We start from the raw sequence: 56,186 nt of genomic DNA, 5'->3' as shown, positions 1-56,186 counted from the left end.
GGCCGCCACCGCCCTGGCTCTGGTGGGTGACGCTCCGCTGCTCCTGGCCGACGAGCCCACCACCGGACTCGACCGCGACCTCGTCGACCGCACGGTGGACGAGCTGCGCCGGCACACCGGCGACGGCCGCGCGCTGCTGATGATCACGCATGACCTGGCCGCCGCCGAACGGATCGCTGACCGGGTCGCCGTGATGTATGCCGGACGGATCGTCGAACTGGCCAGGTCGGATACGTTCTTCGGCCGGCGCGGACCGCGCCACCCCTATGCCCGAGGACTGCTCGACGCCCTCCCCGAACGGGCCTTCACCCCCATCCCGGGGCAGCCCCCGGAGCTGGGTTCCCTCCCCGCGGGCTGCGCCTTCGCCCCCCGCTGCGACCGGGCCACCCGGGCCTGCGCCGCCCAGCCCGTCCTCACCGGCGGCACAGCCTGTCACCACGCGCTGGAAGGGGTCACCCATGCCTGAGGTGTTCCCGGCCGCCAGGGAATCCGCCACCGGCGGAGGCGGAAATCCTGAGCTGGAACTGCGGGAGATCACCGCGGGATACGAACGGCACCCCCCGGTGGTCCGCGGCGTCTCCCTCACCGTGGTGTCCGGCGAGGCAGTAGGGCTGGCCGGCCCCAGCGGCTGCGGGAAATCGACGCTGGCCAGGGTGGCGGCCCTGCTGCACCGCCCCCGTTCCGGCACTGTCCACCTGGGTGGCACGTCCGTTCACGGATTCCGGTACCGCGCCCCGCGCGAGCTGCGCACCCGGGTCGGCGTCGTCTTCCAGCAGCCGCGGCTCGCCGCCGACCCCCGGCTCACCCTGAGCGAACTGATCGCCGAACCACTGCGCGCCACCGGCCGCCCCGGTGCCCCGGACGGTCAGCCGGAGGCACTGGCCTCACGCGTCGGGCTGGGCGCCGAGCTGCTCGGCCGCCGCCCGCACGAGGTCAGCGACGGGCAGCTCCAGCGCGCCTGCCTGGCCCGGGCCCTGATGCTCGGGCCGCGGCTGCTCATCTGTGACGAGATGACGGCGATGCTCGACGCCTCGACCACGGCCGCCCTGGTCGGTGTCGTGGAGGACTACCGGCGCGAGACCGGCGCGGCGCTGCTCGCCGTCGGCCACGACCGGGTCCTGCTGCACCGCTGGTGCGACCGGGTGCTGGAGTACCCTGCCGACCCCTGACCCCGGCCGCCCTTCCGCGCGTCCCGGCGGACGGCCCGGGCCGTCCGGTTCGGTGTCCCGTTCAGCCCTCGGGCCGGCCGGCTGAGTCCGGGGGACCCGCGGCGGGCCCGTGGGGCACGATCCCCCGGACGGCGCCGATTTCCAGCAGGTCCTGCGGGCGGAGCCGCAGCTGTCCGGCGGTCGCGGGAACCTCCTCCGGCCCGCGCTTGAGGATGGCCACCGCCGGTTCCGGGGCGATCACCGAAAAGTAGCTTCCGGGCACCGCCCAGGTGCGGTCGGGGGAGGACAGCGCCAGCGCCCCGCCCGATCCGCCCTCGCCGATCAGCAGCGTGGTCACCGGCACCGGGGACGCGGCCACCGCCGCAAAGGTCTCGGCGATGGCCGCGCCCGCCCCGTCCCGTTCGGCCACCGCGTCATTCGCCGCTCCGGGGGTGTCCACCAGCGTCAGCACCGGCACCGACAGCCGGCCCGCGAGCCGGATCAGCCGGGCGGCCAGCCGGAAGCCGACGGGCCTGGTTGCGGTGCCCAACTGTGCCGCGTAGGCGACGGTCCGCCCGTCCCGGCTGCCGAAACCGCACCGCATGCCCGGGTCGACGCTGTGCAGCTCCTCGCGGCTGGTGAAGTAAGCGTCGAGGTAGGCGCCGGCCCGGGGCCGCTGCGGTGCCCGGGTCCGCCGGACGGCCTCCCAGCCGTTCGCCGGCGGTTCCGCGGAGCCCAGCGCGTGCGGTGGCTCCGCCGCGGTGTGCGCGGGGCGGGTGAGCAGGTGCAGCCACTGCCTGACGGTGCCTCGCAGCCGTTCGGGCGGCACGATCCCGTCGATCCGGCCGGCCGCCAGCTGCCCCTCGGCCGTGTAGGCGGCAGGGTCCTCCCCGGCGGGCCGTACCCGGGAACCGGCGAAGCCGATCTGCGCGCCTGGCAGGGCCAGCCGCACGTCCGCGCCGGCTCCCAGGGTGGCCCAGCCGCCGCCGGTGACCGGGCCGCTCAGGACGGCCAGGTGCGGCAGTCCGGCAGCTGCCAGCAGGACGCACTGCCGGGTGAGGCGCTGCAGCTGTCGCAGCGCCCGCATCCCCTCCTGCATCCGGCTGCCACCGGTGGCGAGCAGGGAGACCACGGGCAGCGAAAGATCCCTTGCGGTGACGAAGGCGTTCTCGACGCGGTCACCGGTGCGCTCGCCGAGGGAGCCGCCGAGGAACCCGAACTCGAAGGCGATCAGCACCGCCTCGGTGCCGCCGGTGCGCCCGATACCGCAGACCACGGACTCGCTCTCGCCGGTACGCTCCCGCGCTCGGGCGCGGGCCGCGTCATAACCCGTCCAGCCGATGGGGCCGTCAGGGCCCTGTGGCGCGGGGGTTACGGGGAGCTCGGAGAACGTGTCGGTGACCGACGCGATGAGCGCCCGGGCCGGGGCCTGCCCGGTGACGCCGGTCACCGCAGTTCCCGTTTCAGGAGCTTCCCCAGGTCGTTGCGGGGCAGCGAGTCGCGGAACCGGACGGTCCGGGGCCGTTTGTGCGGCGCGAGCTGCCCCGCGATGTGCGCGGTGAGCTCCTGCTCGGTAACCGGCCCGGCGGAGGCGCGCAGCACCACCCAGGCGACGATCCGTTCCCCCAGGTCGGGGTCCGGCTCTCCGGTGACGGCCGCCTCCGCCACCCCCGGATGGTCCAGCAGCGCGTTCTCGATCTCCCCGGCGCCGATGCGGTGGCCTCCGCTCTTGATCAGGTCGGTGGAGCGACGTCCGATGATCCGGTAGTTCCCCGTGGCGTCCCGGGTCGCCAGGTCACCGGTGCGGAACCAGCCCTCGGTGAACGCGGCCTCGGTCGCTTCCGGCTGGTTGAGGTACTCGGTGAACAGGTTCGGCCCGCGGACCTGGATCTCACCGGGGGATGCGGCTTCTCCAGGCGGCAGCGGTGTCCCGGCATCGTCCACCAGCCGCACCTGCACCCCCGGCAACGGCACGCCCACCGTGCCCGGGGCAGGCGGGCCGTCCGGGCGCACGCTGGTGTTCATCAGCGTCTCGCTCATGCCGTACCGCTCGATGACGCGGCGGCCGGTCGCCTCCTCGATCCGCCGCAGGTCGGGCAGTGGCAGCGGCGCGGAGCCCGAGACGAGGAGCCGGGCCCCGGCCAGCGGGCGGGCGAGACCGGGATCCTCCTCCAGCGCCTCGGCGAGCCGGTGGTACATCGTGGGCACCGCGAACAGCGCGGTGCCCTCTCCGCCGAGTGCCTCGGCGGCGGCGGCGGGGGAGAACCGGCCCAGGTGGTGCACGGTGCCGCCGAGCCGCAGCGGGCCAAGGGTGCCCAGCACCAGACCGTGCACGTGGAACAGCGGGAGCGCGTGCACGACGACGTCCTCGCCGGTCCAGTGCCAGGCCTCGGCCAGGGTGTCCAGCGTGGCGGTGACCGCCCGGCGGGAGAGGACCACGCCCTTGGGCGGACCGGTGGTGCCGGAGGTGTAAATGACCAGCGCCGGGCTTTCCGGATCGAAGGTGTCCGGCGGGATTGGTTCAGCCGGCTCCTGCTCCCCTGGGCCGGTTCCCTCGGGAGGCAGCGCCGCATCGAGCCGTGGGAACACGGTGAGGGCGCCGGGGAGCGTGTCCCGGGGACCGGCCAGCACCAGGCCGGGGGAGCTGTCCAGCACCAGGTGGTCCAGTTCCCGCTCGCCGGTCCTCGGGTTGACCGGCACAGCGGGCACGCCCGCCAGCAGGGCGGCAACGATCGCCACCGCGGTCTCCGGCGTCGGGGTGGCCCAGACAGCCACGCGCTCCTGCCCGGCGATACGGCGCGCGAGGGGGGCCGCCACCGCCGCGAGCCGCGCGTAGCTGAGCGTCCGGTCGGTGAAGCGCAGCGCGGGCTTTGCCGAGGCGCTCTCCAGCGCCGGGAAGAGTGGGTTCATCGCCTCATGCTAAAGCCGGTTCCTCTGTCCCGGCTCGAGCCGCATGGTTTGCCGTTCCCGCATACCGGGGGTGTGCCCGCCTGCGCTCCGGGGGCTCACTGTCCGACGGGAGTTCAGCGGCGCCCGGCCGCGGCGGGCCGGGCCTGCGGGGCCGGCCGCGGAGGGGCATCCAGAACCCCGCGCACCGCGGAGTGGGCCGCGCCGAGCAGCGGCCCGTCCTGGCCGAACCGGGAGGCGGTCACGGGGAGGGGAGTGGGGCGCCCGCCCTCGGCCACCGCCGTGCGACGCGTCAGCTCGCTGCGCAGCGGTGGCAGCAGCCAGGGGGCGAGACGGGCCAGCGCCCCGCCGACCACCACCTGCCGCGGATCGAGAAGGTTGACCGCTCCGGAGAGCGCCACCCCCAGGGCGGTGCCGGCCTGCCGCACCGCCCGCAGCGCGGTCGCGTCGCCCTCCGTGCAGCGGCTGCTCAGTGCGTCGACCCGGACGCCGGGGTCCGGGTCGACGCCGGCGGCCCGCAGCAGGGCTTCCGTACCGGCGTAGGTTTCGAGGCAGCCGCGCCCCCCGCAGGAGCAGTCACGGCCGTCCGGCTGTACCGGCACGTGCCCGAGCTCGCCAGCGAAACCGTGGGCCCCGCGCAGCAGTTCACCGTCGACGATCACCGCGGCACCGATGCCGATCTCCGCCGACACATGGATGAAGCTGTCCGGTGCGGGGGAGTGGCCGCCGGCCCAGAGTTCCGCCAGCGCTCCGAGGTTGGCCTCGTTGTCCACGGTGAGCGGGCCGAGGCCGGCGGGCATCAGCCCGCCCAGATCCACGTCCCGCCACCCGAGGTTGGGAGCGTGCATGACGGTGGCGGCGCTCCGGGCCACCAGGCCGGGCACGGCCACCGTCACCCGGTGGGGCTGGAGTCCGAGCGCCGCGGCTTCCTCGATGAGCCGGTGCAGCAGCTCACCCAGCCGGCCGAGCACGGCCTCGGGGCCGGTGTCCAGCCCTCGGGTGCTCCTGCTGATCCGGGCACGCACCGCGCCGCGCAGGTCCATCGCGCAGACGGCCAGCCGGTCCACGCCGATCTCCGCGCCGAACCCGCACGGCCCCCGGTCGGCCAGCAGCAGAGCTGTGCCCGGCCGGCCGACGGTGCCGGACCGGCCCGGCCGCTGCTCGGTGACCAGGCCGGCCCGCAGCAGCTCGTCCACCAGTGTGGAGACCGCCGCCCGGGTGAGTCCGATTCGGGTGGCGACCGTGGCCCGGGAGAGCGGCCCCTCGGCCGCCAGGGCGTGCAAGACCCGGGAGAGGTTCCGCTGCCGCATCTCGGCCTGGGACTGGGGTGCGGGCTGGGCCACGGTCGGTCTCCTGGGTCAGTGCTGCCGCAGCAGCGTGTCGGCGGCGTCGAGGGTCCGGGCGAGCCGGTTCAGCGCCGCCTCGTCACGCGGCACGGCTTCGTACGCGGGTCCGGCGGCAGTGTCCCAGTCGCGGGCCACCTCCGCCGCATCCCGTCCCAGCAGCAGCCCGGCTGCCTGGGCGGCCGCCCCCAGGGCGACGAGTTCGCGGGCGACCGGCACCTGTACCGGCCGTCCGGAGAGCCGGCGGACCGTCTCGCGCCAGGCGGTGCCCTGTGCTCCACCGCCGATCAGCAGAATCGGCTCCCCGGGGTCGGCGCTCTCGTCGAGCACCCGGTCCAGCGCCTGCAACAGCGCGAAGACCGCCCCGTCGTAGGCGGCTTGCAGGACCTGGCCGCCGGTTGTGCTGTGCCGCAGGCCGCTGAACAGCCCGCCGGCGTACGGCAGGTCGGGTGTCCGCTCACCGTCGAGGAAGGGCAGCACGACCAGTTCGCCGCCCGGCTCCACTGCTTCCCGTTCCCGGCCCAGAAGCGCGGCGATCCGGTCGACGGCGAGCGTGCAGTTGAGGGTGCAGGCCAGCGGCAGCCAGTCGTGCCGGGCATCGGCGAAGCCGGCGACGATGCCGGTGGGGTCCGCCGGGCGCTCCCGGGAGACGGCGTAGACGGCGCCGGAGGTGCCCAGAGTGAGGGCTGGACGCCCGGGCACCAGGCCCAGGCCCAGCGCACCCGCCATGTTGTCGCCGGTGCCGGGCGCGACCAGAATGCCCTCCGGCAGCGGCAGCCCCGGGCGTACCGTGCCGGCAGCCTCGCCCGCCTCCAGGACACGGGGGAGCAGGGCCGGGTCGAGGTCCGCCAGGCCGAGGATTCCCTCGTCGTAGCTGCCGGTGGCCGAGGACCACCAGCCGGTTCCGGAGACGTCGCCGCGGTCCGTGGTTCCGCCGGTGACCTCCTGGCCGGTGAGCCGCCCGGTGAGGTAGTCGTGCGGCAGCCGGACGGCCCGGGTCGCGGCGGCCGCCTCAGGCTCGTGCTCGCGCAGCCAGGCCCATTTCGTCACGGTGAAGGAGGCCGCCGGCACGCTGCCCGTCCGCTCGGCCCAGGCAGCCGGACCGCCGAGGGCTTCCACCAGGCGGTCGCGCTGCGGTGCCGAGCGGGTGTCGTTCCACAGCAGCGCGTTGCGCACCGGACGCCCGTCCGCGTCCAGCGTCACCAGGCCGTGCTGCTGGCCTGCGACGGACACCGCTGCCGCCCGCTGCACGACGGGGCCGCACTGCTCCAGGGCCAGGCGGAGGGCCTCCCACCACTGGGCGGGGTCGCTGTCGTGCTCTGCGGTGACGGTGTGCGGTGACTGGCCGCGGGCCACCACCGCACCGGTCGCTGCGTCCACGACCAGGACTTTGGTCGACTGGGTGGAGCTGTCCACACCGATGACGAGCGGGCCTTCCGGGGAGTCCATTGACGAATCCTCTCTGACGGAGTGGCGGCGGGGGCTTCCGCTGCGGCTTCCTGCATACTAATTTGTAAAGTGCGATGACGAAATAGCGAGGAGCCCGCCATGACATACCAGCCCACCCCCTCGGACAAGTTCACCTTCGGTCTGTGGACCGTCGGCTGGCAGGGCCGCGACCCGTTCGGTGACGCCACCCGCGACGCCCTCGACCCGGTGGAGAGCGTCACGCGTCTCGCCGAGCTCGGCGCCCACGGGGTCACCTTCCACGACGACGACCTCATCCCGTTCGGCGCCTCGGAGGCGGAGCGCGAGGGACACATCAAGCGCTTCCGTGAGGCCCTGGACGCCACCGGCATGAAGGTGCCGATGGCCACCACCAACCTGTTCACCCACCCGGTGTTCAAGGACGGTGCCTTCACGGCCAACGACCGGGACGTGCGGCGCTACGCACTGCGCAAGACCATGCGCAACATCGACCTCGCCGCCGAGCTCGGCGCGGAGACCTACGTCGCTTGGGGCGGCCGGGAGGGCGCGGAGTCCGGCGCCGCCAAGCACGTGCCGGGCGCTCTGGACCGGCTGAAGGAAGCCTTCGACCTGCTGGCCGACTACGTCACCGAGCAGGGCTACGGCCTGCGGTTCGCGCTCGAGCCCAAGCCCAACGAGCCGCGGGGCGACATCCTGCTGCCCACTGTCGGCCACGCGCTGGCGTTCATCGAGCGGCTGGAGCGTCCGGAGCTCTTCGGGGTCAACCCCGAGACCGGCCACGAGCAGATGGCAGGGCTGAACTTCGCGCACGGCATCGCCCAGGCGCTGTGGGCCGGCAAGCTCTACCACATCGACCTCAACGGCCAGAACGGCATCAAGTTCGACCAGGACCTGCGGTTCGGCGCCGGTGACCTGCGCGGCGCCTTCTGGCTGGTGGACCTGCTGGAGTCCGAGGGCTACGACGGCCCCAAGCACTTCGACTTCAAGCCCGCGCGGACCGAGGGCACCGACGGAGTGTGGGCTTCGGCCGCCGGCTGCATGCGCAACTACCTGATCCTCAAGGAGCGTGCCACAGCCTTCCGTGCCGACCCCGAGGTGCAGCAGGCCCTGCGCGACTCCCGGCTGGACGAACTCGCCCGTCCGACCCTGGAGCCGGGCGAGACCGCGGCCTCCCTGCGCGGGGACCGCAGCGCCTTCGAGGACTTCGACGTCGAGGCCGCGGCCCGGCGCGGCATGGGATTCGAGCGGCTGGACCAGCTGGCGATGGACCACCTCCTGGGCGCCCGCGGCTGAACAGCCCGAGGTCTCCCGCCGCGCCCCCGGCCCTGCCGCCGGGGGCGCGGCCGAGGGGCGCTTCGGTTCAGTGGCCCTCGCTGCCGGCGAACAGGATGCGGGCCAGCTCCTCATCCAGGGACTGCCGGACATGGTCCAGCACGTGGCCCTCGGTCGCCTCACCGACCACTTCGATCACACACCGGGCCTCGTGCATCGCCTTCGGGCCGTGCGCGCCCGCCCGGTCGGCCACCCGGTCGAAGAATTCCTGGCGGCTCATCCGCACGCCGGTGTCCGGGCTCCCAGGAGCCTTGGCGACCCGCCGGAGGTTCTCCCCGATCTCTCGCGGCAGCTGCGCGGCCAGATTCTCCGCAAGGGGTGCCTGGATGCGCTCCGCGAGCGTCTCCAGAGAGGCCCGGATCGCGGTCTCGGCGGCTCCCCGGCTGCTCAGCCGCGCCCGGGCCTGTACCTGGCCCACGAATTCGTCGTGCTGCATGGTGTCACCTCTCGTGTGGCTCGCTGGTGCCGTGCCGGTGTTCCCTCCCACCGGGTAACCCGTTTTCCCGCGTCCTTACCGGACAGGACCGGCTACTCGTTCCCGGACTCCCCGGCCACCTGCGCGTTCAGCGTGTCGACCAGGCGCAGGATCTCCATCGGCAGCGGAAAGATGAGAGTGGAGTTCCGCTCGCTGGCGACCTCCGCCATCGTGGACAGCAGGCGCAACTGCATGGCCGCGGGATGCACCTCCAGGATCTCCGCCGCCTCGCCGAGTTTGGCCGCCGCCTCGAACTCACCGTGCGAGTGGATGACCTTCGCCCGCCGGTCCCGTTCGGACTCGGCCTGCCGGGCCATGGCCCGGCGCATCGATTCCGGCAGCTCCACGTCCTTCACTTCCACGAGGGAGACCTTCACCCCCCACGGGTCGGTGACGTTGTCGATGATCTGCTGCAGCCGCTGGTTGATCTCATCGCGCTGGGCCAGCAGCTCATCGAGGTCGACCTGGCCCAGCACGCTGCGCAGGGTGGTCTGGGCGATCTGCGACGTGCCGGTGACGTGGTTCTCGATGGCGACGACGGAACGCACGGGCTCGACCACATTGAAGTAGGTCACCGCGTTGACGCGGACGGTGACGTTGTCCTTGGTGATGATGTCCTGTGCCGGTATGTCCATCGTGATGGTGCGCAGGGAGACCCGCTCCATCCGGTCCACCACGGGAATGAGGAAGAACAGACCGGGCCCCTTGGCATCGATCACCCGCCCGAGCCGGAAGATCACCCCGCGCTCGTACTCCCGCGCGATGCGCACGGAAGCGGAGAGCAGCACCACAAGCACCAGGGCCAGCAGAATCCAGGCGATGACGTCGTTCATTGTTCTCCACCTTCCTCCGGGCAGGGTTCGACGATCAGCGTGATCCCGTCCACGGAGACGACCTCGGCGGCAGCGCCCTCGCGCAACGGCTGTCCGTGACTGCCCCGTACCTGCCAGGACGTGCCGTCGAGGCCGGCGCGCCCTCTGCCGTTCTCCACGGGCCCGAGCACCACCTGCCGGCCCACCAGGGCTTCCGCGCCGCTGGCCGGGCGGGTGCGGCCCGCCCGCAGAGCCAGCCTCCCGGCGAGCACCGCCCCGAGTCCGATGGCGACCGTGGCCGGGACCAGGACCTGCGGGCTGACCTCCACCGCCCCCTCGAAGAGGAACAGCCCGCCGAAGAGCAGGGCGACCGAGCCGCCGGCCGCGAACACACCCACCCCGGGCGTGAACAGCTCCCCGAGGAACAGCGCACCGGCCAGCAGCAGCAGCGCGACCCCGGCAGCGTTGACCGGCAGCACGTTCAGTGCGAAGAACCCCAGGATCAGCAGGATCACCCCAAGCGCGCCACCGATGCCCACACCCGGCGAGGCGACCTCGAAGAGCACGGCGAGCACGCCCAGCGCCAGGAACAGGAACGCCAGATCGGGGTCCGCCAGCAACTGCAGCACATTCTGGAAAAGGCTCATCCCGTGTTCGGTGACCGCGGCGTCCGTGGTGGACAGCTCCACGGCCGAGCCGTCACCGAGGACGATCTGACGGCCGTCGACAGCGGACAGCAGCGTTGCGCGGTCGGCGGCGAGCAGATCGACGACCTCCAGATCGACAGCTTCCGCGGCGGACACCGAGCGGGCGTCCCGCACCGCCTCCTCGGCGAACTCGACGTTCCGGCCGCGCTGCTCCGCCACCGACACGGCGTAGGCGGCGGTGTCGTTGACCGCTTTCTCGCCGGCCGCGCCGTCCCCGCCCTGAAGTTCCACGGGGGTCGCGGCACCGATGGACGTTCCCGGCGCCATGGCGGCGACATGTGAGGAGAGCGTGATCAGTGCGCCCGCGGAGGTGGCCCGGGCGCCGGCGGGGGCGACGTGGACCAGTACGGGAACCGGGGCGTCCAGGAACTCCTGGATGATCTCGCGCATGGCAGTGTCCAGCCCGCCTGGGGTGTCCAGCTCCACGAGCAGGGCGTCGTACCCTCCCCGGTCGGCTTCGCGCACCGCCGACTCCAGGTGGTCGGCGGTCACCTGGGTGATGGTGCTGTCCACCCGGGCGAGCAGTACCGCGGGCTGCTGCTGCGCCACGGCACCGCCCGCGGTGATCACGAGCCACACCAGTACGAACAGCCCGAGGATCGTCCGCCACGCGGTCCGGCCCATCGAGGTTGTCATCACTCATCCTCAGCCGAGTACTGCCGGACCGTACGGCTGCCTCGGGAGAGAGCATCCCAAACAGGATAGAAAGGATGAGTCAGGCAATGCTGTGCGTGTGTCCCGAGGTGGCGGGCCGTTCCTCAACGGCCCTGGGGCGGCCACGACCCCTGTCGTGACCGCCCCGGGCACTCACAGCGGAACGCGGCGCCTACTCGGCGTCGCCCTCCTCCTTCTTCCCTTTGCGCCGGAACCAGCCGCGGCGCTTCTTCTTCGGCTTCTTGTCCTTCTCCCGCTGCTTGGAGGACCTGCTGTGGATCCAGCCCGCGGGCGGTTCGTCGGAGCGCCACGGCTGCGGGTCGGGGGCCTCGTTCCTCCAGCGCTCGGTGAGCATCCTCGTGCGTGCCGTCGGCTCGCTGACCTCGGCACCGCGGACGAAATTCTCGTCCAGCACGAAGTTGTCCCACTCGTCATGCCGGGGCTCGTCCTTGCCGTGCGGCTCGTCCTGCCCCTTCGGCTCGGTCCCCATGACCTGCCTCCCGTCCGCGTCGCTGCGCAGTTTCCGCACGGACTGCGCCCGGTGCTGCTTCTGGCTGCTGCCGGTCCTCCGGGGTGCGGCCCGCCGGCCCGGACCCGGTGTATACCCCCGGTGCCGTTCCTGCCACCGTATCGAACGGGTTCGGGACGCAGTCCGCCCGCGCCGGGAGGGATCGGTCCGGCACCGGGGACCGGCGGCGGCCCGGTCCGGCTCGACAGGTCCCGGAAGTCTCGCATCCCACCCCGTCCCGGGGATAGCGCCCGGCCATGATCACTCTGTCGGGGAGTGACATCCCCGCCGCGGCGTGAGGCGGTAGAGGGCGTTCGGCCGGGTGGCGAACTCGGTCACTTCAGGCTCCGGGTGGGCGGCCGGCACGGGGATGCCGTCGCAGGACACGGCGAGGCCTTCCGCCGCGCGGATCCGGGCCCGGCCGCCGAGCCGCGAGGCGAGGGTGGCCTCCGTCAGGGCGCCGCGGGCCCAGCGGAGGCCCACCTCGAAGCCCCCGCGGGCCAGCAGACCGCGGACCCGGCCCCGGGGCAGAGCTGTGGGGAGGGCGGGGAGCAGCGCCAGCTCACCGGTGTGACTCTGCAGGAGCCATTCCGTGACGCCGGCGACTGCGCCGAAGTTGCCGTCGATCTGGAAGGGCGGATGCAGGTCGAAGAGGTTGGGTGCGGTGCGCTCGGGGGTCAGCTGCCGCGCCAGTTGCCGGTACGAGTGATCCCCGTCCCCCAGCCGGGCCCAGAAGTTGATTTTCCAGGCGAGGGACCATCCGGTGCCTTCGTCACCCCGCTGCTCGAGCGTGGTGCGGGCCGCGGCGAACAGTTCGGGAGTGCCGTGGCGGGTGATCTGACTGCTGGGGTGCAGGCCGTACAGATGAGAGATGTGCCGGTGGTCCTGCTCGGGCGCCCCGGCGTCCCAGTCCTGCTGCCATTCCTGGAGCTGGCCCTGTGCGCCGACGCGCATCGGGGCCAGGCGGGCCCGGGCGGCCTGAACCTCCCCGCGGAGAGCGGCGTCCGTGCCGAGCAGCGAGGACGCCTCCGCCACCGCGTCGAACAGGTCGCGCAGAATCTGGTTGTCCATCGTGGGCCCGGCGCAGAGTGAGCCGCCGGGACCGGGGTGGTGGGCGTTCTCGGGGGAGACGGAAGGGCAGGTCACCAGATGGCCGGTGCCGGGGTCGTCCACCAGGGTGTCCAGGAAGAACCGTGCGGCCCCCGCCAGCACGGGGTAGCGCTCCCGCAGGGCTGCCGCGTCGCCGGTGAAGCGGTAGTGCTCCCACACCGCCAGCGACAGCCACGCGCCCCCGGTCGGCCACATGCCCCAGAACGCGCCGTCCGCCGGGGCGGTGCCGCGCCAGGCGTCGACGTTGTGGTGCGCGACCCAGCCGCCCGCCCCGTAGGAGTCGCGGGCGGTGCGGGCGCCGGAGACCGTCACCTCCTGCAGCAGGGCGAACAGCGGTTCCCAGCATTCGAGCAGGTTGGCCGGACCGGCCGGCCAGTAATTCATCTCGCTGTTGATGTTGATCGTGTACTTGCAGCCCCACGGCGGGTCCGTCAGGTCGTTCCACAGACCCTGCAGATTGGCCGGCTGGGTGCCCGGACGGGAACAGGAGATCAGCAGGTAGCGACCGTAGTGGAAGCAGAGCGCCGCCAGTTGGGGATCGTCCCCGTGACGGAACTCCGCCACCCGTCGGTCGGTGGGAAGGCCCGCGGCGGGAGTCGCGGGCAGCTCCAGCACGGTGCGGCCCGCCAGCTCGGCGTAGTCGTCGACGTGCCGCCGCAGCAGCTCCTGGAAGCTGTGTGCCGTTGCTCCGGCCAGGTCACCGGAGGCCCGCGCGGCCGGGTCACCGCTGAGGTCCCGCCAGCTGAGGTGGTTCGTGCCCGCCGAGATGAGCAGCGTCACGGCGTCGGCACCCTCGACCCGGAGTTCGCCGTCCGCCGATTGCACGGTGCCGCCCTCGGGAAGCGCCCGGGCCAGTGCGCGGAACCGCACCCGGCCGGGGACACCGCCGGCGTCCTGGCCCTGGCCGTCGAGCGCCAGGGTGGCGGTGTCGGGGGAGGAGGTGCCGGTCCGCAGCGGGCTGTCGAACCGCGCGGTGAAGGACACCGCGCCCGGGCTGTCCGCGGTGAGCCGGACGACGATGACCTGGTCCGGGGCGCTGGCGAAGACCGTACGGTGGTGGCCCGTGCCGTTTCGGCGGAACCGGACGGTGTGCACAGCCCGGTCCAGGTCCAGTTCCCGTCGGTACCCCGTGACCGCCCCGTCGCCCGGGAAAGCGAGGCGCAGTCCCCCCACGGTCTGGTACGGGGGCTGGGTGACCGGGACGCCCATGAAATCGGAGTCCGTCAGACGGGCGGCGGCGTCCCATTCCCCGGCGAACACCAGGCGGCGGATCTCCGGCAGCGCCGCGGCGGCCTGCGGGTTGTCGAAGACATGAGGGCCGCCCGCCCAGACGGTGTCCTCGTTCAGTTGGAGCTCCTCGGTGCCGGTACCGCCGTACACCATGGCGCCGAGGCGGCCGTTGCCTACGGGCAGGGCTTCCAGCCACTCCTGGGCGGGGGAGGTGTACCAGAGCTGGTGCGGTGCGGTGGTCATGGCGAAGGGGCCCTCTCGAACGGGGAGCGGCGCAGCAGGTGTTCACGGCGAAGCCCCCGGTACGCACCGGCCGGTGCACCTGTGCGGGACCGTGCGAGGAGCCGGAACTACGGGGTGTCTCACGGTCCCGTCATGCTAGCGCGGCCGTCCGGTTGTGCGCGAGAGTGTGCGGCTCTGTTGTGTTGTCCGACGGGGTTGGCCCGTCTCAGAGGGGATGCACCAGGGTGAGATCCGCCCACACGACGTGCCCCCGGCCGTCGTCGCACGGCTGCACACCCCAGCCTTCCGAGAGCGCGCAGACCAGCAGCAGTCCACGGCCTCCCTCGTCGTCCTCGGTGGCGCAGGCCGGCCGCTCGGTCGGCCCGGAGCCGTCGCCGGTGACGGCCACCCGGAGCAGCTTCCCCATGATCTCCAGTTCGCAGCCGACCGTCCGGCTCGCGGTGTGCCGGAGGGCGTTGGTCACCAGCTCTGAGACCACGAGTTGCGCGTTGTCGCACGTTTCCACCGGGGCGCGCCACGCGGAGAGCTGCAGCAGGACACGCCTGCGTGCCTCGGCCGCTGCTGCATCGACCGCGGGTACGCGGAAGCGGTGCCGCGCGTTGTCAGGCATGGAGCTGTTGTTCCGCTCCAGGGAGTGAGCACGGAAGGAGGAAGCCACCGCTCCACTGTGCTGGCTGCACCAGACATCCGGCAAGAGCCAGGATGCAAATTGCAGAATCGTGCCACGCACTCTGTTGGTTCTACCAACTACATGGCAACATAGTTGTCCATGAACGCAGTTGAAGGTGAGGGCTAGTGACAGGGAGTCAGGGAGGCGGTGCTCCGACCGCCCTGCGTGTCGTGCTCGGCAGGCGGCTGCACGATCTGCGTGAGGAGGCCGGGCTGTCCTACGAACAGGCAGCCCATGCTCTCGATGTCACCCACGCAACCATCCGCAGGATGGAGAAGGCCCAGGTCGGGCTGAAGATTCCCTACGTCGAAAAGCTGCTGCGGATATACGGGATCAGTGACCAGTCCGAGCTGGACTCCTTCCTCGGTCTGGTCCGGGAAGCGAACCGGCCCGGCTGGTGGCACCGTTACCGTGACGTACTTCCCGACTGGTTCAGCGCGTTCGTCAGCCTGGAGGCCGAGGCCGACCAGATCCGGGCCTACGAGCCGCACTACATCCCCGGCCTGCTCCAGACGGAGGCCTACGCCACGGCGGTGCTGCGGTCCGGTATGCCGCACGCCTCCGGTGCGGAAATCGAGCGCCTGGTCGCGCTCCGGATGGCACGTCAGGATCTGCACGCCCGCAAGCATCCGCCCCTGCTGTGGGTGGTGATGGACGAAACCGTGCTGCGCAGGCCCATCGGCCGCCCTCACGTGCTGCGAGCGCAGGTGACACGGCTGATGGAGGCCACCGCGCTCTCGCATGTACGTCTGCAGATCATGCCGTTCGCGGCGGGACCGCATCCGGCGATGTACGGGCCGTTCCACCTGTTCCGGTTTCCCCTCAGTGAGCTGGCCGACGTCGCCTGTGCGGAGAACCTCGCAGGCGCCGCCTACTTCGATCAGCGCGACGACGTGTCGGCGTTCCGGGAAGCGCTGGACCGCATGTGCGCGCAAGCCGCGCCAGTGCACCGCACTGAGGCCGTCCTCAGTGGTATTCGCAAGGAGATCTGAACCATGGATCGCATATACAACGGCATGCCCGCCGGACAACTCGGGACGGAAGGGTGGCGCAGACCATGGAGCGGAGGAAACGGCGGCAGCTGCGTCGAGGCTCTCCGGCTGGGTGACGGGAGGGTCGCCCTGCGCCAGTCCACCGACCCGGACGGCCCGGCGCTGATCTACACGCATCACGAGATCGAGCGCTTCATCGCGGGGGTGAAGTCGGGAGACGCCGACTTCCTTCTCGTCTGAATCTGTCCGGACCCCACCTGAGAGACGGAGACCCCGTGAGTGAACTGGGCTGCGACCCTGCCCGGATAGACACCAGCAAGCCGCATCCGGCGCGGATGTACGACTACTACCTGGGTGGCGAGGACAACTACGAGGTGGACCGGGCGGCTGCCGAGCAGGTGATGGCGCTCAGTCCGGACGTGGTGCTGAGCGCGCGGGCCAATCGGGACTTCCTGCAGCGTGCGGTGCGTGCGGTGGCCCGGGACGGCGTGGACCAGATCATGGACATCGGCACCGGCATCCCGACCTCCCCGAACACGCACGAAGCCGCGCATTCCGTCAGCCCGGGCATCAAGGTGCTCTACATCGACAACGACCCGATTGTGTCGGCCTACGCGGGCGCCAAGCTCATCAACTCCGGAAACACCGGCTTCTTCCTCGGGGACCTCCGGGAACCCGATGCCGTGCTGGCCCACCCCGAGCTCCGCAGGCTCCTGGATCTCGGACGGCCGGTGGCGCTGCTGCTGGTCGCGGTGCTGCACTTCATCAATGACGAGGAGGACCCGGCCGGGCTGATCGCCGCTCTGACGGGCCCGCTGCCCCCGGGCAGCCGGCTCGTCCTGAGCCACGCCACGGGCGACTTCCACCCGGACGCCGACACCGGTCGGGGTTCCGAGATCTACCGGAAGGCAACCGCGCATCTCACCATGCGCAGCCGTGAACAGATTCTGCCGTTCTTCAGCGGCTTCGATCTTCTCGATCCCGGGCTCGTCCAGGCGTCCCGCTGGCAGCCGGACGGCCCCGTGCCGGAGGCGCTGAACGGCGTGGCCATTTACGGCGGGGTCGGCGTCAAGCGGTAGCACGGTGGCCCCGCCTCGGGGCCGTTCGGCGGTGGGCCCCCCGGGGGCGGGTGAGGAAGCCGCTGCGCAGGGGCTGGACCCCGGGGGATGTGTGCCGCTTGTGACGACGTGGCCGCTTCTGTGCCTGACAAGAACCTGAATTCTTGGCATGAGCACTTCCCAGTGGAGTTACGCGCTGGTAACACAGTCTCAGCACACCCCCTGCCCCCACCTGCTTGGAGACTCCATGAAGCTGCGCCGTCTCACGTCGGCACTTGCTACCGCAGGACTCGTCCTCGGCATCTCACTCTTCGGCTCGGCCACCGCGACAGCGCAGGAGGCCCCGGTCGCCTATGTGGCGCTCGGTGACTCCTACGCCTCCGGCGTCGGTGCCGGCAATTATGGCAACAGTGGTAGCTGCAAGCGCAGTTCGCGTGCCTACCCGGAGCTCTGGGCCAACGCCAACTCGCCTGCTTCCTTCCACTTCACGGCCTGTTCGGGAGCGCGCACCACTGACGTGCTGTCCGGCCAGATGGGCCCGCTGAACGCCGGGACCACGCTGGTCACCATCAGCATCGGCGGCAACGACGCCGGCTTCGCCGACACCATGACGACCTGCGTGCTGCAGTCCACCAACAGCTGCCTCTCCCGCGTCGCGCAGGCACGGCAGTACATCGAGAACCAACTCCCCTCCCGACTCGACACGGTGTACAGCGCCATACGCGCGCAGGCCCCCAACGCTCACGTCGTGGTGCTCGGATACCCGCAGATGTACCAGCTCGGCAGCTGCTGGGTGGGCATCGGCGACACCTCGCGCGCAGCGATCAACGCAGCATCTGACGACCTCAGCACCGTGACCGCCAAGCGTGCCGCGGACCACGGCTTCACCTACGGCGACGTGCGTCCGGCGTTCTCCGGCCACGAAATCTGCTCCTCCAACTCCTGGCTGCACAGCCTCACCTGGCCCATCGGTGACTCCTACCACCCGACCGCGGCCGGGCAGTCCAACGGCTACTACCCGGTCATGCGGAATCTCGCCTGACCGTCCGCACCACCGCCTGAACTGCCTCCCCCCGAGGGGGAGGCAGTTCAGCGCCGGAAGCCGGCATTCTGCCGACCCGGGGTCCGCTCGTCCGGACCGCCCGCCACAGCGCTAGGCTCGCGGGTAAGCAACCCGGGACCGAGGGAAGACGTCCTGGGCAGGGGCGGCGGACGCCGCCGCGCTGGAGGGAGCAAGACGATGACTAAGGGTGCGAAGATCGCAATCGGTGGCGTGGTCGCCGGTCTGTTCCTGTGGTGGCTGACGAACTTCTGGATCGCTGCGCTCGTGATTTTCGGCGTTCCGGCCGCTGCCTACCTGATCCTGGACCCCGCGCAGCGGCGCCGGCTGCGCCGGGTGGGCCGCAAGGAGCTCGGAAGCTGAGCTGGGCTTCCCGCGGGCTGCACCGGCCTGCCGGGGCGCGGAATCCTCAGCTGTGCTCGGGACGCAGCGCGAGGGCATCGAGCCGGGTGAGGAGGCCGGGCAGTTCCGGCCCCCGCTCCACGGGGAGAATTTCCTTCGGCTTCTCGTCCAGAAGCACGAAGGCGATGTCGTCCGTCCGGGCGACCAGACTCCAGCCCGGCCCGTCGGCCCGGAGGGTGCGGGCGTCCTCGGAGGCGAAGGACGAGCGGACCCGGCCGGGCGGAGGCGGTGAATCCAGGTACGCCCGTGCCTGTCCCAGCGCATGCCGCACGGCCACCCGGGCCGGGCGGCTCTCCGGTCCTCTCGCGTCCTCGCCCTCCTCCGGGGAGTCCTCGTCCTGCGCCTCGCCGGGCTGGATGAACTCCGCCTCCGCCGACACCTGCTCCCGCCACTGTGTCCACTGCAATGCGATCTCGTCCGCACCCAGCCGGCGCTGCGCGGGGCCCCACTTCTCGGGGTCCGGTGCGGTGAGGAGCGGGCAGCCGAAGTCATGGCCCGGATCCGGCACCGGGTCGTGGGGGGCAGGCACACCGGGGGCCCGGACACTCAGTGCCAGTGGCCAGCCGGGGAGGACCGCCGCGACGGTGTTCTCGTCCGGGGAGAGGTCGTAGGACATTCCGCAGTCCCAAGCGGCGATGGCGCAGGCGGTCAGGGTGACGTCCTCGATCGCGACCGTCCACCGGGCACCCGTGCCGTCCTGGCCCAGCAGCAGACCGTAGCCCTCGGCGTAAGCCTCGAGGGCCAGCGCCGCACATGCCTCGGGGTAGTCGTCACCGAGCACCGCGGGGAACCGGGCGGGCGTCAGCAGGACCGCGGTCAGCACGTAGAGCTCGTCCTCGGCGGTGCCGTCCGTCTCCGTCGTGTCCACGGCGGCCTCCCTCGTTCGTCCGAGTGCGTTCGACATTAGCCATCCGGCAGCCGTCCGTCGAGAGTCCGCCGGCAGGGCGACGAGCAGGGCGGGAGCTGGGCGGGCATGCGCAGCGCGAGAAAGCGGCGGCGGGCGTTCCGGATAGCGGTGCTCCGGAGTGGTTGTAGGGAGCGGCCCCGTGGGGAAGGCTGGAGCGGCGGTCACCATACGAACACGGGGAGCTGAGGATGGCACTGGGCACCACTCTCGACTGGCTGCTGGACGACCTGGGGCAGCGTCTGCCCCGAGTGCGTCACGTCCTGCTCCTGTCCAGCGACGGTCTGGTCACGTCCGCGAGCAAGAGCCTGGACCGCGCCGACGCCGAGCATCTGGCAGCGGTCTCCTCCGGCCTGCACAGCCTGGCCAGAGGGGTCGGACAGCACTTCAGGTGCGGGGATGTCCGGCAGACAATGATCGATTTCGACGATGGCGTGCTCTTCGTGACCGCCGCCGGTGACGGCAGCTGCCTGTGTGTGCTCACCGGTCCCGAGGCGGACATCGGACAGGTCGGCTATGAGATGACACTGCTGGTCAACAAAGTCGGTGAGCACATGGGCCTGGCCTCCCGGGAAGCCCCTTAGGGACGCGTCCCGAGCGGACCGCTTCCACCGGGCGGGAGCGACGGGGTCCCCGCGTGCCGGAGGCGGTCCGGCGGCCACGGTGGCGCCCGGCGGAGGCGCCACCGTACGAGGGCGCCCGGGGCGTCAGCGCCCGCCCGGCCCGCGCTCAGAGCCGTCCGACATCCGTGACTCTGAGTACGGCGCGGCCCTCGGCGTCCGAGGCCGTCAGATCCACTTCGGCGGAGATGCCCCAGTCGAGATTCTCCGCGGGGTCGAGGAACGCCTGCCGCACCCGCCACAGCCGGTCCTCGGGCACCTCCTCGATGCGCAGCAGCTTCGGCCCGCGCGCGTCCGGCCCGGTGCCCAGATCCTCATGTTCCTCCCAGTAGGCGTCCATGGCCTCGCCCCAGGCGTCGGCATCCCACCCGGCGTCGGAGTCCAGCGTCCCCAGCTCCTCGACCTTGTCCAGGGCGGCGAGCTCGACCCTGCGGAACAGGGCGTTGCGTACCAGGACGCGGAAGGCACGGGAGTTCGTGGTGACCGGCTTGACCTGGTCGGCGCGGTCCTGGGCTTCCGATACGTCCTCCTCGGCCGGATTCGCCAACTGCTCCCACTCGTCGAGCAGGCTGGAGTCCACCTGCCGTACCAGCTCGCCCAGCCAGGCGGTGATGTCCTGGAAGTCCTCGGACTTCAGGTCGTCCGGAACGGTGTGCTCCAGGGCTTTGTACGCGCCGGCCAGGTACCGCAGCACGATGCCCTCGGTCCGTGCGAGTTCGTAGTGCGAGACGAACTCGGAGAAGGTCATGGCGCGCTCGTACATGTCGCGGACCACTGACTTCGGCGACAGCCTGTGATCACCGACCCAGGGATGACTCTTCCGGTACACCCCGTAGGCATGGAACAGCAGCTCTTCCAGGGGCTGCGGATGACGGATCTCCATCAGCCGCTCCATCCGGTCCTCGTACTCCACCCCGTCCGCCTTCATCTGCGCGACCGCCTCGCCGCGGGCCTTGTTCTGCTGGGCAGCCAGAATCTGCCGGGGATCGTCGAGGGTGGACTCCACCACCGACACCATGTCCAGCGCGTAGGAGGGGGAGTCGGGGTCCAGCAGTTCGAAGGAGGCCAGGGCGAAGGTGGACAGCGGCTGATTGAGCGCGAAGTCCGCCTGGAGGTCCACGGTGAGGCGGACGATGCGGCCCTGGGAGTCGGGCTCGTCCAGTTCCTCGACGATGCCGCCGTCCAGCAGCGAGCGGTAGATGGCGATCGCCCGCCGGATGTGCCGCAGCTGCTGCCGACGCGGTTCGTGGTTGTCCTCCAGGAGCCGGCGCATCGCCTCGAAGGCATTGCCCGGCCGGGCGATGACGGACAGCAGCATGGTGTGGGTGACCCGGAACCGAGAGGTCAGGGGCTCGGGATCGGAAGCGATCAGTTTCCGGAAGCCCTCCTCGCTCCACCCGACGAAGCCCTCGGGGGCCTTCTTTCGCACCACCTTGCGCCGCTTCTTGGGGTCGTCACCGGCCTTGGCTAGTGCCTTCTCGTTCTCCACGACGTGTTCGGGAGCCTGGGCCACGACGAATCCCGCGGTGTCAAACCCGGCCCGCCCGGCACGTCCGGCGATCTGGTGGAACTCCCGGGCCCGCAGTGTGCGCACCCGGTTCCCGTCGTACTTCGCGAGTGCGGTGAACAGCACCGTGCGGATCGGGACGTTCACCCCCACCCCGAGCGTGTCCGTGCCGCAGATGACCTTGAGCAGGCCGGCCTGGGCGAGCCGTTCCACCAGTCTCCGGTATTTCGGCAGCATGCCGGCATGGTGCACTCCGATGCCGTGCCGGACGAAGCGCGAGAGGCTCTGGCCGAACTTCGTGGTGAACCGGAAGCTGCCGATCAGCTGGGCGATCTCGTCCTTCTCGGCCCGCGTGCACATGTTGATGCTCATCAGGGCCTGCGCGCGCTCCACCGCCTGTGCCTGGGTGAAGTGCACGATATAGACCGGCGATTGGTGCGTTTCCAGTAGCTCGGTCAGGGTCTCGGTGAGCGTCGAGGTGCGGTACTCGTAGCTCAGCGGCACCGGCCGGGTAGCGGAACGCACCACGGTGGTGGGCCGCCCCGTGCGCCGGGTCAGGTCCTCCTCGAACCGGGACATGTCACCCAGTGTTGCGGACATCAGGATGAACTGTGCCTGCGGCAGCTCCAGCAGCGGGATTTGCCAGGCCCAGCCCCGGTCCGGCTCCGCGTAGAAATGGAACTCGTCCATCACCACCTGACCGATGTCGGCCGAGGCCCCGTCCCGCAGCGCGATGGACGCAAGCACCTCGGCGGTGCAGGCGATCACCGGTGCGTCGGCGTTGACCGCCGCGTCGCCGGTCAGCATCCCGACGTTCTCGGTCCCGAAGAGCTTGCACAGTTCGAAGAACTTCTCCGACACCAGGGCCTTGATCGGCGCGGTGTAGAAGGTGACCTTGTCCGCGGCCAGCGCGGCGAAGTGCGCACCGGCCGCCACCAGGGACTTTCCTGATCCGGTCGGCGTGGAGAGAATGACATTGGCCCCCGAGACGACCTCGATCAGCGCCTCCTCCTGAGCGGGATAGAGAGAGATCCCCCGCTCCTCGGCCCAGGACGAGAAAGTGTCGAAGAGGGCATCGGGGTCGCTGGTCGCAGGCATCTGATCGATAAGGGTCACCTGCCCATCTTGCCTGCACCGGCACGGGAGCGGGAACCGACTGGTCATACGAAGATCACATGACGCTACGCTGTGCCGCCTGGGCCAGAACTCAACTGGGCACGGGGCAGCATCTGCTGTGGGATGAAGAAGGGGCGGGGCGCAGTCATGATGGGACCGGCGCACTCACTGTCCGGCGCGATGGCCTGGCTGGGGGTCGGGCTCGCGGCAGCTGTCGCCGACCGCCCCATGCCGTGGACGGTGCTGGTGGCCGGCACGCTGATCTGTGCGGGAGCGGCGCTCGCCCCGGATCTCGACCAGAAGTCCGCGACCATCTCCCGGGCGTTCGGCCCGATCTCCCGCTTCCTCGCCGGGATCATCGACAAGTTGTCGGTCACGGTCTACAACCTCACCCGCGGCAAGGGAGAACGTCGCCGCACCGGGGGCCACCGCACGCTCACCCACACCTGGGTGTGGGCAGTCCTGGTCGGGGCCGGCTTCTCCGCCGCAGCGGTCCACTGGGGCCGCTGGGCCGTCCTGGTCATCCTCTTCATCCACATGGTCCTGGCTGTCGAGGGGCTGCTGTGGCGGCATGCCCGGGCCTCGAGTGATGTGCTGGTCTGGCTGCTCGGCGCGACCAGCGCCTGGATGATCGCCAACATCATGGACCGCCCGGGAATGGGATCGGACTGGCTTTTCCCGGGCCAGGAGTATCTCTGGATCGGCCTTCCCATCGTGCTGGGCGCCATCGTGCACACGATCGGCGACTCCCTCACCATCTCCGGATGCCCGATGCTGTGGCCCCTGCCGATCAGAGGCCGCCGCTGGTACGCCCTGGGCACGCCCCGTTTCATGCGCTTCCGGGCGGGCGCCTGGGTCGAGAACAAGGTGCTGATGCCGGTCTTCATGATCGTCGGTGCCGCCAGCGGTGTGGGAGCCCTCGTTCTGGCCGCATAGCTGCGGGACCCTCGCGGGGCGACCTCATGCCGGTGAGGAGGCGGACGGTCAACTGCGGGCCACCCCCGTTCGGCAGAGATGACGCTGCGCGCGGTCCCCGGCGACACTCTGTGCCGGTGCAGCCCCGTAACGGCGGCCCCTTCTCCGATGGCTCGACGCTGCTCCGCACACGCCCCCGTGCCCGGTGTCCGGCCGGCTGAGGCTCCACGCCGGGGTCCTGCCTCCGTCCAGAGGAGCCCTGGAGTAAGGGCTGTGAGCGCGTCTGACCGGTGGTGCGCCGGCTCTTCGCCATGCCCGGGTTTCGGCGGTGTCACCTGATTGTTATGGCTCCCAACGAATCGTGCGGTCCCAGGGGTGGCGCGGACGGCCCGCCGGGCCATAAGTTCCCGCTCACAACATTCAACTGGGTGGATCCACCGAGAACCGGCAGATCGGCCAGGAGCGCTCGTTCCCCTCATTTCTCCATGACCCCGTGCGGACGGTCGTCCCGTCGCACCCCCAGAAAGGACCCTGCCATGCGCAAGGGACTCCTCCTCACCGTCGCTTCGGCGACACTGCTCGCCTCGGTCACCGCCTGCGGGGACTCCTCGTCGAGCGGCAGCTCCGACAACGACGACAGCAAGCCCAAGATCGGCGTGATCCTCCCGGACAGCAAGTCCTCCGCCCGCTGGGAGACCGCCGACCGCAAGTACCTCTCCGAGGCATTCGAGGCCGAGGGCGTGGACTACGACATCCAGAACGCGCAGGGTGACAAGCAGGACTTCCAGACAATCGCGGACCAGATGATCACCAGTGGCGTCAACGTACTGGTGATAGTGAACCTGGACAGCGGCACCGGCAAGGCCGTGCTGGACAAGGCCAAGTCGCAGGGCGTGGCCACCATCGACTACGACCGGCTCACCCTCGGCGGCTCCGCTCAGTACTACGTCAGCTTCGACAACACAGCGGTCGGCACATTGCAGGGTGAAGGCCTGGTCACCTGCCTGGAGGAGAAGGGCCTGGAGGAGCCGATCATCGCGCAACTCAACGGCTCCCCGACCGACAACAACGCCTCTCTCTTCGCCGAGGGCTACAACAGCGTCCTCGACCCCAAGTACGACTCCGGTGAGTACATCAAGGGCCCCGACCAGTCGGTCCCGGACTGGGACAACGCCGAGGGCGGCACGATCTTCGAACAGATGCTCACCAGTGAGCCCGGTATCGACGGCGTCCTCGCCGCCAACGACGGTCTGGGCAACGCAGCCATCGCCGTCCTGCGCAAGCAGAACCGCAACGGTGAAGTCCCGGTCACCGGCCAGGACGCCACCGTGCAGGGACTGCAGAACATCCTCTCCGGCGATCAGTGCATGACCGTCTACAAGGCGATCAAGCAGGAAGCCGACGCCGCAGCCCGGCTCGCGGTCTCCCTCGCCAAGGGTGAGGAGGCCGAGACCAACGCGACCGTCGAGGACCCGGAGGGCGGCCGTGAGGTCCCCTCGGTCCTGGAGGTCCCGGTGGCCATCTTCAAGGACAACGTCAAGGACGTCGTGGACGACGGCTTCGTGACCAAGGAAGAGCTCTGCACGGGGGAGTACGCCGCCCTCTGCGAAGAGGCCGGCATCAAGTAGTCCAGACCGGCCGGACCGACCGGCTGCGGGTCCCGGGCACGTCCGCCCGGGACCCGCAGCCCTCACGAACCCGAGGAGCCCTCCCCTCATGACCGTGACCCCGATCCTGGAACTGCGTGGGATCGACAAGAGCTTCGGCCCCGTGCAGGTCCTGCACGACGTGGCCCTCAGCGCCTACCCCGGAGAAGTGACCGCCCTCGTCGGCGACAACGGTGCCGGCAAGTCCACCCTGGTCAAGTGCATCGGCGGTATCCACTCCTTCGACGCAGGCGAGTACCGGTTCGAGGGTGAACAGATCCAGATGCACAGTCCCCGGGACGCCGCCGCCCTCGGCGTCGAAATCGTCTACCAGGACCTGGCACTGTGCGACAACCTCGACATCGTGCAGAACATGTTCCTGGGCCGGGAAATCCGCAGCGGCCTGATCCTGGACGAGGCCACCATGGAGGAAATGGCTGCCCAGACCCTCGCAGGGCTTTCGGTCCGGACCGTCCAATCCGTCCGCCAGCAGGTCTCCAGCCTTTCCGGCGGTCAGCGCCAGACGGTGGCCATCGCCAAGGCTGTGCTGTGGAACAGCAAGGTCGTCATCCTGGACGAGCCGACCGCCGCCCTCGGCGTCGCACAGACCGCCCAGGTACTGGAGCTGGTCCGCAGGCTCGCCGACAAGGGACTGACCGTCGTGCTCATCTCCCACAACCTGAACGACGTCTTCGCCGTCTCCGACCGGATCGCCGCGCTCTACCTGGGCCGGATGGCGGCCCAGGTCAGGACCACCGACGTCACCCACGCACAGGTCGTCGAACTGATCACTTCCGGCCGCAGTGGGGATCTGGGCCTCACCACCACCAACGGAGCAACCGCATGACCACCGCCCTGAAGAAGGACCGGAGCACTGAACTCCCCCCGTTGAAGACGCCGGGAATGGGCGCCGTCGCCCGGAACTACGTCGACCGGCTGCGCGGCGGCGAACTCGGCTCCCTCCCCGCGATCCTCGGCCTCGTCGTACTCTGCCTGTTCTTCGCGATCCTGCGCCCGGTCTTCCTGTCCAACCTCAACTTCGCCAACCTCCTCACCCAGGGGGCTGGAAGCATCGCCATCGCCATGGGTCTGGTCTTCGTGCTCCTCCTGGGCGAAATCGACCTGTCGGCAGGCTTCGCCAGCGGTGTCTGCGCCGCGGTCCTGGCCATCCTGCTCACCGACCAGGGATGGCCCTGGTACATGGCGATCCTGGCCGCGGTACTCACCGGCATGGTCATCGGCCTGGTGCTGGGCCTCTTGGTGTCAAGGGTCGGCATACCCTCCTTCGTCGTCACCTTGGCCGCGTTCCTCGCCTTCCAGGGCGTGGTGCTGATGCTGCTCAAAGAAGGCACCAACATCTCCATCAGCGACCCGACGGTCATCGCCATTGCCAACAGCAACCTCGCTCCCGGGGTCTCCTGGGCGCTCCTGGCGCTGAGCGTCGGCGTCTACGCGGGAATCCAGCTGCGCCAGACCAACAACCGGCGCCGGCGCGGACTCACCGTCACCCCGCCGGCCCTGCTCGCCTTCCGCATCGGCTCGCTCGCCGTACTCGGCGCGCTCGCCGTCCACCTGCTCAACCAGGAGCGCAGCCGCAACGTCCTCGTCGACTCGGTCAAGGGCGTGCCCATCGTGGTGCCGGTCATCGCCGTGCTCCTCGTCGCCGGCACCTTCGTGCTCAGCCGCACCTCCTTCGGCCTGCACATCTACGCCGTCGGCGGCAGCCAGGAAGCCGCCCGCCGGGCCGGGATCAACGTCACCGCCATCCGCGTCTCCGCGTTTGTCATCTGCTCCTCCCTCGCAGCGGTCGGCGGCATCATCGCCGCTTCCCGGGGACACTCGGTGGACCCCAACACCGGCGGCAGCAATGTCCTGCTGCTGGCGGTCGGTGCCGCGGTCATCGGCGGGACGAGCCTCTTCGGCGGCCGTGGCCGCCTTGTCAACGCCGTACTCGGCGGCATGGTCGTCGCCGTCATCCAGAACGGCATGGGGCTGATGGGGTACAGCTCCGGCGTCAAGTACGCTGTCACCGGATCTGTTCTGCTGATCGCCGCCGGTGTGGACGCCGTGTCCCGCCGACGAGCCGTACGACATTGAGGTCGGAGCACGATGAGAGCCGGCCCCTCGCAGGAGGAGATACGGCGGCAGAACCTCAGCACACTGCTCCGCCACATCCATCTCGGGGGGCCCGCTTCCCGGGCCGTGCTCGCCGACCGCATGGGGCTGAACCGCAGCACCATCCTGGCGTTGGTCAGCGAACTGAGCAGCGCCGGCCTGGTCCGTGAGGAACTCCCACGCGAGACCGGCCGGGCAGGCCGGCCCTCCCTGGTCGTACAACCCGAATCCCATCGGGTGCACGTCCTCGCCTTCGATGTCGGAGTGGACTACCTGGCAGCCGCCCGCGTAGGGCTCGGCGGCGTCTTCCTCGACCGACGGGAGACCACCTCACCCGAGATCGGCCGCGACCCCGGCCAGGCAGTCGCCATCCTTGCCGGCTACGCCGGGGAGATGACGGCCGCGGCCCCGGCGGACTCCGTCTGTGCGGGAGCCGCAGCGGCAGTACGCGGCATGGTGCGTCACCCGGACGGCCTGGTCCGCTCCGCCCCCAACATCGGCTGGCTCGACGAGGACTTCGGCGGCGCTCTCACCCGCAGGCTCGGTCTGGACTCACCGGTCCTGCTGGACAACGAATCCAACCTCGGCGCCCTCGCCGAACACCTCCGCGGCGCGGGCACCGGCCTCCAGGACCTGATCTACCTCCACGGCGACATCGGGATCGGAGGCGGCATCATCTCCGGGGGACGGTTGCTGCGCGGGCACCAGGGGTACGGCGGCGAAGTCGGTCACATGCTGGTCAACCCCAGGAACGGCAGACGCTGCAGCTGCGGCTCCCGCGGCTGCCTCGAAGCCGAAGCCGGGCAGAACGCGCTACTGGAAGCCGCTCACCGGCAGCACCACTCAACCACCGGCCGGAAGGCGGTGCAGCAGATCGTCGAGGCGGCGGACCGTGGCGACGTCACGGCTCGCGCCGCCCTGCATGCCGTGGGTGACTGGCTTGCCATCGGCATCGCGAATCTCGTCAACCTCTACAACCCGGCCACTGTCATCTTCGGTGGCAACCTTCCCGACATCTACCTCAGTGCCGCCGCGCAGATCCGCAGCCGGATCAACAGCCATGCCCTCGCGGCGGTCCGGGAGAGCACGCGATTCCGGGTCTGCCGACTCGGCAACGACACTCTGCTCAACGGCGCCGCAGAACTCGCGTTCACCCGCCTCCTGACCAACCCCCTGGACCACACCGGCCTCTGACCGTGCGGTGTGGTCCAGGGGCCGGAAACAGCTGGGGAAGACCCGGGACCCCCGACCGTCAGCTGTGCCAGGAGCGCCAGAGCGCGGCGTAGGCCCCCTCAGCGGCCACCAGTTCGTCATGGCTGCCCAGCTCCGTGATCCGGCCCTCCTCCACCACCGCGATCACATCGGCATCGTGCGCGGTGTGCAGCCGGTGCGCGATCGCGATCACCGTGCGCCCCTCGAGCACCTTCGCCAGTGAACGCTCCAGATGACGTGCGGCCCGAGGGTCGAGCAGAGACGTCGCCTCGTCGAGCACCAGCGTGGGCGGATCCGCAAGCACCAGCCGGGCCAGTGCGATCTGCTGAGCCTGTGCGGGGGAGACGGCGAGCCCGCCTGAGCCGACCTCGCTGTGCAGCCCGTCCGGCAGCGCCCTCGCCCACCCATCGGCGCCCACTGCGGCCAGTGCCGCCCAGAGTTCGGGATCCTCCGCGTCCGCACGGGCCAGCAGCAGGTTGTCCCGCAGTGGCCCGACGAATACGTGGTGTTCCTGGTTCACCAGGGCCACCTGCACGCGCACCTGCTCCGCGGGCATGTCCGCCAGCCGTGCGCCGCCCAGCGTCACCTCGCCGGTCCGCGGAGCGTAGATGCCGGCGAGCAGCCGCCCCAGCGTGGACTTGCCGGCTCCCGACGGACCCACGAGGGCGACCCGGGTGCCGGGCGGCACCCGCAGGGACACCTCGTGCAACACGTCCCTGCCGGCCAGGTACCCGAAGCGCACCTCCTCCGCCCGCAGATCCCGGCCCTTAGGGGTCAGCGACGCGTCACCGGCGTCCCCCTCGATCTCCCGCACGCCCACCAGCCTGGCGAGCGACACCCGAGCCACCTGCAGTTCGTCGAACCAGCGAAGGATCATGCTGACCGGCTCGATGAGCATCTGGGCCAGTAGGGCTCCGGTGGTGAGCTGGCCCACCGTCATCCAGCCCTGGAGCACGAACGTGCCGCCGATGAGCAGCACTCCGCTGATGATCAGCGCGTGGTAGACGTTGATCGTCGGGATCAGCACGGAGCGCAGCCACAGCGTATAGCGTTCCCATGCCGTCCAGGTCTTGATCCGCCGCTCGGAGAGCGCCACCCGCTCACGCTCCAGGCGATGTGCCTCGACGGTTCGTCCGGCGTCCACGGTCTCAGCGAGCGCTCCGGCGACCGCTGCATAGCCGGCGGCCTCGGCCCGGTAGCCGGCGGGGGCCCGGCGGTAGTACCAGCGACAGCCCGCAAGCAGCACCGGCAGCGCGATGAGCACGCCCAGCCCCAGGGGCGGTGCCGTGAGGACGATGCCGGCAACCAGCAGCAGCACCCACACCGTGGCGATCGCGAGCTGCGGGACGGCCTCCCGCATGGCCTGGGCGAGTCGGTCGATGTCCGTGTTGATGCGGGCGAGGAGATCTCCCGTGCCGGCCCGCTCCAGCACTCCGGGCGGCAGCCGCACGGAGCGCACCAGGAAGTCCTCGCGCAGGTCGGCGAGCATCCGCTCACCGAGCACCGCACCGCGCAGGCGTACCAGGCGGGCGAAGACCGCCTGGATCAGCAGGGCGGCGGCGAACAGAGTGAGAATGCGGCCCAGGGGCAGCTCGGTGACACCGTCGGCGAGGTCCTGGACGACCCCGCCCAGCAGGTACGGCCCCACCATGGAGGTGACCACGGCGACGGTGTTCACCGCCACCAGCAGGCCGAAGGCACGGCGGTGACGGCGCAGAAGCTCGCGGACGTAGAGCTGCACGGTGGACCGGCCTGCCACTGGCAGCGTGGTCGTGTGCTCATGGGCGGCCGGGTCGTGCTCAGGTGCTTTCACACCGATGGACAGAGTCATGCGGACTCCTCGGCGAACTCGTTCAGGTGAGGGGATCCGTCTCCGCGCGGCGGCGTTGCCCCTGCTCCGGTCTCCCGGGTGACGACCGCGCGGTACTGCGCACTGCTGCGCAACAGCTCTCGGTGCGTGCCCGTGGCGGCGACTGTCCCCTCGTGCACGAACACCACCTCGTCCGACCGGTCCAGCAGCAGCGGACTCGAGGTGAACACCACGGTGGTGCGGCCCGAGCGCAGTGACCGGACGGAGTCACCGATTCGTGCCTCGGTGTGCGAGTCGACAGCAGACGTCGGCTCGTCGAGCACCAGCACGTCGGGATCAGCGATGAGCGAGCGGGCCAGTGCCAGCCGCTGCCGCTGGCCGCCCGACAGGGATCGGCCCCGCTCGGTGATACGGGTGCGCATCGGGTCGCCGTTGTCCTCCGGGGCGGCCTGGGCGAGCGCCGTCAGGACGTCAGCGCACTGCGCCGCTGCCAGCGCTTCGGGCATGCCGACCCGGCCGGAGCGAGGGACTCCGAGCAGCTCGGTGAGCGTCCCCGAGAGCAGCACCGGATCCTTGTCCTGGACCAGCACCGCGGTGCGCGCGGTCTCCAGCGGGAGCCGGTCCAGCGCGGTGCCCCCAAGCTCCGCGGAGGGCTCGCCGGGTCCGCCGGCGGGGTGTCCGCCGAGCCGTTCGGCAAGGCGTTCAGCCGCGTCCGGGTCGCCACACACCACTGCCGTCAGCCGGCCCTCCCGGGCCAGCACGCCGGTGGCGGGATCCCGGAGATCGCCGGAGGGTGGGCCGTCGTGCACTGCGGGAGTCACCGCGCCGAGCTCCACCTCATCGCGCCGGAGCCCCAGAACCCGCACCGCCCGCCGGGCCGAGGGCCGGGAGAAGGTGAAGGCCATCGCTGCTTCCTGGAACAGCCGGAGCGGGAACATCAGGAACATCACCGCCCCGTACACGGTCACCAGCTCACCGGCACCGATCCGCCCGTCCAGCGCAAGCTGGGTGCCCTGCCAGACCACGGCGAGAAGAAGCAGGCCGGGCATCACCACCTGAACCGCTTCGATCATGGCCCACATGCGGGCGCTGTGCACGGACGCGGTGCGGACTTCCTGCGAGGCACGGCGGTACCGCTCCAGGAACAGCTCTTCGCCTCCGATGCCCCGCAGCACCCGCAGCCCGGCCACGGTGTCGGAGGCCAGCTCGGTCGCCCGGCCAGACTTGGTGCGCTCGTGGTCGGCACGTCGGGTGGCGGCCGGCAGCAGCGGAAAGACCGTCAGCACGACGGCGGTGATGCCGGCCACGACCAATAGCCCCAACCGTGGTTCGTAGACGAGGAGGCCGGCACAGACGCCCAGGGTGACCATCACGGCAGCAGCGAACCGGGAGAAGGACTCGACGAACCAGCCGATCTTCTCGACGTCGCCGGTGGAGACTGCCACCACCTCCCCGGCGGCTACCCGACGCGTCAGCCGGGAGCCGAGCGCGGCGGTGTGGCGCGCGAGGAGTTGCTGAACTCGTGCCGCCGCGGTGATCCAGTTGGTGACGGCGGCCCGGTGCAGCGCGGTGTCGGCGATCGTGGTCACCACGGCGATGGCGAACATGATCGCGCCGGCTGCGGCGAGCTGTCTTCCGGAACCTTCCACCACCGCCTGGACGGCGACGCCCATGGCCACCGGCAGGGAGGCGACGGCTGCCATGTGGAGCGAACCCCAGCCGAGCGCCCGGGCCTGACCGCCCAGCTGACGACGGAAAAGCCAGACCAGAAACCGGAATCCGGACCGCACATCGGGGTCACCGGGATCGGAATACGGAAGATCACGAATCTGCATGACATCTCGGAATCAGGTCGGAGTTGAGATGGGCAACCTGGCAAGCCTGCGGTGTCGCCCGGTGCGGAGCAACCGCTTTTCCCGCAGAGCGCCCGCCGACGGGGGTTCGCAACGTTCGACGGGGCAGGAAGTGTCGTCCCGCCGCTCCGCAGCCGGTGCGCAACAGCGGGGTTCCGGCCTCAGGGGGCGTCCGGAGGGAACCGGGCCGTCCGCTGTGGAACAGCGTTCAAGTCCCGAAACCGCACGGGCCGCCATGAGTGCTTTCCGGCAGGGGCCGGGAGGTTGGGGGACAACCTCCCTTCACCCCCTGCAGGAGAGCAGGGCACCGGATCGGCAGACGTCCCTATCTCGTTCGAAACAGGAACGCGCAGGGGATTGACGGCTGAACAGTCCGCTTCGATGCTGGACCTCAGCAGGCGAGTGGGAGCGCTCCCACATGGCTGAGAGGAGCCGCACATGTCACATCCCGGCCCGCGTGCCCGGCATGCGGACAAGCCCTCCGAGCCCGAACCCGAGGCCGGGAAGGATCGCCGCCCTCTCCTGCGCAGCTGGAATCGCGAGGTCAACCGGCGTGCGGCGTTCAATCGGCGCACCCGGGGGGCGGTGGCGTGATGGTCCGGGGTGTGCGCATTTCTCCGAGTGACGCCCGTCGGTCACGACAGCCGCTCCGGCTGCCCGGCGGGGCGGCTCCTTGCCTGCGCTCAGAGGTCGCTGGTGCGGTTTGTGTGGGTTCGCAGGAATTTGTTCAAAGCTACTACGCCACACTTCTTGACGCAGGCATGCCACTCAACGACGATAAGTGTGTCGCCGCCGGATGGGAGCGCTCCCAACTGGACTGTGTGCCACTGATGCCCGGTGAACACACAGCCACCATCCGGCGGCGGCTCTCGTACCCAGGCAGCTGGGCCCATGGGAAAGGGCTTGCAGGGGAGGAAACGACCGGCTGCCCTCCTCAGGTAAGGCCGCTGACGCTATGATCGACGACGCACCATCAAGTGATCAGCCGGGGCGGCGAGAACTGATCCTGCGGGCGGAGTAGACCCCACGCACTCGACTTCACCGGAAGGAACAGGCCCCATGACTGTTCATCAGCAATCCCGTCCTGCCCGCACCACGGGCGGCCCATCCACCGGCTCGGCGACAGCGCCGGTGGCCGCCAGAGTGCTTGCCGCCCTCCGCCTGGTGATGGGAGGCATCTTCCTGTGGGCCTTCCTCGACAAGGCGTTCGGCCTCGGCTACGCCACCAGGTCGGAGAATGCCTGGATCAACGGCGGTTCGCCTGCCGGGGGTTACCTCAGCCGGGTGTCGGCAGGTCCCTTGGAGTCCACCTTTCATTCCTGGGCCGGAGCGGTGTGGGTCGACTGGCTCTACATGGCCGGCATGCTCGGCCTCGGGGTGGCGTTGCTGGCCGGTATCGGCCTGCGGATGGCAGCGATCGCGGGCTCGCTCATGATGGCGATGATGTGGATGGCCGAGTGGCCGCCCGCCCGGGAGCTTTCCGACGGTTCACCGAGCATGTCACCGAACCCGCTGATCGATCAGCACGTGGTGTACGCGCTGATCCTGGTGGTGCTGGCGGCCTTCGCGGCAGGCCGGACCTGGGGCCTGGCCGACCATTGGGCCCGGACGCCGGTGGCTGCCCGTTCTCCCTGGCTTCAGTAGAGCTGACCCCCACGCTCCGCCCCCTCACCGGTTTCCCTGCCCCCGGTGAGGGGGCGGTTCCATGATCGGTGCCGGGTGGGGAAGACAGTGCCGACCCCGGCTCAGCTGTCCAGCCGCGCAGCCCAGATGAGGCCGCCCAGCAGGTGCCGGCGGAAGTCCGGGGCGGCGTAGCTCTCGGGCGTGTGGCCGAGGGCGGTGTAGAAGGAGCGGCCGCCGGTGTTCTCATGGCACCAGACGAGCGGATGGTCGACGCCCATCCGGCCGCCCCGGTAGCCCGTCTCGTCGGCCGAGGCAAGCACCCGGACCCGGCTCCGGGGGCTGCTGCGGAAGTTGTACCACTCGTCGGTGAAGGGCCAGCGTTCCCCCAGGTGCGCGGTGGCCGGGTGACCGTGATCCTCCACGACCACTTCTCCCGGCTGCAGGTCGGGGTGCCCGTCGAACCGGGCCCCGACCAGTTCCCCGTACCAGTGCCAGTCCTCCTCCGTCGTCGACGCGGCGTGCACCCCGACGAAGCCGCCGCCCGCGGTGCAGTGGGCATGCAGCGCTTCCCGGGCGGCCGGGTTGAGCACCTCACCGCTGGTGGACAGGAAGACGACGGCCCGGCAGCCGGGCAGCGCGGAGGCGAGCGTGACCGGGTCCTCCGTCGTCTCGACGGAGAAGCCGTGTCCGGCTCCGAGCGAGCGGAACGCCTCGATACCGTCCGCTATCGAGGTGTGGCGGTAGCCGGCGGTGCGGCTGAAGACGAGGACACGTGGGTGATCCATGGCCCCCGAGTGTAAGTGCCGCAGAGCACGCGGCGCATTGGACAGGTGCCACGGATGGTCCGCGCAGCCGGGGCGGACGCGGATCCGCCCCGGTACCGCTGGCGGGCGCCAAGATCGGCGAGAACATCCGGGTGGTTGCGAGCGCCACCAGCAAGCTTCTCAACCTGTACGGATCCAGCGATGAGGCCGAGTGTGCTCTTCCCGAGAGTCTGACCGGCTCCAGCAGGATCCGGGCGCCGGGTGACGGCCCGCCCGGTGCCCGCTTCGCCGTCGGCCGAGCACCCGGCCTCAGCCGTTCTCCACAAGTCCCGTGATCTCCCCGGCTCGCCCGGTGTCCTCGGACATCACACCGGCAGAGGACCCACGGCTGCTCAGATCCGGTGAGCGGAAGCAGCCGCTGACTCTGCCCGCGACCATCCGGCCGAGGGGTAAGCTGCCGGCGATATCCGCCGAGGCGAGGAGGAAGCGGCCCCATGGCCCCGCTCATCGACACGGTCGCCTGGGTATGCCTGGCCGACGGAAGGATCCTGGGCACTCGCTCCCGGGGCAGACAGCTCTTCTACATACCGGGCGGCAAGCGGAACGAGGGGGAGAGCGACCTGGACACCCTCCTGCGCGAGGTGAAAGAGGAGGTGTCGGTCACGCTGGTCACGGAGAGCATCGCGTACTTCGGCACCTACCGGGCCCCGGCGGACGGACATGGCGAGGGCACGGTGGTACAGATGTCCTGTTACACCGCCCACCACCGGGGTGACCTCAGGGCCAACAGTGAGATCGAGGAGCTCGCCTGGCTGACCTTCGCGGACCGGGAGCGCACCGCGCCGGTGGACCGGGAGGTCTTCGACGACCTCCGAGCGGCCGGGCTGCTCCACTGACCGCGCGGGTCCGCGTGTGGTCAGTACCGTTCGACAAGGCCGGCTCGTGAGACAGAAGGCTCATACGGCTCCGGCCAGTACTCGGTCACCGAGGCGATCAGACCCTCGCCGTCCAGGCGAAGGAAGCAGATGCCCGTCATCTCCTCCTTGTCGACCCGGGCCCGCACCGTGACCGCGGCCTCCCGCGAGTCGGCCACGATCCGGTCGACGGGCGAGATGCCAGTCACCGGGGAACTCCCGCTGGAGGAGTCTGCCCGGGGACACTGACAGGGGCCGGGTCCGGGTGAAGGCGTCAGGGCACCGCCTCCACCGCCTCGCGGCCATGGTTGTCCCCGCGTGCCAGGGTCGCGTAGCGGCCACCCCGGGCCATCAGTTCGGCATGCGTGCCGCGCTCGGCGATGCGGCCGTTGCTGAGTACCACGATCTGGTCCGCTTCCCGGATTGTGGACATCCGGTGGGCGATGGTGATCGTGGTACGGCCGGCGGAGGCAGCGTCGATCGCCCGCTGCACCGCCTGTTCGGTGCGGGTGTCCAGGGCACTGGTCGCCTCGTCGAGAATCAGCACCGGAGGGTCGCGCAGGATTGTGCGTGCGATGGCGAGGCGCTGCTTCTCGCCTCCGGAGAAGCGGTATCCGCGCTCACCGACCAGCGTGTCGTAGCCGTCCGGGAGCCCGGCGATGTGGTCGTGGATCTGTGCGGCCCGGGCAGCGGCCTCGATCTGGGCGTCCGTGGCCTCCGGTCTGGCGAACCGCAGATTGTCGGCGACCGAGGCGTGAAAGAGATACGTCTCCTGGGAGACCACCCCCACCGAGCGGGCCAGGGAGTCGAAGTCAAGATCGCGCACGTCGACACCGTCCAGGGTGACCCGCCCCTCGGTCACGTCGTAGAGCCGGGGCACAAGGTAGCTCAGGGTGCTCTTGCCGGATCCGGTGGTCCCGACGACGGCCAGTGCCCCGCCCGGGGGGATGGCCAGGCTGATGCCCGACAGCGTCGGCGCAGCGTCCGGCTCGTAGCGGAAGGTGACGTCCTCGAACCGGACGGCTCCCCGGGCCCGCCCCAGACGCACCGGGTCGGGGCGCTCGGTGATGTCGGGCTTCAGATCGAGGTACTCGAAGATGCGCTGGAACAGGGCGAGGGAAGCCTGGATCTCCACGCCGGTCGACAACAGAGAAACCGCCGGACGCAGCAGCCCTTGCTGCAGGGTGATGAACGCGACCAGAGTCCCGATCGACGGAGGGGTGCCGCCGAGCTGCCACATGACCCCGGCTGACCAGTACAGCAGGGCCGGGATGGCGGCCATGATCATGCCGATCGTGGCCATCCGCCAGCGCCCGGCCATGCTGGAGCGCACCTCCAGGTCCACCAGCTGCTCGGACTCCACTCCGAAGGCCCTGGTCTGGGCGTCGGCGCGGCCCATGGTGCGTCCGAGCAGAATTCCGCTGACGGACAGCGACTCGGTGACGACAGCGGCCATCGTGGCCATCTGCTTCTGCCGCTGAGTGGTGATCCGCTTCCGCTCACGTCCCACACGGCGGGCGATCCAGACGAAGAACGGCAGCAGCGTGAGAGAGACCAGAGTCAGCCGCCAGTCCAGGGCCAGCATCGCCACGACGGTCGCCACCACGGCGGTCACGTTGGACACCAGCGAGGTGGCGGTGGAGGTGACGGTGGCCTGCATTCCCCCGATGTCGTTGGCAATTCTGGACTGGACCTCGCCGGTGCGGGTGCGGGTGAAGAACGCCAGCGACATCTGCTGCAGCCGGGCATACACGGCCGTCCGCAGATCGTGCATGACCTGCTGACCGACCCTGGTGGAGATCAGCGTCTGGAGTACCCCGAACACGCTGCTCAGCACCGCGGTGACGATCATGCCGAGAGCCAGCAGCCCGAGCAGTCCGGTCCGCTGCTCGGGCAGCGCCACGTCGATGATCTCCCGCAGAAGGAAGGGTGAGGCGACAGCGACCAGGGACGAGGCTCCGACGAGGAATCCGACCACCGCCAGCCGGGACCGGTACGGACGGAAGAGCCGAAGAATGCGGGAGACCTGTCCGGACGGCTGGGGCTCGGGAAGGCCGTCGGCCGGCACGGTCCACCGGGGGGTGTCGTGGTGCATGGGCTCCTTCGGCAGGCGGTCACCAGTGGGAATCGTCCAGCTTAGAGCCGTCGGCCGGTTCTCGGTGGGGAAGGCCGGGCCGGCACCGGGTCGCGTCCTCGCGGTGGCCCGCAGGGAGCGACGTACCGTTGATGCGGTGCCGGTGCGTGCCCCGCACGGCGGGGAAGCGGTAGTGCCTCCCGGTGGTCACTGTTCCGGTAGGGGCGGCTACGCTGAGAAGGGGAGGTGGGGCAATGGCCGACTCGGATCACGGGCTGTTCGGGCCGGATTCCGTCACCTGGCAGGTGCACAGCGATCCGGTGATGTGGATCGCCGGCGTACGCGCCCTTTATCTGCAGGCGCTGCACCCCCGCGCGGTGCGCGGGGTCACCCAGAACTCCGACTTCCAGCAGGACGCATGGGGACGGCTGCTGCGGACCGCCGCCTTCGTCGGATGCATCACCTACGGCACATCGGCGGAGGCGGAGCGGGCCGGTGCGCGGGTCCGGGGCCTCCACCGCCGGCTGTGGGCCACCGATCCCACTACCGGGGAGCGCTACCGTGTCGACGAACCGGCTCTGCTGCTGTGGGTTCACTGCGCCGAGGTGGACTCCTATCTGCACGTCGCGCGCCGCTCCGGGGTGCCACTGAGCGACGAGCAGGCCGACCGCTACCTCGACGAGCAGCGGGCGGCGGCCCGGCTCGTGGGACTGGAGCCGGCTCAGGTGCCCAGAAGCACGGCCGAGCTGTACGCATACTTCCGGGCGGTGCGCCCCGGCCTCGCGGCAACCCCGGAGTCCGCGGCGGTCAACGCGTTCCTGCGCCGCCCGCCGGTTCCGCCACCGCTGATCCCGGCGCGCGGTCTGCTGTGGAGCCAGGCAGCCGCCGTCGCGTACGGCACACTGCCGCCGTTCGGTCACAAGCTGTACTCGCGGTACGCGCCCGCCCCTGGCGTCGTCACCAAACGGCTGACCCGGGCAGCGAAGGCGCTGCGCGCCATTCCGCCGGAGGCGCGCTGGAAACTCCCGCCGGGGCACATCGTCAAGGCGGTAGCCCGGCTCGGCCCTGACGCCCGCCCGTCCCTGGAACGGCTCCGCCAGTTGTCGTGACAGGCCCGCGGCGGCGGTACCTCCGGGCGCTTCCGCGTGCTACCAAAGGGGCATGCCCCTGCACACGTCCTACGACGCAGTGATCGTCGGCGGCGGACACAACGGCTTGGTCGCCGCCACCTATCTGGCCCGCGCAGGCCGCCGGGTCCTGGTGCTGGAGCGGCTCGGGCACACCGGCGGGGCGGCGGTCTCCGCCCGGATCTTCCCGGGTGTGGCTGCCCGGCTGTCCCCGTACGCGTACCTGGTCAGTCTCTTTCCGCAGAAGATCGTGCGGGAGCTGGGGCTGCGGCTGACGCTGCGCAAGCGAGTGGTTTCCTCGTACACGCCGACCGTGCGCAGTGGCCGGCCCGGCGGGCTTCTCATCACCGGAGGCACCTCCCGCACCCGGGAGGCGTTCGTCCGGCTCACCGGATCGGACAGGGAGTTTCAGGTCTGGCTGGAATTCCATGCCATGACGCAGCGTCTCGCGAGCCGAGTGTTTCCCACCCTCACGGAGCCGCTGCCGAGCCGGGCAGCGCTGCGGGCACGGATCGGTGACGAGACCGCTTGGCAAACGTTCTTCGAACGGCCGCTCGGTGAGACGCTCGAGGAGTGCTTCCAGGACGACCTGGTGCGCGGCCTCGTACTGACAGATGCGCTGATCGGCACCTTCGCCTCCGCGCACGACTCCTCACTGCGGCAGAACGCCTGCTTCCTGTACCACGTCATCGGCGGCGGCAAGGGTGACTGGGACGTCCCGGTGGGAGGTATGGGAGCGGTTACCGACGCGCTGGCTGCCGCAAGCCTCTCGGCCGGGGCCGAGATCGTCACCGGGGCGGAGGCCACCGAGATCGGAACCGACGGGCAACGGGCCGAGGTCACGTACCGGGCGGCCAACCGGGAAGCGTCCGTCGCCGCCGGACAGGTGCTGGTCAATGCTTCGCCCCGGACCCTGGCAGAGCTGCTGGGCAATCCTCCGCCCGCGGTCGCTGAAGGAGCGCAGCTGAAGGTGAACATGGTGCTGCACAGGCTGCCGGGACTGCGGGACCCGAGGACCGACCCACGCGAGGCCTTCGCCGGGACCTTCCATGTCGCGGAAGGGTACCGGGAGCTGGAGACCGCCCGCCGGGAAGCGGTGGCGGCTCGACTGCCGCGCCGGCCACCCTCGGAGCTGTACTGCCATTCGCTGACGGACCCGACGGTACTCTCCCCTGAACTGGCCAGTGCCGGCTATCAGACCCTCACACTTTTCGGGCTGCACACCCCTCTGCGGCTCTTTCAGGGAAGCCCGGAGCACCACGACGCGGTCCGGGACGAGCTGCTGCGCCGCACGTTTGCCGAGCTGGACAGGCACCTCTCCGAGCCGATCGCGGACTGTTTGGCACGGGATGCCCACGGGAGGCCGTGCATCGAGGTGAGCAGCCCCCTGGATCTGGAGCGCGAACTGGGCCTGCCGGGCGGGAACATCTTCCACGGTGCCCTCACCTTTCCGTGGGCGGAGGGGGCCGCGGGCCGCTGGGGTGTGGAGACCGGGTACGCCAACGTCCTGCTGTGCGGTGCGGGAGCTGTCCGCGGCGGTGGTGTCAGCGGGATCCCCGGTCACAACGCGGCAATGGCGGCGCTGGGTCGTTAGGGCGTGTTTCGAGAGAGCCAGGTGCCCGGGCTGTGTGCGCGAAGAGCTCTGGCTGGGCGGTCCTTGCTGATCCCGAAGGCAACGAATTCTGCGTTCTGCGCAGCGAGTCCGACCGAGCCGTCATGACTTCCTGATGCTCCGCGGCCATCTTGGCCGTTCGGGTGAGTGCTGGGCACAGCCACTTGCTGATGGCCGCTCGCGGACCTTCTCCAGGATGGGCACTGCGGGGAGTCCCCCGCGCTGCCCAGCGGTGACCACGGCCGACGTGGGTTTCTGCCCTTGCCCGGTGGCCTGGCGCAGCTTGGTGGTTAGGCCGCCGTGCGAGCGCCCAGGCCGTCGTCGTCCGGCTCGCTGGCGATGCCGCCGGGCGGATCCTCCTGCAGGTCCCCCTGCTTCCCCGGCCCAGAGGTGTGCTGGTGGGCCCGGCACACCGTGGAGTCGACGTTGAGGTCCCGGGTGATCAATCCCTTGGCATCGGCCCGTGCCTGCAGCGCGGTGAAGGTCTCCCGCCACGGGATGCCGGTACGGACCCGGAACCGCATGCCGTCGATCAGCTGCCGCCGGGTCCATCCCGGCGGTCGGCCGGGCTTGCCGCTCGGCAACAACAGCTGGAGAAAGGCCCACTGTTGGTCCATCAGGTCTCCACGTCCCACAAACCAAGATCATCGCACCCTCAAGATCAGCTTTGACGCCCGCCCTGGGGCTGTGCATGGTCCCGGCCCTCCATCGTCGGGACGTTCCGGAGGCCGCTGGCAAGCGGCGGCATGCCCGCCGGACCGGCTCATTACGGGAATGGTCTGGACCGGAAGGTGTATTGGTCTGGACATGGCGGAGGGGTGGCTTTACGCTGCATCTGGTCTAGACCTTCAGAGGGCTCCTCTGCCCTCCGAGCGCTCACCCCCCACCACGTCGGGAGCGAACAACACTATGCGTAGAAAGATCACCTCCGCGGTACTCGGGCTCGGCCTGGCCGCAGTCTCGGTGCTGGCGACCAGCAGCACCGCTCACGCGCACGGCTACGGCACCGCCCCCACCAGCCGTCAGGCGCACTGCGCCCAGGGGAACATGTCCGATTGCGGAAACATCGTCTGGGAGCCGCAGAGTGTCGAGGGTCCGAAGGGATTCCCCCAGGCCGGGCCGCCCGACGGGCAGATCTGCTCCGGGGCCAACGGTCAGTTCTCCCAGCTGGACGAGCCCCGCGGCGGTTCGTGGCCGGCGACAGACCTGACGGCCGGCCAGGGGTTCACTTTCAGCTGGCGTTTCACCGCCGCCCACCGGACGACCGACTTCCGCTACTACATCACCAGGGACGGTTACGACCCCACCAAGCCGCTGACCCGGGCCGACCTGGAGTCGGCGCCGTTCATGACCGTGTGGATGGGCGGCCGGCAGCCGAACCAGACCGAGAACCACCAGGGTTCCGTGCCGACCGGGAAGTCCGGCAAGCACATGATCCTTGCGGTCTGGGACGTCCACGACACGGCGAACGCCTTCTACTCCTGTGCGGACGTGCAGTTCTGACGGTCGCTCCGCGCTGAGGCCGGTCACCGGTCGATCCTGCCTCTGTCGCTGCCCGGTCCGGCCTGCCGCAGGCCGGACCGGGCGGCAGCGGAACTCCGGACCCGCCCCACCGTCCGAGCCCGCTCCTCTGCTGGAGGGCTCGCCCGGGCCGGCGGATGGCCCGGGCGAACCCTCCGAGAGTAATGAAAATGGTTGTCATTCGCAACCCAAGGTTCCGGTGCCGAGCAGCAACGAAGTGCGGGCCGTGGTCGGCGTGGCCGAGTATCTTGCTCGGCGCCTGCCCCAGGTGGGACCACTTGCCGCTGGGCCGGACGTCGTTGTGTCAGCATTCACCCCATTTGTCCGAGCCTGGTCAGCTTCCCCTCGGCTTCCGGAATCCGTGACAGCTGGTTGTCGTGCAAGCAGGAGCAGTTGCTGAGCTCCGCCAGCTTGCCCAACGCGTCGGGAATCGACGTGACCGCGTTATGGGCGAGGTTCAGGGTCGTCAGCCGGTGCAGCTGCCCGTGACGGGAGGGCCGTGAGTCCGTTGTCCGCAAGATCAGCACGCGGAGTTCGGCCTCTCGCCAGACCGAGTCGGGTACCTCTCCGAGTTCTTGTCGCCAGAGGTTCCGTGGGTGCCTCACGCCCCTCCCGCCTCCGTCATCAGTCTTGGGTCGGTAGGAGCCGGCGGCAGCGGCCCGCTCACCACGGAAGGTGCGCGGGCCACGCCCTGGAACCCGGGGTCCGGCGTCCAGATGAGCCGCGATGCGAGTGATTGTCCGGGCGTTGTCGCCGAACAGATACCCCTGCATGCCCGCCACCCGCGCGGCCTCAATGTTGGCTGGAACATCGTCGATGAAAAGACAGTTCTCCGGATGCGCTTCCAGGCTGGCGCATGCGGCCTCGAAGGCTCGCAGGTCAGGTTTGCTGACGCCGATCTCGTGCGAGTAGACGATCTGTTCCACCAGGTCGTCGAAATGGTGAAGGGCGGTCTCCGGCCCGGGCGCCAACGAAGCTGTTGCTCAGCGTGCTGCCACCTGCTCGTGCACCCCTCGCTCGCTGATGCACCCGATGCTTCCCGCACGCCAGACCTCGAGCAACCGGCGAAAATGACGCAGGTCGCGGTCATGCGAACTCCCCCTTCGCCTTGTCTGGCCAGGAAGCACACACAGCGCGCGCTCATGGGGGCCATGGCAACTGTTGCTCTTTCCCTCCTGCGGGGCAAGCGGTCGTGGAGCTGTGACAGCCCCCTGGCGAGCGGCCGAAGCGGCTTCACTCCACCAGCGGCGCATTGCCCGGTCGACCCGCCCGCACCACGCTGAGGTCCACCACTGCCGGGAAGCCCCCCGGGTTCTCCCTGCACCTCGTCGTGACGTAGGCGCGGGACCGGGCACGCGAATCGGCGGTGGCTCACCGCTCCCCGCCCCCGTGGCGGGCCAGCACCTTGCGCCGGGTGCGAGGGTGAATGTTGGCACGGGTGACATCGCCGCCGTAGTGGGAGAGTACGCGTGGGTCCATCACCCGTCGCCAGAGCGGAGGGACGAGTGCGAGCAGCACCATCCCCGCGTAGCCGGTGGGAAGCTGCGGGGACTCGTCGAAGTGGCGCAGAGCCTGGTAGCGGCGGGCCGGGTGTGCGTGGTGGTCGCTGTGCCGCTGGAGGTGGTAAAGAAACACGTTGGAGGCGATGTCGTCGCTGTTCCAGCTGTGCCGCGGCGTGCAACGCTCGTACCGGCCCGAGGCCGTCCGCTGCCGCAGCAGCCCGTAGTGCTCGAGGTAGTTGACGACCTCCAGGAGGCAGAACCCGATAACTGCCTGGGCCAGTAGCATCGGCAGTACCGTCGGCCCGAAGACGGCGGACAGCACGCCGAAAAGCAGTACGGACATGGCCCAGGCGCTGAGCACGTCGTTGCGCGGCGTCCACGGGCTGGTGCCCCGACGTTCCAGCCGCCGCTTCTCCAGGCCCCATGCCGAGCGAAGGCTGCCAAGCACCGCGCGCGGCAGGAACTCCCAGAACGACTGGCCAAGGCGTGAACTGGCCGGGTCTTCGGGTGTGGCGACACGGACATGGTGGCCGCGGTTGTGCTCGATGTAGAAGTGGCCGTAGCACGTCTGGGCGAGCGCGACGCGTGCCAGCCAGCGCTCCAGCGCGTCCTTCTTGTGCCCCAGTTCATGTGCGGTGTTGATGCCGAACCCGGCCACCAGGCCGAGCGTCACCGTCAGGCCGGCCTTGTCGGCGGGGGAGAGGCCGCCCCGGCTCCAGAGCCAGCACGCCAGCACGAGCGCGGCGTACTGGAGCGGCAGGTAGAGGTACGTGCACCAGCGGTAGTACCTGTCGCCCTCCAGCCTGTGCAGCACCCTGTCGGGCGGATTGGCGGAGTCCTTGCCGACCAGCAGGTCGGCCAGCGGGACGAGTCCGAAGACGATCGGCAGGGAGATCCACCAGAAGACACCCGACCCGGTGGCCCCGGCGAGTGCCCAGGACAGCATCGGGAGGGCCGGCAGTACCAGCCCGAGCAGCCACAGGTACCTCTTGCCGTCCCGCCATGTCGGCTCCCGTTCCGGGGCCGGTGCTTCGGATGGCTGTGCCGTCTCTGTCATGACACCACTCCTACTGGACAGTATGCCGGTTACCTGTCCAGTAGATTGACAGTAGCTCCCCGGAGCGTCAATGGTTGCGGTTGACTAGACTCAGCGGCCGTGACGAGCTATCGGGAGTCGGTCCGCTCACTGCTCAGGGAGCGGATTCTTGACGCCGCCTACGAGCGGGTCGCGGCCGACGGCTGGGACCGGCTGCGGATGGCCCACATCGCCACCACAGCCGGTGTCAGCCGGCAGACCGTCTACACCGAGTACGGCAGCAAGGAGGCCGTCGGCCAGGCCCTCGTGATGCGCGAGGTCGAGCGCTTCCTGGTCGGCGTCGAGCAGCAGCTGCAGGACCATCCGTCGGACATGAGGGCCGCGCTGACGGCCGCCGTCGGCTACACCCTGCGCGCCGCTGCGGATAACCCGTTGCTCGCATCCGTGCTGACCAGCCCCCGACGTGGGGACGATGGGCTGCTCACTCACCTGACGACCCGGTCCGAACCGTTGCTGGAGACCGCCACCGCGGTGCTCGCCGCGCACGTGCAGCAGACGTGGCCGCAGGTGGACGCACCGTCACGGGATCTCGCCGTCGAGACACTGGTGCGCCTGACGGTGAGCCACATTGTGCAGTCCTCGGCGCCTGCGGAGGTCGCCGCCGCGCGTATCGCCGAAGTCGCCGTGCGCATCGCCCGCCCTGGGGCCTCCGAGCGTCTCCGGCCGGACTGAGCTCCGCGCCCTCCCGGCCCCGCCGCCTCGGTCCGGCAGGTCCGCGGCAGCCTGCGCGGCCCACGCCCCGCTCCTGCGAAAGGAATTCGCCCCGCCGGTAGGTCAGCGACCGGCACCGCCCCGCCTGCGTTCCGTCCACGTGCTCTGCTGATGGACGTCCGGCGAACAGAGCTGACCGAGCTCTGATCCCATTGAGGCGGTCCGGACTGCCTCCGAACAGCCGCCTGAACTGCCGGTGGTGACCTCCGAGGCGTCCTAGCGTGCTGGTACGCCCCTTTTCCACAGGGCCAATCCAGGAGGTCTCATCATGAAGCACACGGGTCGCCCCACTGTCGGGGGTACCGCGGCCGCCGTCGCGGCCGCCGCGCTCGTTCTCGGCGGAGCAGGCACCGCGTCCGCACAGCCGTCGCCCAATCCCCAGCAGATCACCTCGGCACAGCTGCAGACGCACCTCGCCAAGGCGATCGGGCAGGAGCGCACGGCCGCCGCCTGCCTTCCGGTCTGCGCCGGCCAGGTCGTGTAGCAGCCCCACTGGACTGATGAGGAGGTAGAGATGAGCACCGCGGCCCCTTCCGGGACAAGCAGAACATGGTGCCCGAGCGGCAAGGCCGACGCACCGGAGTCGGTGGTACTGGGCGTGCGCTCCGGGCAGGGTGGGGAGGTCGTGTACCTCGCCGATCCCGTGCCGGCAAGAGATGCCCTTCCGGTCATTCCGGAGGATGTCGAGCCGACCCGGGTGCTGCGCTTCGCGTCGCACTGCGTCAGCAACTGTCTGCACCGCAGGGGCAATGACTGCACCCTGGTGGAGCGGGTGGCGGCGACGCCCGCGGACGAGAACCGGAGCGTGCCGCGGTGCCATCTGCGAACCCACTGCAAATGGTGGGTGCAGATCGGTATGGACGGCTGCCGCCGATGCCCGGCCCTGGCGACCACGGTCGTTGAGGGCGACGACCTGGGTGCGCTGGTGGCCGACCCCCGCACCACCCGGGAGCAACTCGACGCCTGGATAGCGGAGGCCGAACCCGACGCGCCCGCGCGGCAGGCAGACGCCACTGAGGAGTACCCGGCTGCCCACGCGGTACGTAGGACCGCCTGAACCCGCGTCGGGAAGCCGGGCCAGGCCCTCTCGCCGACCGGCGCACGGAAGGACACGTCAGCCGGCAGACAGCAGGTGCCGGATCGCAGGCGGCCATGTCGATGACCCCGTGACCGGGCAAGGGGTATGTGCAGCAGGAGTTCATCGGCCCGACCTGCCGGCAGGCGGGTACGGGCCGTATCCCGAGCGGCTGCACCGGCAGTTCCCAAGGGGTGATCCGGCGGTTCAGGACGCTCCGGCAGACGCGGGAGGTGAACCGCCCCGGGAGCGGGGGAGACAAGGCCGACTTCCCCGATGATGACTCCATGCGCCTCTCACACCAGGCGATCCACGACAGCGGGCCACTGGTCACGTCACACCCGAGATGATGATCTGCCAGCGACCCGCCCAGGCCGAGGGGCGCGGTCCCGGGCCACCGGGAGGCGATCTCACCATCGGCACCGGCCGGTCTGCAAACGGCCCGTTCCTGGAGCGCACGACACGGTTCACCATGCCTGCTGAGCCTGCCCCGGATGGACTGCTTCGGCATCCAGCCGCAGGTGCAGAACGGTCCGTCAGTGAGCGTGTCCGCTCCTCACACGCCCCGGCCTCATCCACCGCGGCCTACACTGCTTCCTCCGGGAACACCGTCGCCAGCCCGATCGACATGTCATCCGTCATCCGCCTCGCGGCCCCACCCTCGACTCGCACCACCCGAAGGATCATCCGCATAAGTCGTTGAGTCATGACCAATGGGCCGAGAAGCAGGAGTTCTTCATGTCCGCCCGCGCCACGTCCGCTCACTCTCAGCTCACCCTGACCGATGTCACCAAGCGGTACGGCGAACACGTCGTCCTCGACCGGGTGTCCCTGACGGTGAGACCTGGTGAGAAAGTCGGAGTCATCGGTGACAACGGGTCCGGGAAGTCGACGCTTGTGCGGCTGATGGCCGGTCTGGACACACCATGCGACGGGGAGCTGACGGTCGAGGCCCCCGGTGGGACCGGCTATCTCGCGCAACGGCTGCCGCTGACAGCGGGGGGCACGGTGCGGGACGTCCTGGACCGCGCGTTCGGCGACCTCCGGCACGTGGAGGTGCGGTTGCGGGCAGCAGAGGCGGTACTCGGTTCCGCCACACCGCAGCAGCTCGAGGACTACGGCGCTCTGCTCACCGAGTTCGAGGGCCGCGGTGGCTACACGGCTGACGCCCGGGTGGACGCGGCGCTGCACGGCCTCGGTCTGCCCGGCCTCGACCGGGAGCGCGCGGTCCGCACCCTGTCCGGCGGGGAACGTTCCCGGCTCGCTCTCGCGGCCACGCTGGCCGCCTCGCCCGAGCTGCTGCTCCTGGACGAGCCCACCAATGACCTCGACACCAGGGCGGTGGAATGGCTGGAGAGTCATGTGCTCGAGCACCCCGGCACGGTGGTAGTGATCACCCACGACCGGATGTTCCTGGAGTCGGTCACTTCCACCATCATCGAAGTCGATCAGGACATCCGCGCGGTGCGCCGATACGGTGACGGCTACGCGGGATACCTCAGGGCGAAGGCCGCCGCCCGGGCCCGCTGGGAGCGCGAGTACGCGGAGTGGCTGGCCGAGACCGAGCGGCAGGCTCGGCTCGCGGAGACGGCCGGGGTGATGCTCGCGTCGGTCTCCCGGAAGGGACCCGCCGCGTTCAGCGGGGCCGGCGCCCACCGGTCCCGGTCCTCGTCGACGGCGACGTCGCGCAAGGCGCGCAACGCCCACGAGCGGTTGCGCCGCCTCCGGGAGAACCCCGTCCCCCGGCCGAGCGACCCGCTGAGCTTCACCGCGCGCATCACCGCGGGAACGGCGGACACCCCCGGGCCGTGTGCCGAGCTGACCGATGTCGTCGTGGACCACCGGCTCCATGTGGACAGCCTGACCCTCGGACCGGCCGAACGGCTGTTGGTCACCGGCCGGAACGGCGCGGGGAAAAGCACGCTCATGCGGGTGCTTTCGGGAGAGCTCCTCCCCGACAGCGGAACGGTGAGCACTCCGGAGAGCGTCGGCCACCTGCGTCAGGACGTGGTGGTCGAGCAGCCGCGGCGTACGGTCCTCGCGTCCTTCGCGGCAGGACGCCCAGGACATCCGCAGGAGCATGCCGAGGAGCTGCTCGCGCTTGGTCTCTTCCGTCCCGAGGACCTCCGGATGCCTGTCGGGACGCTGTCCGTCGGGCAGCAGCGCCGGATCGAGCTCGCCCGCCTGGTGACCCGACCGGCCGATCTCCTCCTGCTCGACGAGCCGACCAACCACTTCTCGCCCCTGCTCGTCGAAGAGTTGGAACAGGCGCTGGACGGATACGGCGGCGCACTGGTCGTGGTGACGCACGACCGCCGGATGCGCCGCACGTTCACCGGGACCCGGCTGGAGTTGCGGCGGGGTGCGGTGAGCGGCACGGCAGGCGCCTGACCTGTTCGGGCGCCCGCGTCAGCGACTGCGGGCGCCCGCACGGCCCGCGGACAGGTGCGGTTCGAGGGCGGCCATGATCTCCTCGCACACCGCCCCGATCTGCTCGTTGAGATAGAAGTGCCCGCCGGAGAAGGTACGGACGACGGTCGCCGCCGAGGTCAATCCGGCCCACGCGGCCGCCTCGTCGGCGGTGACGTGTGGGTCCATGTCCCCGGTGAGCACGGTGACCGGGCACCGCAGCGCAGGGCTGGGGCGGTAGCGGTACGTGGCCGCCGCCCGGTAGTCGTTGCGGATCGCCGGGAGGACCATGGCGAGCAGCTCGTCGTCGGCCAGCAGGCTCGCGTCGGTACCCTGGAGCCTGCGGATCTCGTCGGTCAGCTCATCGTCGGGAAGGTCGCTGTCGCCCCGGGACACGGTCGGTGCGCGGCGCCCTGAAACGAATACGTGCGCCGGCCTCATCGACCCGGTCGGCGGAAGCCGACGGGCGGTCTCGAAGGCGACGGTGGCCCCCAGGCTGTGGCCGAACAAGGCCAGTGGACGGTCCGTCCAGGTGAGCACCTCGGGCAGCAGGCGGTCCACCAGGCCGTCGACGGAGTCGATGAAGGGCTCATTCCTGCGGTCCTGGCGCCCCGGGTACTGGACCGCCAGAACCTCCACGTCTGCGGCGAGCCTGCGGGCGAGCGGCAGGAAGGCGCTCGCGGCGCCCCCGGCGTGCGGGAAGCACACCAGACGGACCGCAGGCTTGTCGACGGGCCGGTAGCGGCGCAGCCAGAGCCCGGACGGCTCGGCGGACGGGGACATTCTGTGCTCCTTGGCGTCTCATGGTCCTGTGGGCTCCGCGCGGGACGGCCGGGCGGTTCGCGATGTCTCCCGGGTGGCGACGTCGACGAGGTACTCGCCGTAGCCGGTGGCGCCGAGTTCACGGCCCATCGCGTAACACGCGTCGGCGCTGATGTATCCCATGCGCAACGCGACCTCCTCGATACAGGCGATCCGATCGCCCTGGCGGTGCTCCAGCAACTGCACGTACTGGCCGGCCTGGAGGAGGGAGTTGTGCGTACCCATGTCCAGCCAGGCGAAGCCGCGGCCCAGCTCGATCAGCCGGGCTCTGTCCCGCTCCAGGTAGACCTGGTTGACGTCGGTGATCTCCAGCTCTCCGCGCGCCGACGGCTTCAGGTCCCTGGCGATGTCCACCACGTCGTTGTCGTACAGATACAGGCCGGTGATGGCGAGGTTCGAGCGGGGCCGGTCAGGTTTCTCCTCCAGAGAGCGCAGCCGCCCCGAGGCGTCGATCTCACCGACTCCGTACCGCCGCGGGTCCTTGACCGGATAGCCGAACAGTACGCAGCCGTCCAGCTCGCTGATGGCACCGCGCAGCACGGTGGAGAACCCGGGGCCGTGGAAAACGTTGTCGCCCAGAATCAGCGCGACCTGGTCGCCCCCGATATGCTCCGCGCCGATGGTGAGCGCCTCCGCGATGCCGCGGGGTTCGTCCTGTTCGGCGTAGTCGATCCGCAGGCCGATCCGTGAACCGTCGCCGAGCAGGGACCGGAACATGTCCAGCTGCCGGGCGGCGGAAATGAGGAGGATGTCCCGGATCTCACCCAGCATGAGGACAGAGAGCGGATAGTAGATCATCGGTTTGTCATATACGGGGAGCAGTTGCTTCGACAGAGTGTCAGTCAGGGGGCGCATACGGGTCCCGCTGCCACCGGCAAGGATGATGCCCTTCATCGGGAGCCGGTCCGGGCTCGGCCCGCCCGCAGAAGTTCCTCCATGGCGTTCCGCACCGTGGCGGCAACCGCCTCGACGCCGTCCTCCCGCAGGTGAGGCCCCACCGGCAGACTCAGGACCTCCCCCGCCAGGCGTTCGGCCACCGGGAGCGCCCCGGCACGACACGCCTCCTCGGTGCCCTTGTACGCGCCGGACCGGTGCACCGGCACCGGGTAGTGGACCAGTGTCTCCACCCCGGCGGCGGCCAGCCGTTGTCGCAGTGCGTCACGGTGCCGGGTGCGCACCACATAGAGATGCCAGGCGGACGTCGCCCAGGGCTCGACGGAGGGAAGAACGAGGTCCGGCAGGCCGGCCAGCGCCTCCGTGTAACGGTGGGCGATCCGCGCCCGGCGCGCGTTCCACTCGTCCAGGTGGGGCAGTTTGACCCGGAGTACCGCTGCCTGGAACTCGTCCAGACGCGAGTTGAACCCTTGCACCAGGTGGTCGTACTTGTCACAGGAGCCGTAGTTGCGCAGGAGCCGGACGCGCTCGGCCAGGTCCGCGTCGTCGGTGACCACGGCCCCGCCGTCACCGAGAGCGCCGAGGTTCTTGCCGGGGTAGAAGCTGAAGGCTGCCACCTGGCCGGAGCCGACCCGGCGCCCCTTGTAGCGGGCGCCGTGCGCCTGGGCCGCGTCCTCCACCACGGGCACGCCGTGCCGGTCGGCGACCGCCCGCACCGCGTCCAGATCGACCGGGTGGCCGTACAGGTGCACCACGACGACCGCTCTGACACGGGGGGTGAACGCGGCCTCCAGCAGGCAGGGGGAGAGTACGAACGTGCTCTCGTCCGGCTCCACCGGCACCGGCCGGGCGCCGGTGGCGGAGACCGCCAGCCATGTCGCGATGAACGTGTGCGCCGGCACGATCACCTCGTCACCCGGCCCGACGCCCAGCGCCCGTAGCGCCAGCGTCAGCGCGTCCAGCCCGCTGCCCACACCGGCACAGTGGCGCGCCGAGCAGTAGGCAGCGAACTCCTCCTCGAATGCCTCCAGTTCCGGACCGAGTAGATAGCGGCCCGACCCGGTCACCCGGGCGTACGCCGCGTCGATGTCCGCACGCAGCTCGTCATGAGCGGCGCCCAGATCGAGGAAGGGAACGTTCACTTCTCACCCCAGGGGTTCCGCAGGAGACCGTGGTGGCCGCGTCCGGCCGGGCGCGGCCGGACGCCGGTCAGCCGCGAACCACGTGCACGGGCAGATGCCGGGCGGTGAGTTGGTCCGGGTCGTAGAATTCCACCGCGTCGTGGTCGATGCGGAACTCCTTGAACTCGTCGAAGACCATGTTGAGGAAAACCTTGGCTTCCAGCCGGGCCAGGAACGCTCCCAGGCAGTGGTGGATGCCGTGACCGAACGCCATGTGCTTGTTGGACTCCCGGCGGATGTCGAAGGTGTCCGGGTCCGTGAAGATCTCGGGGTCGCGGTTCGCCGAGGCGATCCAGGCAATGACCATCTGACCCTTGCGCATGGGCTCACCGAGGATGTCCGTGTCCTCATTGAGGATACGGAAGATGCAGTTGAACGGTGAGCGGTACCGCAGCGTCTCCTCGATGGCGCCCGGAATCAGCGAGCGATCGGCGCGCAGTTCGGCCTGCGCCCGGGGGTTCTCCTCCAGCACCAGGAACAGGTTGCTGAGCAGTGTGGCACTGGAAATATGACCTGCAGTCAGCAGCAGGGCGACGATGTTGACGGTCTCCTCGTCGGTCAGCCTGCGGCCGTCGAGCTCTGCTTCGCAGAGCCCGCTGATCAGGTCGTCCACCGGCTTCGCACGCTTCTCGGCGATCTGCCCGTACAAGAAGTCCGCCCACTCTGCGATGGCGGGACCGACGGTCTCGGTGAAGTCGTCCGGAAGGTTGGGGTACTCCATGCCCTCGTTACTGAGGATGATGTCCACCCACTCGCGGAACTTCTCCTGATACTCCGTAGGGACACCCAGCAGCTTGGCGATGACCGTCACCGGCAGCGGATACGCGAGGTCACTCGCGATGTCTATGCGCTCCTGACCGCGCACCTGTTCGAGTGTCGCGGCGGTGATCTCCCGTATCTGGGACTCCAGCAGGGCGATCCTGCGCGGGGTGAACGCCTGGCTCACCAGCTTGCGCAGCGGCGCGTGACGCGGCGGGTCGATACCTCCGACGGTACCGGGCCCCATCAGCAAGGCCAGCTCCGGCGGAACGGGGAACACCGATGTGAAGTCCGAGGAGAAGATCAGCGGATTGGTGGTGACAGTCAGATAGTCGCGGTACGAGAAGACCTGCCAGGCCTGGCGGCTCTCGTCCCAGAAGACCGGCCGGTGCTTCCGCATGTGCGCGAACCAGTCCAGCAGCCCTTGGGCGTCGGCGCCCTTGGGCAGTTCGATCGGCTGCGGCGCGGTGTCGTCTGTCTGCGTCATGGCGTCCTCATCTGCTCGGTGGTCCTGGTCATCGGTGCGGAATGTCCGGCCGGGTGAGCGAATGGCGGGACCGATACCGGAACGACGGCGGGCGGGAAAATCACAAACCCGCTGCGGGAGAATCGAAGGACGCGATGTGCGTCATCATGAAAAGACCTTCTCGTCGGTGAACAACGCGTCGGGACCGCGAAGGGGGGAGAGGTACCGAGACCGGTTCTGCCGATGCCGTCAAGTTACGGTCCGGAGCGCCGGCCCGCAAGACCGGACCTGACATAGTGGCGTCTTCGATGCCCGCGAGCCCCCTGATCTGAGTTCCACAGTGAGTGGCGTCGACCAGGGCGTGTTCCAGGTTCAGACACCGATGGGTCAAGTCGCTCTGGCGAAGGGCTCGGGAAGGTGGACATCCGGGGTGGCACGAGGCGATCCGACGGACGCAGAGTGGGACTGTACGAGCCGCATCTGCCGCTCGGCGCGAGTGAACCGACCTCTGACCTGCGCAAACAGTTGACCGCGGGTATGTGGAGGTTCCGGACCGGGCGCCCGAGGCGCGACATCCCCGAACGCTACGGGTCCTGCTCCACGGTCGCACGTGCGCAACATCACGCGGTCGGCATGGCCGTCGACCCCCGAGCTCCTGGAGGGACTGGTGAACCAGGCCGCCAACCGCAAGAGGCCAGGCTCGAAGGGCGGTCGCCCACTCCTGCGATGCCGAGCTTCACCAGGAGGGGAACACCGTCGAGCGCGGGATCAACAAGATCAAGAAATGGCGAGGGCTGGCCACCCACCACGTGATCCGAACCTGGAACGCCCAAGAAGAAGCCGTCTGACCTGCGTCGATGCCCCGTCGCACCTCCGAGAGCCCCGCTCAACCGTGGAGCGCAGGTTTGGCAGAAGCGATTCACGGGATTTCCCCCGGCTCTTCGCGGCTGTTTCTTCGGGACTTGACATAGTCTCCCGCCATGCCGCGACGATGTTCGGCGGTTTGGTGTTGGCTGAAGGCTGAAGGGAGCGGGAAACCGCGGAGGAGAGAACCGAGCAAGATCAATGCCGCCCCGAATCTGCCTGTGGAGGAGAAACTGCCATGGCGTGCCCCGTAACGGCCGGATCCCCACGGTTCTATCCCTTCAGTAACCGGCTCGACCTGGATATTGACCCCACTTACGCCGAACTGCGCTCGAAAGAGCCCGTCGCCCGCGTCCGCATGCCCTACGGGGGTGACGCCTGGCTCGTGACCCGGCACGCCGACGCCAAGAAGGCACTGTCCGACCCCCGGCTGAGCATCGCCGCCGGAGCCGGCCGCGACGTCCCCCGGGCGTCGCGCCGACTCCAGGAACCCGATGGCTTGATGGGGCTGCCCCCCGCCGCGCACGCCCGGCTGCGCCGGCTCGCCTCCACGGCGTTCACTCCGAAACGCGTCAAGGACATGCGTCCGCGCGTGGCCAGCATCGCCGACCGGCTCCTCGACGACGTCCTCGAGACCGGGCCGCCCGCGGACCTCGTGCGGCAGCTCGCCCTGCCCGTGCCGGTGATGATCATCTGCGACATGATGGGCATCGGCTATGAGGAACAAAACGTGTTCCGCGCCTTCAGCGACGCCCTGATGTCCTCCACCCGCTACACCGCAGAAGAGGTCGAACGCGCCGAGCATGACTTCGTCGAGTACCTCGGCGACCTCCTCGCGCAGCGCCGGGCACACCGCAGCGACGACTTGCTCGGAGCACTGATCGAGGCCCGGGACGACGGCGACCGGCTGACCGAGCAGGAACTCATCATGCTCACCGGCGGGCTGCTCGTGGGAGGCCACGAGACCACGGCCAGCCAGCTCGCCTCCCATATCTATCTCCTGCTGCGCGAGCGCGGGCGCTACGAGCAGCTGTGCGCCCGGCCGGAACTTATCCCCACTGCCGTCGAGGAGTTGCTGCGCGTCGCACCGCTGTGGGCGTCCGTGGGACCCACCCGTATCGCCACCGAGGATCTGGAGCTGGGAGGAGCGTCCGTACGGGCCGGTGACGCGGTCGTATTCTCCCTGGCCTCCGCCAACCATGACGAGGACGCTTTCGGACACGCTGGAGAAATCGTCCTGGACCGCGAGCCAAATCCGCACATCGCTTTCGGGCACGGCCCCCATTTCTGTATTGGGGCGTCCCTGGCGAGGCTGGAAATTCAGGCCGCGATCGAGGCGTTGACCAGACGGATTCCAGAGCTCCGGCTCGGCGTTCCAGAGGAAGAATTGGAATGGAACGGCGGGATGATGGTGCGGAGCCTGGTGGCTCTGCCTGTCACCTGGTGACCAGGTGACTGAGGGATTCGGCGCCCGCGTGTCGGGGGCTGCTGAATGGGATAGCCGGTACCTGGTATTTCTTCGCTGAACCTGAACCTGAACCTGAACCTGAACCTGAACCTCGATCTGGACCTGCGACCTGCGGGCCGCTGATACCGCTTCTCCCTGCCCGAAAGGGAGCACGCCGCGGACAGTGGTGGCGGTCGCGGGACGCCCGGCGCGCAAGCCGTACGCCGGGCCGTGTCCGCCTGGCCGTGCGTGAATTCCGGACGTGCTTCTCTCGACCCAGGAGACCTCATGACCGTGAAGAACGGTGTGCTGCGCGACAGCGACATAGCCGTCATCGGAATGTCCTGCCGGCTTCCCGGCGCGCCCGGCATCGAGGAGTTCTGGGACCTGTTGCGCACCGGCCGGAGTACGGTCACGCGCCAGTCCGACGGCAACTGGCGTGCAGCGGTGCAAGGACCGGGAGACTTCGACGCCGCGTTTTTCGGTATGTCCCCGCGTCAGGCGGCGGCGACCGACCCACAGCAGCGCATGATGCTCGAACTCGGCTGGGAGGCCCTGGAAAGCGCCCGGATTCTGCCCGGCGACCTACGAGGCACCGACACCGGTGTCTTTGTGGGAGTCGCCGCCGACGACTATGCCACCCTGCTGCGCCGCTCCGGAACGGCCATCGGCGGCCACACGGTGACCGGACTTCACCGGAGCCTCACCGCCAACCGCCTCTCGTATCTGCTGGGCCTGCGAGGTCCCAGCTTCACGGTGGACTCTGCGCAGTCCTCCTCGCTGGTCGCAGTCCAGCTGGCATGCGAGAGCCTGCTCAGGGGGGAGAGCACTGTCGCTGTCGTCGGCGGTGTGAGCCTCATCCTGGCCGAGGAGAGCACGGCCGGCATGGCGTTGATGGGAGCACTTTCGCCCGATGGGCGGTGCTTCACCTTCGACGCCCGCGCCAATGGTTACGTCCGTGGCGAAGGCGGCGTGGCGGTGGTCCTCAAGCCCTTGGCACGAGCGGTCGAGGACGGCGACCGGGTGCACTGCGTCATCCGAGGCGGCGCCATCAACAACGACGGCGGCGGCCCGAGCCTGACCCACCCCGCCCGTGAGGCACAGGAGGCGCTGCTGCGGCGGGCGTACGAACGGGCCGGAGTCGCACCGGGCGACGTGCGCTATGTCGAACTGCATGGCACCGGGACGAAGGCCGGCGACCCCGTCGAAGCGGCGGCCCTCGGCGCCGTTCTGGGGGCGGCACACGCTCCCGGCCGCCGACTGGCCGTCGGGTCGGTCAAGACCAACATCGGCCACCTGGAGGGCGCTTCGGGCATTGTCGGCCTGGTGAAGGCGGCGCTGTGCGTACGGGAGGGGATGCTGCCCCCGAGCCTCAACTACCGAACGCCGAACCCGGACATCCCCCTCGATGAACTCAACCTGCGGGTCCAGACGGAACTGGAGCAGTGGCCGGCTCACGAATCCGAGGGGCCGCGCGTCGCCGGAGTGAGCTCCTTCGGCATGGGCGGGACGAATGCGCATGTGATTTTGGAGGAGGCTCCGGTGGTG

Annotated in this window: 50 protein-coding genes and 1 pseudogene (1 of these 51 running past the window's edge); 27 read left to right on the top strand and 24 right to left on the bottom strand. The window is 70.0% G+C overall.

Translation table 11 applies throughout. The features are described from left to right. Together PJ985_RS21440 and PJ985_RS21435 are read left to right on the top strand one after the other, a co-directional pair. Positions 1 to 466, top strand: partial view of an ABC transporter ATP-binding protein gene (locus PJ985_RS21440; RefSeq protein ID WP_271685556.1) — the 3' portion only. It extends 437 nt beyond the left edge of the window; 466 of the gene's 903 nt are visible here — the last part of the coding sequence; the start codon falls outside the window, past its left edge; the stop codon is at positions 464 to 466. Continuing rightward, positions 459 to 1,169 carry an ABC transporter ATP-binding protein gene (locus PJ985_RS21435; protein ID WP_271685525.1) on the top strand — a complete coding sequence of 237 codons (711 nt, stop codon included), beginning with the start codon at positions 459 to 461 and terminating at the stop codon, positions 1,167 to 1,169. The genes PJ985_RS21440 and PJ985_RS21435 overlap by 8 nt, the downstream gene beginning before the upstream one ends. A gap of 61 nt (positions 1,170 to 1,230) precedes the next feature. Here PJ985_RS21435 and PJ985_RS21430 read toward each other — a convergent pair whose 3' ends face one another. The 4 genes from PJ985_RS21430 to xylB all read right to left on the bottom strand — a co-directional run bounded on the left by PJ985_RS21430 (position 1,231) and on the right by xylB (position 6,847). Further along, positions 1,231 to 2,598: a carboxyl transferase domain-containing protein gene (locus PJ985_RS21430; RefSeq protein WP_271685524.1), complete on the bottom strand. Its 1,368-nt coding sequence runs from the start codon at positions 2,596 to 2,598 to the stop codon at positions 1,231 to 1,233. Next, entirely contained in the window at positions 2,595 to 4,058 is a 1,464-nt protein-coding gene (locus PJ985_RS21425) for an acyl-CoA synthetase (RefSeq protein WP_271685523.1), read from the bottom strand. Before PJ985_RS21425 ends, PJ985_RS21430 begins: the two co-directional genes overlap by 4 nt. Before the next feature lie 113 nt (positions 4,059 to 4,171). After that, a complete protein-coding gene (locus PJ985_RS21420; RefSeq protein WP_271685555.1) occupies positions 4,172 to 5,365 on the bottom strand; it encodes an ROK family transcriptional regulator in 1,194 nt (397 codons plus the stop codon). Between the two features lie 48 nt (positions 5,366 to 5,413). Then, on the bottom strand, positions 5,414 to 6,847 hold the full coding sequence (gene xylB / locus PJ985_RS21415; protein ID WP_271685522.1) for a xylulokinase: 1,434 nt from the start codon (positions 6,845 to 6,847) through the stop codon (positions 5,414 to 5,416). Between the two features lie 99 nt (positions 6,848 to 6,946). Here xylB and xylA point away from each other — a divergent pair, with 99 nt between their 5' ends. Continuing rightward, positions 6,947 to 8,119 (top strand): xylose isomerase, encoded by a 1,173-nt coding sequence (xylA, locus tag PJ985_RS21410; protein ID WP_271685521.1) that lies wholly within the window; start codon positions 6,947 to 6,949, stop codon positions 8,117 to 8,119. Positions 8,120 to 8,186: 67 nt separating this feature from the next. Here the strand turns inward: xylA and PJ985_RS21405 are convergent, their stop codons facing one another. From PJ985_RS21405 to PJ985_RS21380, 6 genes are all read right to left on the bottom strand, one after another. Then, complete coding sequence (locus PJ985_RS21405) at positions 8,187 to 8,594, bottom strand: DUF2267 domain-containing protein (RefSeq protein ID WP_271685520.1); 408 nt, start codon at positions 8,592 to 8,594, stop codon at positions 8,187 to 8,189. Between the two features lie 92 nt (positions 8,595 to 8,686). After that, complete coding sequence (locus PJ985_RS21400) at positions 8,687 to 9,466, bottom strand: slipin family protein (RefSeq protein WP_271685519.1); 780 nt, start codon at positions 9,464 to 9,466, stop codon at positions 8,687 to 8,689. Then, positions 9,463 to 10,788 carry an NfeD family protein gene (locus tag PJ985_RS21395; RefSeq protein WP_271685518.1) on the bottom strand — a complete coding sequence of 442 codons (1,326 nt, stop codon included), beginning with the start codon at positions 10,786 to 10,788 and terminating at the stop codon, positions 9,463 to 9,465. The genes PJ985_RS21400 and PJ985_RS21395 overlap by 4 nt, the downstream gene beginning before the upstream one ends. 190 nt (positions 10,789 to 10,978) lie before the next feature. Beyond that, positions 10,979 to 11,296: an SGM_3592 family protein gene (locus PJ985_RS21390; protein WP_271685517.1), complete on the bottom strand. Its 318-nt coding sequence runs from the start codon at positions 11,294 to 11,296 to the stop codon at positions 10,979 to 10,981. 279 nt (positions 11,297 to 11,575) lie between these two features. Next, positions 11,576 to 13,897 carry a glycoside hydrolase family 95 protein gene (locus PJ985_RS21385; RefSeq protein ID WP_271685516.1) on the bottom strand — a complete coding sequence of 774 codons (2,322 nt, stop codon included), beginning with the start codon at positions 13,895 to 13,897 and terminating at the stop codon, positions 11,576 to 11,578. A gap of 205 nt (positions 13,898 to 14,102) precedes the next feature. Continuing rightward, entirely contained in the window at positions 14,103 to 14,507 is a 405-nt protein-coding gene (locus PJ985_RS21380; RefSeq protein WP_271685515.1) for an ATP-binding protein, read from the bottom strand. A gap of 185 nt (positions 14,508 to 14,692) precedes the next feature. On the opposite strand from PJ985_RS21380, the gene PJ985_RS21375 reads away from it, so the two are divergent. The 5 genes from PJ985_RS21375 to PJ985_RS21355 all read left to right on the top strand — a co-directional run bounded on the left by PJ985_RS21375 (position 14,693) and on the right by PJ985_RS21355 (position 18,040). Next, positions 14,693 to 15,559, top strand: a complete 867-nt coding sequence (locus tag PJ985_RS21375) for a helix-turn-helix domain-containing protein (RefSeq protein ID WP_271685514.1) — start codon at positions 14,693 to 14,695, stop codon at positions 15,557 to 15,559. Positions 15,560 to 15,562: 3 nt separating this feature from the next. Next, entirely contained in the window at positions 15,563 to 15,799 is a 237-nt protein-coding gene (locus PJ985_RS21370) for a DUF397 domain-containing protein (RefSeq protein ID WP_271685513.1), read from the top strand. 35 nt (positions 15,800 to 15,834) lie between these two features. Beyond that, positions 15,835 to 16,638: an SAM-dependent methyltransferase gene (locus PJ985_RS21365; RefSeq protein ID WP_271685512.1), complete on the top strand. Its 804-nt coding sequence runs from the start codon at positions 15,835 to 15,837 to the stop codon at positions 16,636 to 16,638. Positions 16,639 to 16,864: 226 nt separating this feature from the next. After that, positions 16,865 to 17,659: an SGNH/GDSL hydrolase family protein gene (locus tag PJ985_RS21360; protein ID WP_271685511.1), complete on the top strand. Its 795-nt coding sequence runs from the start codon at positions 16,865 to 16,867 to the stop codon at positions 17,657 to 17,659. A gap of 198 nt (positions 17,660 to 17,857) precedes the next feature. Then, entirely contained in the window at positions 17,858 to 18,040 is a 183-nt protein-coding gene (locus PJ985_RS21355) for a hypothetical protein (RefSeq protein WP_271685510.1), read from the top strand. 46 nt (positions 18,041 to 18,086) lie between these two features. Here PJ985_RS21355 and PJ985_RS21350 read toward each other — a convergent pair whose 3' ends face one another. Then, positions 18,087 to 18,983, bottom strand: a complete 897-nt coding sequence (locus PJ985_RS21350) for a hypothetical protein (RefSeq protein ID WP_443033559.1) — start codon at positions 18,981 to 18,983, stop codon at positions 18,087 to 18,089. Positions 18,984 to 19,174: 191 nt separating this feature from the next. On the opposite strand from PJ985_RS21350, the gene PJ985_RS21345 reads away from it, so the two are divergent. Then, positions 19,175 to 19,567 carry a roadblock/LC7 domain-containing protein gene (locus PJ985_RS21345; protein WP_271685508.1) on the top strand — a complete coding sequence of 131 codons (393 nt, stop codon included), beginning with the start codon at positions 19,175 to 19,177 and terminating at the stop codon, positions 19,565 to 19,567. 145 nt (positions 19,568 to 19,712) lie between these two features. Here PJ985_RS21345 and PJ985_RS21340 read toward each other — a convergent pair whose 3' ends face one another. Continuing rightward, the gene (locus tag PJ985_RS21340; RefSeq protein ID WP_271685507.1) at positions 19,713 to 22,226 is read right to left on the bottom strand and encodes a DEAD/DEAH box helicase; all 2,514 of its coding nucleotides are present in this window, start codon (positions 22,224 to 22,226) and stop codon (positions 19,713 to 19,715) included. A gap of 147 nt (positions 22,227 to 22,373) precedes the next feature. Between PJ985_RS21340 and PJ985_RS21335 the strand changes: the two genes are divergently transcribed. From PJ985_RS21335 to PJ985_RS21315, 5 genes are all read left to right on the top strand, one after another. Further along, positions 22,374 to 23,162, top strand: coding sequence for a metal-dependent hydrolase (locus tag PJ985_RS21335; protein ID WP_271685506.1), 789 nt, complete (start codon positions 22,374 to 22,376; stop codon positions 23,160 to 23,162). A gap of 515 nt (positions 23,163 to 23,677) precedes the next feature. Continuing rightward, complete coding sequence (locus tag PJ985_RS21330) at positions 23,678 to 24,769, top strand: sugar ABC transporter substrate-binding protein (RefSeq protein ID WP_271685505.1); 1,092 nt, start codon at positions 23,678 to 23,680, stop codon at positions 24,767 to 24,769. An 88-nt stretch (positions 24,770 to 24,857) separates the two neighbouring features. Then, the gene (locus tag PJ985_RS21325) at positions 24,858 to 25,634 is read left to right on the top strand and encodes an ATP-binding cassette domain-containing protein (RefSeq protein ID WP_271685504.1); all 777 of its coding nucleotides are present in this window, start codon (positions 24,858 to 24,860) and stop codon (positions 25,632 to 25,634) included. Continuing rightward, positions 25,631 to 26,884 carry a sugar ABC transporter permease gene (locus PJ985_RS21320; protein WP_271685503.1) on the top strand — a complete coding sequence of 418 codons (1,254 nt, stop codon included), beginning with the start codon at positions 25,631 to 25,633 and terminating at the stop codon, positions 26,882 to 26,884. The genes PJ985_RS21325 and PJ985_RS21320 overlap by 4 nt, the downstream gene beginning before the upstream one ends. Positions 26,885 to 26,896: 12 nt before the next feature. Continuing rightward, a complete protein-coding gene (locus PJ985_RS21315) occupies positions 26,897 to 28,096 on the top strand; it encodes an ROK family transcriptional regulator (protein WP_271685502.1) in 1,200 nt (399 codons plus the stop codon). 58 nt (positions 28,097 to 28,154) lie between these two features. Here the strand turns inward: PJ985_RS21315 and PJ985_RS21310 are convergent, their stop codons facing one another. Continuing rightward, positions 28,155 to 29,945: an ABC transporter ATP-binding protein gene (locus PJ985_RS21310; protein WP_271685501.1), complete on the bottom strand. Its 1,791-nt coding sequence runs from the start codon at positions 29,943 to 29,945 to the stop codon at positions 28,155 to 28,157. Next, complete coding sequence (locus tag PJ985_RS21305) at positions 29,942 to 31,759, bottom strand: ABC transporter transmembrane domain-containing protein (protein ID WP_271685500.1); 1,818 nt, start codon at positions 31,757 to 31,759, stop codon at positions 29,942 to 29,944. Before PJ985_RS21305 ends, PJ985_RS21310 begins: the two co-directional genes overlap by 4 nt. A 456-nt stretch (positions 31,760 to 32,215) precedes the next feature. Between PJ985_RS21305 and PJ985_RS21300 the strand changes: the two genes are divergently transcribed. After that, entirely contained in the window at positions 32,216 to 32,371 is a 156-nt protein-coding gene (locus PJ985_RS21300; RefSeq protein ID WP_271685499.1) for a hypothetical protein, read from the top strand. A 465-nt stretch (positions 32,372 to 32,836) separates the two neighbouring features. Next, positions 32,837 to 33,421 carry a hypothetical protein gene (locus PJ985_RS21295; RefSeq protein ID WP_271685498.1) on the top strand — a complete coding sequence of 195 codons (585 nt, stop codon included), beginning with the start codon at positions 32,837 to 32,839 and terminating at the stop codon, positions 33,419 to 33,421. Positions 33,422 to 33,522: 101 nt separating this feature from the next. Here the strand turns inward: PJ985_RS21295 and PJ985_RS21290 are convergent, their stop codons facing one another. Beyond that, positions 33,523 to 34,185, bottom strand: a complete 663-nt coding sequence (locus tag PJ985_RS21290; RefSeq protein WP_271685497.1) for a ThuA domain-containing protein — start codon at positions 34,183 to 34,185, stop codon at positions 33,523 to 33,525. Positions 34,186 to 34,658: 473 nt separating this feature from the next. On the opposite strand from PJ985_RS21290, the gene PJ985_RS21285 reads away from it, so the two are divergent. Continuing rightward, entirely contained in the window at positions 34,659 to 35,060 is a 402-nt protein-coding gene (locus PJ985_RS21285; protein WP_271685496.1) for an NUDIX hydrolase, read from the top strand. Between the two features lie 20 nt (positions 35,061 to 35,080). Here PJ985_RS21285 and PJ985_RS21280 read toward each other — a convergent pair whose 3' ends face one another. Continuing rightward, a complete protein-coding gene (locus PJ985_RS21280) occupies positions 35,081 to 35,287 on the bottom strand; it encodes a hypothetical protein (RefSeq protein ID WP_271685495.1) in 207 nt (68 codons plus the stop codon). Positions 35,288 to 35,352: 65 nt separating this feature from the next. Continuing rightward, positions 35,353 to 37,173: an ABC transporter ATP-binding protein gene (locus PJ985_RS21275; protein ID WP_271685494.1), complete on the bottom strand. Its 1,821-nt coding sequence runs from the start codon at positions 37,171 to 37,173 to the stop codon at positions 35,353 to 35,355. A gap of 233 nt (positions 37,174 to 37,406) precedes the next feature. Here PJ985_RS21275 and PJ985_RS21270 point away from each other — a divergent pair, with 233 nt between their 5' ends. The 3 genes and pseudogenes from PJ985_RS21270 to PJ985_RS21260 form a co-directional block, all read left to right on the top strand. Beyond that, a complete protein-coding gene (locus PJ985_RS21270; RefSeq protein WP_271685493.1) occupies positions 37,407 to 38,261 on the top strand; it encodes an oxygenase MpaB family protein in 855 nt (284 codons plus the stop codon). A 52-nt stretch (positions 38,262 to 38,313) separates the two neighbouring features. Continuing rightward, positions 38,314 to 39,873, top strand: a complete 1,560-nt coding sequence (locus tag PJ985_RS21265; RefSeq protein WP_271685492.1) for a phytoene desaturase family protein — start codon at positions 38,314 to 38,316, stop codon at positions 39,871 to 39,873. A gap of 47 nt (positions 39,874 to 39,920) precedes the next feature. Then, positions 39,921 to 40,007: pseudogene (locus PJ985_RS21260) on the top strand (VOC family protein); the annotation flags it as partial. Positions 40,008 to 40,181: 174 nt separating this feature from the next. Here the strand turns inward: PJ985_RS21260 and PJ985_RS21255 are convergent. Next, entirely contained in the window at positions 40,182 to 40,508 is a 327-nt protein-coding gene (locus PJ985_RS21255) for a transposase (RefSeq protein ID WP_271685491.1), read from the bottom strand. A gap of 292 nt (positions 40,509 to 40,800) precedes the next feature. Here PJ985_RS21255 and PJ985_RS21250 point away from each other — a divergent pair, with 292 nt between their 5' ends. Then, positions 40,801 to 41,394, top strand: coding sequence for a lytic polysaccharide monooxygenase auxiliary activity family 9 protein (locus PJ985_RS21250; RefSeq protein ID WP_271685490.1), 594 nt, complete (start codon positions 40,801 to 40,803; stop codon positions 41,392 to 41,394). A 329-nt stretch (positions 41,395 to 41,723) separates the two neighbouring features. On the opposite strand, the gene PJ985_RS23400 is transcribed toward PJ985_RS21250, so the two are convergent. Continuing rightward, positions 41,724 to 42,338, bottom strand: coding sequence for an HAD-IA family hydrolase (locus PJ985_RS23400; RefSeq protein WP_443033556.1), 615 nt, complete (start codon positions 42,336 to 42,338; stop codon positions 41,724 to 41,726). Positions 42,339 to 42,783: 445 nt separating this feature from the next. Beyond that, on the bottom strand, positions 42,784 to 43,971 hold the full coding sequence (locus tag PJ985_RS21240) for an alkane 1-monooxygenase (protein ID WP_271685489.1): 1,188 nt from the start codon (positions 43,969 to 43,971) through the stop codon (positions 42,784 to 42,786). Between the two features lie 99 nt (positions 43,972 to 44,070). Between PJ985_RS21240 and PJ985_RS21235 the strand changes: the two genes are divergently transcribed. The 4 genes from PJ985_RS21235 to abc-f all read left to right on the top strand — a co-directional run bounded on the left by PJ985_RS21235 (position 44,071) and on the right by abc-f (position 48,187). Continuing rightward, complete coding sequence (locus PJ985_RS21235; protein ID WP_271685488.1) at positions 44,071 to 44,682, top strand: TetR family transcriptional regulator; 612 nt, start codon at positions 44,071 to 44,073, stop codon at positions 44,680 to 44,682. 307 nt (positions 44,683 to 44,989) lie between these two features. After that, a complete protein-coding gene (locus PJ985_RS21230) occupies positions 44,990 to 45,205 on the top strand; it encodes a hypothetical protein (RefSeq protein ID WP_271685487.1) in 216 nt (71 codons plus the stop codon). A gap of 30 nt (positions 45,206 to 45,235) precedes the next feature. Next, positions 45,236 to 45,778, top strand: coding sequence for a hypothetical protein (locus PJ985_RS21225; RefSeq protein WP_271685486.1), 543 nt, complete (start codon positions 45,236 to 45,238; stop codon positions 45,776 to 45,778). A 756-nt stretch (positions 45,779 to 46,534) separates the two neighbouring features. Beyond that, positions 46,535 to 48,187 carry a ribosomal protection-like ABC-F family protein gene (gene abc-f / locus PJ985_RS21220; RefSeq protein ID WP_271685485.1) on the top strand — a complete coding sequence of 551 codons (1,653 nt, stop codon included), beginning with the start codon at positions 46,535 to 46,537 and terminating at the stop codon, positions 48,185 to 48,187. 18 nt (positions 48,188 to 48,205) lie between these two features. Here abc-f and PJ985_RS21215 read toward each other — a convergent pair whose 3' ends face one another. The 4 genes from PJ985_RS21215 to PJ985_RS21200 all read right to left on the bottom strand — a co-directional run bounded on the left by PJ985_RS21215 (position 48,206) and on the right by PJ985_RS21200 (position 52,348). Next, the gene (locus PJ985_RS21215) at positions 48,206 to 48,988 is read right to left on the bottom strand and encodes a thioesterase II family protein (RefSeq protein ID WP_271685484.1); all 783 of its coding nucleotides are present in this window, start codon (positions 48,986 to 48,988) and stop codon (positions 48,206 to 48,208) included. 18 nt (positions 48,989 to 49,006) lie between these two features. Further along, positions 49,007 to 49,921, bottom strand: a complete 915-nt coding sequence (gene rfbA, locus PJ985_RS21210; RefSeq protein WP_271685483.1) for a glucose-1-phosphate thymidylyltransferase RfbA — start codon at positions 49,919 to 49,921, stop codon at positions 49,007 to 49,009. Continuing rightward, on the bottom strand, positions 49,918 to 51,063 hold the full coding sequence (locus tag PJ985_RS21205; RefSeq protein WP_271685482.1) for a DegT/DnrJ/EryC1/StrS family aminotransferase: 1,146 nt from the start codon (positions 51,061 to 51,063) through the stop codon (positions 49,918 to 49,920). Before PJ985_RS21205 ends, rfbA begins: the two co-directional genes overlap by 4 nt. Positions 51,064 to 51,130: 67 nt before the next feature. Next, on the bottom strand, positions 51,131 to 52,348 hold the full coding sequence (locus tag PJ985_RS21200) for a cytochrome P450 (RefSeq protein WP_271685481.1): 1,218 nt from the start codon (positions 52,346 to 52,348) through the stop codon (positions 51,131 to 51,133). 1,081 nt (positions 52,349 to 53,429) lie between these two features. On the opposite strand from PJ985_RS21200, the gene PJ985_RS21195 reads away from it, so the two are divergent. Continuing rightward, entirely contained in the window at positions 53,430 to 54,638 is a 1,209-nt protein-coding gene (locus tag PJ985_RS21195) for a cytochrome P450 (RefSeq protein WP_271685480.1), read from the top strand. Positions 54,639 to 54,926: 288 nt separating this feature from the next. Further along, a partial coding sequence (locus tag PJ985_RS21190) for a beta-ketoacyl [acyl carrier protein] synthase domain-containing protein (RefSeq protein WP_271685479.1) occupies positions 54,927 to 56,186 on the top strand: 1,260 nt, incomplete at its 3' end.

Origin of the sequence: Streptomyces sp. ACA25 (genome assembly GCF_028200735.1) — a bacterium.
GTDB lineage: Bacteria > Actinomycetota > Actinomycetes > Streptomycetales > Streptomycetaceae > Streptomyces.
Note: the sequence above shows the minus strand (reverse complement) of the source record. Positions and strands in the feature narration are given on the sequence as shown.

Bases quoted from the DNA above. Each gene is read 5' to 3' on its own strand.
- PJ985_RS21435 (WP_271685525.1), top strand. From the start codon at position 459: ATGCCTGAGGTGTTCCCGGCCGCCAGGGAATCCGCCACCGGCGGAGGC.
- PJ985_RS21425 (WP_271685523.1), bottom strand. From the start codon at position 4,058: ATGAACCCACTCTTCCCGGCGCTGGAGAGCGCCTCGGCAAAGCCCGCG.
- PJ985_RS21420 (WP_271685555.1), bottom strand. From the start codon at position 5,365: ATGCGGCAGCGGAACCTCTCCCGGGTCTTGCACGCCCTGGCGGCCGAG.
- xylB (WP_271685522.1), bottom strand. From the start codon at position 6,847: ATGGACTCCCCGGAAGGCCCGCTCGTCATCGGTGTGGACAGCTCCACC.
- xylA (WP_271685521.1), top strand. From the start codon at position 6,947: ATGACATACCAGCCCACCCCCTCGGACAAGTTCACCTTCGGTCTGTGG.
- PJ985_RS21405 (WP_271685520.1), bottom strand. From the start codon at position 8,594: ATGCAGCACGACGAATTCGTGGGCCAGGTACAGGCCCGGGCGCGGCTG.
- PJ985_RS21400 (WP_271685519.1), bottom strand. From the start codon at position 9,466: ATGAACGACGTCATCGCCTGGATTCTGCTGGCCCTGGTGCTTGTGGTG.
- PJ985_RS21395 (WP_271685518.1), bottom strand. From the start codon at position 10,788: ATGACAACCTCGATGGGCCGGACCGCGTGGCGGACGATCCTCGGGCTG.
- PJ985_RS21390 (WP_271685517.1), bottom strand. From the start codon at position 11,296: ATGGGGACCGAGCCGAAGGGGCAGGACGAGCCGCACGGCAAGGACGAG.
- PJ985_RS21385 (WP_271685516.1), bottom strand. From the start codon at position 13,897: ATGACCACCGCACCGCACCAGCTCTGGTACACCTCCCCCGCCCAGGAG.
- PJ985_RS21380 (WP_271685515.1), bottom strand. From the start codon at position 14,507: ATGCCTGACAACGCGCGGCACCGCTTCCGCGTACCCGCGGTCGATGCA.
- PJ985_RS21370 (WP_271685513.1), top strand. From the start codon at position 15,563: ATGGATCGCATATACAACGGCATGCCCGCCGGACAACTCGGGACGGAA.
- PJ985_RS21360 (WP_271685511.1), top strand. From the start codon at position 16,865: ATGAAGCTGCGCCGTCTCACGTCGGCACTTGCTACCGCAGGACTCGTC.
- PJ985_RS21355 (WP_271685510.1), top strand. From the start codon at position 17,858: ATGACTAAGGGTGCGAAGATCGCAATCGGTGGCGTGGTCGCCGGTCTG.
- PJ985_RS21350 (WP_443033559.1), bottom strand. From the start codon at position 18,983: ATGTCGAACGCACTCGGACGAACGAGGGAGGCCGCCGTGGACACGACG.
- PJ985_RS21345 (WP_271685508.1), top strand. From the start codon at position 19,175: ATGGCACTGGGCACCACTCTCGACTGGCTGCTGGACGACCTGGGGCAG.
- PJ985_RS21335 (WP_271685506.1), top strand. From the start codon at position 22,374: ATGATGGGACCGGCGCACTCACTGTCCGGCGCGATGGCCTGGCTGGGG.
- PJ985_RS21330 (WP_271685505.1), top strand. From the start codon at position 23,678: ATGCGCAAGGGACTCCTCCTCACCGTCGCTTCGGCGACACTGCTCGCC.
- PJ985_RS21325 (WP_271685504.1), top strand. From the start codon at position 24,858: ATGACCGTGACCCCGATCCTGGAACTGCGTGGGATCGACAAGAGCTTC.
- PJ985_RS21320 (WP_271685503.1), top strand. From the start codon at position 25,631: ATGACCACCGCCCTGAAGAAGGACCGGAGCACTGAACTCCCCCCGTTG.
- PJ985_RS21315 (WP_271685502.1), top strand. From the start codon at position 26,897: ATGAGAGCCGGCCCCTCGCAGGAGGAGATACGGCGGCAGAACCTCAGC.
- PJ985_RS21310 (WP_271685501.1), bottom strand. From the start codon at position 29,945: ATGACTCTGTCCATCGGTGTGAAAGCACCTGAGCACGACCCGGCCGCC.
- PJ985_RS21305 (WP_271685500.1), bottom strand. From the start codon at position 31,759: ATGCAGATTCGTGATCTTCCGTATTCCGATCCCGGTGACCCCGATGTG.
- PJ985_RS21300 (WP_271685499.1), top strand. From the start codon at position 32,216: ATGTCACATCCCGGCCCGCGTGCCCGGCATGCGGACAAGCCCTCCGAG.
- PJ985_RS21295 (WP_271685498.1), top strand. From the start codon at position 32,837: ATGACTGTTCATCAGCAATCCCGTCCTGCCCGCACCACGGGCGGCCCA.
- PJ985_RS21290 (WP_271685497.1), bottom strand. From the start codon at position 34,185: ATGGATCACCCACGTGTCCTCGTCTTCAGCCGCACCGCCGGCTACCGC.
- PJ985_RS21285 (WP_271685496.1), top strand. From the start codon at position 34,659: ATGGCCCCGCTCATCGACACGGTCGCCTGGGTATGCCTGGCCGACGGA.
- PJ985_RS21275 (WP_271685494.1), bottom strand. From the start codon at position 37,173: ATGCACCACGACACCCCCCGGTGGACCGTGCCGGCCGACGGCCTTCCC.
- PJ985_RS21270 (WP_271685493.1), top strand. From the start codon at position 37,407: ATGGCCGACTCGGATCACGGGCTGTTCGGGCCGGATTCCGTCACCTGG.
- PJ985_RS21265 (WP_271685492.1), top strand. From the start codon at position 38,314: ATGCCCCTGCACACGTCCTACGACGCAGTGATCGTCGGCGGCGGACAC.
- PJ985_RS21255 (WP_271685491.1), bottom strand. From the start codon at position 40,508: ATGGACCAACAGTGGGCCTTTCTCCAGCTGTTGTTGCCGAGCGGCAAG.
- PJ985_RS21250 (WP_271685490.1), top strand. From the start codon at position 40,801: ATGCGTAGAAAGATCACCTCCGCGGTACTCGGGCTCGGCCTGGCCGCA.
- PJ985_RS21240 (WP_271685489.1), bottom strand. From the start codon at position 43,971: ATGACAGAGACGGCACAGCCATCCGAAGCACCGGCCCCGGAACGGGAG.
- PJ985_RS21230 (WP_271685487.1), top strand. From the start codon at position 44,990: ATGAAGCACACGGGTCGCCCCACTGTCGGGGGTACCGCGGCCGCCGTC.
- PJ985_RS21225 (WP_271685486.1), top strand. From the start codon at position 45,236: ATGAGCACCGCGGCCCCTTCCGGGACAAGCAGAACATGGTGCCCGAGC.
- abc-f (WP_271685485.1), top strand. From the start codon at position 46,535: ATGTCCGCCCGCGCCACGTCCGCTCACTCTCAGCTCACCCTGACCGAT.
- PJ985_RS21215 (WP_271685484.1), bottom strand. From the start codon at position 48,988: ATGTCCCCGTCCGCCGAGCCGTCCGGGCTCTGGCTGCGCCGCTACCGG.
- rfbA (WP_271685483.1), bottom strand. From the start codon at position 49,921: ATGAAGGGCATCATCCTTGCCGGTGGCAGCGGGACCCGTATGCGCCCC.
- PJ985_RS21200 (WP_271685481.1), bottom strand. From the start codon at position 52,348: ATGACGCAGACAGACGACACCGCGCCGCAGCCGATCGAACTGCCCAAG.
- PJ985_RS21195 (WP_271685480.1), top strand. From the start codon at position 53,430: ATGGCGTGCCCCGTAACGGCCGGATCCCCACGGTTCTATCCCTTCAGT.